63 protein-coding genes and 2 pseudogenes (2 of these 65 cut by a window edge) are annotated in these 57,671 nt (G+C 27.5%); 22 read left to right on the forward strand and 43 right to left on the reverse strand.

What is annotated here, in order from left to right; genetic code table 11:
• The 3 genes from ACD570_RS07065 to ACD570_RS07075 all read right to left on the reverse strand — a co-directional run.
• Positions 1 to 908: the 5' portion of a Cj0814 family flagellar-dependent secreted protein gene (locus ACD570_RS07065; RefSeq protein WP_417904265.1), read on the reverse strand. 382 nt of this gene lie to the left of the window's left edge; only the first 908 of its 1,290 coding nucleotides appear in the window; it begins with the start codon at positions 906 to 908; its stop codon lies off the left edge, out of view.
• Positions 909 to 1,031: 123 nt separating this feature from the next.
• On the reverse strand, positions 1,032 to 1,799 hold the full coding sequence (locus tag ACD570_RS07070; RefSeq protein WP_200283560.1) for a prepilin-type N-terminal cleavage/methylation domain-containing protein: 768 nt from the start codon (positions 1,797 to 1,799) through the stop codon (positions 1,032 to 1,034).
• Positions 1,765 to 2,988 (reverse strand): glycosyltransferase family 39 protein, encoded by a 1,224-nt coding sequence (locus ACD570_RS07075; RefSeq protein ID WP_337196511.1) that lies wholly within the window; start codon positions 2,986 to 2,988, stop codon positions 1,765 to 1,767. The genes ACD570_RS07070 and ACD570_RS07075 overlap by 35 nt, the downstream gene beginning before the upstream one ends.
• A gap of 112 nt (positions 2,989 to 3,100) precedes the next feature.
• On the opposite strand from ACD570_RS07075, the gene ACD570_RS07080 reads away from it, so the two are divergent.
• Complete coding sequence (locus ACD570_RS07080) at positions 3,101 to 3,685, forward strand: YigZ family protein (RefSeq protein WP_337206871.1); 585 nt, start codon at positions 3,101 to 3,103, stop codon at positions 3,683 to 3,685.
• A gap of 21 nt (positions 3,686 to 3,706) precedes the next feature.
• Here ACD570_RS07080 and ACD570_RS07085 read toward each other — a convergent pair whose 3' ends face one another.
• From ACD570_RS07085 to ACD570_RS07120, 8 genes are all read right to left on the reverse strand, one after another.
• Complete coding sequence (locus tag ACD570_RS07085; protein ID WP_200283551.1) at positions 3,707 to 4,069, reverse strand: hypothetical protein; 363 nt, start codon at positions 4,067 to 4,069, stop codon at positions 3,707 to 3,709.
• Between the two features lie 59 nt (positions 4,070 to 4,128).
• Positions 4,129 to 4,464: a hypothetical protein gene (locus tag ACD570_RS07090; protein WP_200283563.1), complete on the reverse strand. Its 336-nt coding sequence runs from the start codon at positions 4,462 to 4,464 to the stop codon at positions 4,129 to 4,131.
• Entirely contained in the window at positions 4,454 to 6,031 is a 1,578-nt protein-coding gene (locus ACD570_RS07095) for an ABC-F family ATP-binding cassette domain-containing protein (RefSeq protein WP_417904266.1), read from the reverse strand. Before ACD570_RS07095 ends, ACD570_RS07090 begins: the two co-directional genes overlap by 11 nt.
• A gap of 100 nt (positions 6,032 to 6,131) precedes the next feature.
• Positions 6,132 to 6,584, reverse strand: coding sequence for a hypothetical protein (locus ACD570_RS07100; protein ID WP_337206875.1), 453 nt, complete (start codon positions 6,582 to 6,584; stop codon positions 6,132 to 6,134).
• Positions 6,585 to 6,622: 38 nt separating this feature from the next.
• Positions 6,623 to 6,976 (reverse strand): hypothetical protein, encoded by a 354-nt coding sequence (locus ACD570_RS07105; protein WP_200283542.1) that lies wholly within the window; start codon positions 6,974 to 6,976, stop codon positions 6,623 to 6,625.
• 13 nt (positions 6,977 to 6,989) lie between these two features.
• On the reverse strand, positions 6,990 to 7,298 hold the full coding sequence (locus ACD570_RS07110; protein WP_337206877.1) for a hypothetical protein: 309 nt from the start codon (positions 7,296 to 7,298) through the stop codon (positions 6,990 to 6,992).
• Positions 7,285 to 7,557, reverse strand: coding sequence for a hypothetical protein (locus ACD570_RS07115; protein ID WP_337206879.1), 273 nt, complete (start codon positions 7,555 to 7,557; stop codon positions 7,285 to 7,287). The genes ACD570_RS07110 and ACD570_RS07115 overlap by 14 nt, the downstream gene beginning before the upstream one ends.
• Positions 7,558 to 7,593: 36 nt before the next feature.
• Complete coding sequence (locus tag ACD570_RS07120) at positions 7,594 to 8,022, reverse strand: hypothetical protein (RefSeq protein WP_337211302.1); 429 nt, start codon at positions 8,020 to 8,022, stop codon at positions 7,594 to 7,596.
• Between the two features lie 163 nt (positions 8,023 to 8,185).
• Between ACD570_RS07120 and ACD570_RS07125 the strand changes: the two genes are divergently transcribed.
• Entirely contained in the window at positions 8,186 to 8,401 is a 216-nt protein-coding gene (locus tag ACD570_RS07125; protein WP_200283533.1) for a transcriptional regulator, read from the forward strand.
• A 53-nt stretch (positions 8,402 to 8,454) separates the two neighbouring features.
• Positions 8,455 to 9,408, forward strand: a complete 954-nt coding sequence (locus ACD570_RS07130) for a hypothetical protein (RefSeq protein WP_417904267.1) — start codon at positions 8,455 to 8,457, stop codon at positions 9,406 to 9,408.
• A gap of 7 nt (positions 9,409 to 9,415) precedes the next feature.
• Here ACD570_RS07130 and ACD570_RS07135 read toward each other — a convergent pair whose 3' ends face one another.
• Positions 9,416 to 9,988 carry a YceI family protein gene (locus ACD570_RS07135; RefSeq protein ID WP_417904268.1) on the reverse strand — a complete coding sequence of 191 codons (573 nt, stop codon included), beginning with the start codon at positions 9,986 to 9,988 and terminating at the stop codon, positions 9,416 to 9,418.
• 65 nt (positions 9,989 to 10,053) lie between these two features.
• Positions 10,054 to 10,416, reverse strand: coding sequence for an HIT family protein (locus tag ACD570_RS07140; protein WP_337198504.1), 363 nt, complete (start codon positions 10,414 to 10,416; stop codon positions 10,054 to 10,056).
• 113 nt (positions 10,417 to 10,529) lie between these two features.
• Between ACD570_RS07140 and ACD570_RS07145 the strand changes: the two genes are divergently transcribed.
• Positions 10,530 to 11,243 carry a putative metalloprotease CJM1_0395 family protein gene (locus ACD570_RS07145; RefSeq protein WP_337196505.1) on the forward strand — a complete coding sequence of 238 codons (714 nt, stop codon included), beginning with the start codon at positions 10,530 to 10,532 and terminating at the stop codon, positions 11,241 to 11,243.
• Positions 11,244 to 11,320: 77 nt separating this feature from the next.
• Here ACD570_RS07145 and ACD570_RS07150 read toward each other — a convergent pair whose 3' ends face one another.
• The 9 genes and pseudogenes from ACD570_RS07150 to lgt form a co-directional block, all read right to left on the reverse strand.
• Entirely contained in the window at positions 11,321 to 13,042 is a 1,722-nt protein-coding gene (locus ACD570_RS07150; RefSeq protein WP_337202238.1) for a GMC family oxidoreductase, read from the reverse strand.
• Between the two features lies 1 nt (position 13,043).
• On the reverse strand, positions 13,044 to 13,772 hold the full coding sequence (locus tag ACD570_RS07155) for a gluconate 2-dehydrogenase subunit 3 family protein (RefSeq protein WP_200283521.1): 729 nt from the start codon (positions 13,770 to 13,772) through the stop codon (positions 13,044 to 13,046).
• Between the two features lie 124 nt (positions 13,773 to 13,896).
• On the reverse strand, positions 13,897 to 14,607 hold the full coding sequence (locus ACD570_RS07160) for a tetratricopeptide repeat protein (RefSeq protein WP_200283520.1): 711 nt from the start codon (positions 14,605 to 14,607) through the stop codon (positions 13,897 to 13,899).
• Positions 14,608 to 14,609: 2 nt separating this feature from the next.
• Positions 14,610 to 16,436: a dynamin family protein gene (locus tag ACD570_RS07165; RefSeq protein WP_417904269.1), complete on the reverse strand. Its 1,827-nt coding sequence runs from the start codon at positions 16,434 to 16,436 to the stop codon at positions 14,610 to 14,612.
• Positions 16,426 to 18,606, reverse strand: coding sequence for a dynamin family protein (locus ACD570_RS07170; RefSeq protein WP_417904270.1), 2,181 nt, complete (start codon positions 18,604 to 18,606; stop codon positions 16,426 to 16,428). The genes ACD570_RS07165 and ACD570_RS07170 overlap by 11 nt, the downstream gene beginning before the upstream one ends.
• Before the next feature lie 27 nt (positions 18,607 to 18,633).
• A complete protein-coding gene (locus ACD570_RS07175; RefSeq protein WP_200282693.1) occupies positions 18,634 to 19,359 on the reverse strand; it encodes a fumarate reductase iron-sulfur subunit in 726 nt (241 codons plus the stop codon).
• Positions 19,352 to 21,343, reverse strand: a complete 1,992-nt coding sequence (locus tag ACD570_RS07180; RefSeq protein ID WP_200282690.1) for a fumarate reductase flavoprotein subunit — start codon at positions 21,341 to 21,343, stop codon at positions 19,352 to 19,354. The genes ACD570_RS07175 and ACD570_RS07180 overlap by 8 nt, the downstream gene beginning before the upstream one ends.
• Positions 21,327 to 22,113 (reverse strand): annotated as a pseudogene (locus ACD570_RS07185) (fumarate reductase cytochrome b subunit). Before ACD570_RS07185 ends, ACD570_RS07180 begins: the two are co-directional and overlap by 17 nt.
• Before the next feature lie 62 nt (positions 22,114 to 22,175).
• Positions 22,176 to 22,991 carry a prolipoprotein diacylglyceryl transferase gene (gene lgt, locus ACD570_RS07190; protein ID WP_200282683.1) on the reverse strand — a complete coding sequence of 272 codons (816 nt, stop codon included), beginning with the start codon at positions 22,989 to 22,991 and terminating at the stop codon, positions 22,176 to 22,178.
• Positions 22,992 to 23,083: 92 nt separating this feature from the next.
• On the opposite strand from lgt, the gene ACD570_RS07195 reads away from it, so the two are divergent.
• The gene (locus ACD570_RS07195) at positions 23,084 to 23,953 is read left to right on the forward strand and encodes a hypothetical protein (RefSeq protein WP_417904271.1); all 870 of its coding nucleotides are present in this window, start codon (positions 23,084 to 23,086) and stop codon (positions 23,951 to 23,953) included.
• Between the two features lie 38 nt (positions 23,954 to 23,991).
• Here ACD570_RS07195 and ACD570_RS07200 read toward each other — a convergent pair whose 3' ends face one another.
• The 8 genes from ACD570_RS07200 to gatC form a co-directional block, all read right to left on the reverse strand.
• Complete coding sequence (locus ACD570_RS07200) at positions 23,992 to 24,780, reverse strand: shikimate dehydrogenase (protein WP_417904272.1); 789 nt, start codon at positions 24,778 to 24,780, stop codon at positions 23,992 to 23,994.
• Entirely contained in the window at positions 24,777 to 25,637 is an 861-nt protein-coding gene (locus tag ACD570_RS07205) for an SPOR domain-containing protein (RefSeq protein WP_200282673.1), read from the reverse strand. The genes ACD570_RS07200 and ACD570_RS07205 overlap by 4 nt, the downstream gene beginning before the upstream one ends.
• A 12-nt stretch (positions 25,638 to 25,649) precedes the next feature.
• The gene (locus ACD570_RS07210) at positions 25,650 to 26,195 is read right to left on the reverse strand and encodes a DUF1882 domain-containing protein (protein WP_200282670.1); all 546 of its coding nucleotides are present in this window, start codon (positions 26,193 to 26,195) and stop codon (positions 25,650 to 25,652) included.
• The gene (locus ACD570_RS07215; RefSeq protein WP_417904273.1) at positions 26,192 to 27,436 is read right to left on the reverse strand and encodes a serine hydroxymethyltransferase; all 1,245 of its coding nucleotides are present in this window, start codon (positions 27,434 to 27,436) and stop codon (positions 26,192 to 26,194) included. Before ACD570_RS07215 ends, ACD570_RS07210 begins: the two co-directional genes overlap by 4 nt.
• Positions 27,433 to 28,941 (reverse strand): lysine--tRNA ligase, encoded by a 1,509-nt coding sequence (gene lysS / locus ACD570_RS07220; protein WP_337198498.1) that lies wholly within the window; start codon positions 28,939 to 28,941, stop codon positions 27,433 to 27,435. The genes ACD570_RS07215 and lysS overlap by 4 nt, the downstream gene beginning before the upstream one ends.
• The gene (locus tag ACD570_RS07225; RefSeq protein WP_200282662.1) at positions 28,941 to 29,411 is read right to left on the reverse strand and encodes a Fur family transcriptional regulator; all 471 of its coding nucleotides are present in this window, start codon (positions 29,409 to 29,411) and stop codon (positions 28,941 to 28,943) included. Before ACD570_RS07225 ends, lysS begins: the two co-directional genes overlap by 1 nt.
• Positions 29,412 to 29,963 carry a CvpA family protein gene (locus ACD570_RS07230; protein WP_200282658.1) on the reverse strand — a complete coding sequence of 184 codons (552 nt, stop codon included), beginning with the start codon at positions 29,961 to 29,963 and terminating at the stop codon, positions 29,412 to 29,414.
• Between the two features lie 64 nt (positions 29,964 to 30,027).
• The gene (gene gatC, locus ACD570_RS07235) at positions 30,028 to 30,315 is read right to left on the reverse strand and encodes an Asp-tRNA(Asn)/Glu-tRNA(Gln) amidotransferase subunit GatC (RefSeq protein ID WP_200282655.1); all 288 of its coding nucleotides are present in this window, start codon (positions 30,313 to 30,315) and stop codon (positions 30,028 to 30,030) included.
• 146 nt (positions 30,316 to 30,461) lie between these two features.
• Between gatC and ACD570_RS07240 the strand changes: the two genes are divergently transcribed.
• From ACD570_RS07240 to ACD570_RS07270, 7 genes are all read left to right on the forward strand, one after another.
• Positions 30,462 to 31,040 carry a hypothetical protein gene (locus ACD570_RS07240; protein WP_200282652.1) on the forward strand — a complete coding sequence of 193 codons (579 nt, stop codon included), beginning with the start codon at positions 30,462 to 30,464 and terminating at the stop codon, positions 31,038 to 31,040.
• Positions 31,037 to 32,035 carry a hypothetical protein gene (locus tag ACD570_RS07245; protein WP_337206894.1) on the forward strand — a complete coding sequence of 333 codons (999 nt, stop codon included), beginning with the start codon at positions 31,037 to 31,039 and terminating at the stop codon, positions 32,033 to 32,035. The genes ACD570_RS07240 and ACD570_RS07245 overlap by 4 nt, the downstream gene beginning before the upstream one ends.
• On the forward strand, positions 32,032 to 32,319 hold the full coding sequence (locus ACD570_RS07250) for a tram-like protein (protein ID WP_200282647.1): 288 nt from the start codon (positions 32,032 to 32,034) through the stop codon (positions 32,317 to 32,319). The genes ACD570_RS07245 and ACD570_RS07250 overlap by 4 nt, the downstream gene beginning before the upstream one ends.
• The gene (locus ACD570_RS07255) at positions 32,306 to 32,935 is read left to right on the forward strand and encodes a type III pantothenate kinase (protein ID WP_200282644.1); all 630 of its coding nucleotides are present in this window, start codon (positions 32,306 to 32,308) and stop codon (positions 32,933 to 32,935) included. The genes ACD570_RS07250 and ACD570_RS07255 overlap by 14 nt, the downstream gene beginning before the upstream one ends.
• 117 nt (positions 32,936 to 33,052) lie before the next feature.
• The gene (locus ACD570_RS07260; protein WP_337206896.1) at positions 33,053 to 34,399 is read left to right on the forward strand and encodes an FAD-dependent oxidoreductase; all 1,347 of its coding nucleotides are present in this window, start codon (positions 33,053 to 33,055) and stop codon (positions 34,397 to 34,399) included.
• A gap of 14 nt (positions 34,400 to 34,413) precedes the next feature.
• Positions 34,414 to 35,856 carry a pyruvate kinase gene (pyk, locus tag ACD570_RS07265; protein WP_239820390.1) on the forward strand — a complete coding sequence of 481 codons (1,443 nt, stop codon included), beginning with the start codon at positions 34,414 to 34,416 and terminating at the stop codon, positions 35,854 to 35,856.
• Between the two features lie 70 nt (positions 35,857 to 35,926).
• On the forward strand, positions 35,927 to 36,565 hold the full coding sequence (locus ACD570_RS07270; RefSeq protein ID WP_239820389.1) for a hypothetical protein: 639 nt from the start codon (positions 35,927 to 35,929) through the stop codon (positions 36,563 to 36,565).
• A gap of 34 nt (positions 36,566 to 36,599) precedes the next feature.
• Here ACD570_RS07270 and ACD570_RS07275 read toward each other — a convergent pair whose 3' ends face one another.
• Genes ACD570_RS07275 through der form a run of 5 tightly spaced genes read right to left on the reverse strand, consistent with a single transcriptional unit; the run spans position 36,600 to position 43,134 of the window.
• Positions 36,600 to 39,056 carry a tetratricopeptide repeat protein gene (locus tag ACD570_RS07275; protein ID WP_200282633.1) on the reverse strand — a complete coding sequence of 819 codons (2,457 nt, stop codon included), beginning with the start codon at positions 39,054 to 39,056 and terminating at the stop codon, positions 36,600 to 36,602.
• A gap of 9 nt (positions 39,057 to 39,065) precedes the next feature.
• Positions 39,066 to 40,301 (reverse strand): serine--tRNA ligase, encoded by a 1,236-nt coding sequence (gene serS / locus ACD570_RS07280; protein ID WP_337206900.1) that lies wholly within the window; start codon positions 40,299 to 40,301, stop codon positions 39,066 to 39,068.
• Between the two features lie 10 nt (positions 40,302 to 40,311).
• A complete protein-coding gene (gene trpS, locus ACD570_RS07285; RefSeq protein WP_200282628.1) occupies positions 40,312 to 41,271 on the reverse strand; it encodes a tryptophan--tRNA ligase in 960 nt (319 codons plus the stop codon).
• Positions 41,268 to 41,762, reverse strand: a complete 495-nt coding sequence (locus ACD570_RS07290; protein ID WP_200282625.1) for a shikimate kinase — start codon at positions 41,760 to 41,762, stop codon at positions 41,268 to 41,270. The genes trpS and ACD570_RS07290 overlap by 4 nt, the downstream gene beginning before the upstream one ends.
• Positions 41,749 to 43,134 (reverse strand): ribosome biogenesis GTPase Der, encoded by a 1,386-nt coding sequence (gene der / locus ACD570_RS07295; RefSeq protein WP_337196488.1) that lies wholly within the window; start codon positions 43,132 to 43,134, stop codon positions 41,749 to 41,751. Before der ends, ACD570_RS07290 begins: the two co-directional genes overlap by 14 nt.
• A 117-nt stretch (positions 43,135 to 43,251) precedes the next feature.
• On the opposite strand from der, the gene ACD570_RS07300 reads away from it, so the two are divergent.
• The 8 genes and pseudogenes from ACD570_RS07300 (at position 43,252) to ACD570_RS07335 (ending at position 48,963) form a co-directional block, all read left to right on the forward strand.
• A complete protein-coding gene (locus tag ACD570_RS07300; RefSeq protein WP_417904274.1) occupies positions 43,252 to 44,172 on the forward strand; it encodes a DMT family transporter in 921 nt (306 codons plus the stop codon).
• Positions 44,169 to 44,981: a 3-deoxy-8-phosphooctulonate synthase gene (gene kdsA / locus ACD570_RS07305; protein WP_239820383.1), complete on the forward strand. Its 813-nt coding sequence runs from the start codon at positions 44,169 to 44,171 to the stop codon at positions 44,979 to 44,981. Before ACD570_RS07300 ends, kdsA begins: the two co-directional genes overlap by 4 nt.
• A complete protein-coding gene (ribE, locus tag ACD570_RS07310) occupies positions 44,981 to 45,445 on the forward strand; it encodes a 6,7-dimethyl-8-ribityllumazine synthase (protein WP_200282614.1) in 465 nt (154 codons plus the stop codon). Before kdsA ends, ribE begins: the two co-directional genes overlap by 1 nt.
• Positions 45,445 to 45,843: a transcription antitermination factor NusB gene (nusB, locus tag ACD570_RS07315; RefSeq protein ID WP_239820382.1), complete on the forward strand. Its 399-nt coding sequence runs from the start codon at positions 45,445 to 45,447 to the stop codon at positions 45,841 to 45,843. Before ribE ends, nusB begins: the two co-directional genes overlap by 1 nt.
• A pseudogene (pyrF, locus tag ACD570_RS07320) lies at positions 45,840 to 46,684 on the forward strand (orotidine-5'-phosphate decarboxylase). The gene nusB and the pseudogene pyrF overlap by 4 nt, the downstream one beginning before the upstream one ends.
• The gene (locus tag ACD570_RS07325) at positions 46,681 to 47,457 is read left to right on the forward strand and encodes a hypothetical protein (protein ID WP_337198490.1); all 777 of its coding nucleotides are present in this window, start codon (positions 46,681 to 46,683) and stop codon (positions 47,455 to 47,457) included. Before pyrF ends, ACD570_RS07325 begins: the two are co-directional and overlap by 4 nt.
• A gap of 61 nt (positions 47,458 to 47,518) precedes the next feature.
• Entirely contained in the window at positions 47,519 to 48,412 is an 894-nt protein-coding gene (msrP, locus tag ACD570_RS07330; protein ID WP_417904275.1) for a protein-methionine-sulfoxide reductase catalytic subunit MsrP, read from the forward strand.
• Entirely contained in the window at positions 48,412 to 48,963 is a 552-nt protein-coding gene (locus tag ACD570_RS07335; protein WP_417904276.1) for a sulfite oxidase heme-binding subunit YedZ, read from the forward strand. The genes msrP and ACD570_RS07335 overlap by 1 nt, the downstream gene beginning before the upstream one ends.
• Here the strand turns inward: ACD570_RS07335 and ACD570_RS07340 are convergent.
• From ACD570_RS07340 to rpsU, 8 genes are all read right to left on the reverse strand, one after another.
• Entirely contained in the window at positions 48,929 to 50,644 is a 1,716-nt protein-coding gene (locus ACD570_RS07340) for an ATP-binding protein (RefSeq protein ID WP_337214344.1), read from the reverse strand. The two genes, ACD570_RS07335 and ACD570_RS07340, sit on opposite strands and share 35 nt — an antisense overlap.
• Entirely contained in the window at positions 50,644 to 51,465 is an 822-nt protein-coding gene (locus ACD570_RS07345) for a hypothetical protein (RefSeq protein WP_239820379.1), read from the reverse strand. The genes ACD570_RS07340 and ACD570_RS07345 overlap by 1 nt, the downstream gene beginning before the upstream one ends.
• Positions 51,466 to 51,470: 5 nt before the next feature.
• On the reverse strand, positions 51,471 to 51,947 hold the full coding sequence (locus ACD570_RS07350) for a hypothetical protein (RefSeq protein WP_200281996.1): 477 nt from the start codon (positions 51,945 to 51,947) through the stop codon (positions 51,471 to 51,473).
• A gap of 11 nt (positions 51,948 to 51,958) precedes the next feature.
• Positions 51,959 to 52,450 carry a YajQ family cyclic di-GMP-binding protein gene (locus ACD570_RS07355; RefSeq protein ID WP_200281998.1) on the reverse strand — a complete coding sequence of 164 codons (492 nt, stop codon included), beginning with the start codon at positions 52,448 to 52,450 and terminating at the stop codon, positions 51,959 to 51,961.
• Complete coding sequence (locus ACD570_RS07360) at positions 52,440 to 53,375, reverse strand: D-2-hydroxyacid dehydrogenase (RefSeq protein ID WP_417904277.1); 936 nt, start codon at positions 53,373 to 53,375, stop codon at positions 52,440 to 52,442. Before ACD570_RS07360 ends, ACD570_RS07355 begins: the two co-directional genes overlap by 11 nt.
• Positions 53,376 to 53,378: 3 nt before the next feature.
• Positions 53,379 to 54,548: a glutathionylspermidine synthase family protein gene (locus tag ACD570_RS07365; protein ID WP_337198487.1), complete on the reverse strand. Its 1,170-nt coding sequence runs from the start codon at positions 54,546 to 54,548 to the stop codon at positions 53,379 to 53,381.
• A gap of 10 nt (positions 54,549 to 54,558) precedes the next feature.
• Entirely contained in the window at positions 54,559 to 55,149 is a 591-nt protein-coding gene (locus ACD570_RS07370; protein ID WP_200282005.1) for a UPF0323 family lipoprotein, read from the reverse strand.
• Positions 55,150 to 55,299: 150 nt separating this feature from the next.
• Positions 55,300 to 55,512 (reverse strand): 30S ribosomal protein S21, encoded by a 213-nt coding sequence (gene rpsU / locus ACD570_RS07375; RefSeq protein ID WP_002780697.1) that lies wholly within the window; start codon positions 55,510 to 55,512, stop codon positions 55,300 to 55,302.
• A gap of 190 nt (positions 55,513 to 55,702) precedes the next feature.
• On the opposite strand from rpsU, the gene ccoG reads away from it, so the two are divergent.
• Positions 55,703 to 57,070: a cytochrome c oxidase accessory protein CcoG gene (gene ccoG, locus ACD570_RS07380; RefSeq protein WP_337202713.1), complete on the forward strand. Its 1,368-nt coding sequence runs from the start codon at positions 55,703 to 55,705 to the stop codon at positions 57,068 to 57,070.
• On the forward strand, positions 57,067 to 57,671 hold the 5' portion of the coding sequence (locus tag ACD570_RS07385; RefSeq protein WP_417904278.1) for a TetR/AcrR family transcriptional regulator. It continues 43 nt past the right edge of the window; the window shows 605 of its 648 coding nt (coding positions 1-605); it begins with the start codon at positions 57,067 to 57,069; its stop codon lies beyond the right edge, outside the window. Before ccoG ends, ACD570_RS07385 begins: the two co-directional genes overlap by 4 nt.

The raw sequence follows: 57,671 nt of genomic DNA on the forward strand, positions 1-57,671 counted from the left end.
AAACTCACAAATAAAGCTTCTTTAGAATAACTTCCATCTTCATTTTGTGGATAAACTGACATATCAGGATTAAAAATATATTTGTTTGATGTATTTTGAGTTTGCATACTTTGTGGAGTGAAATTTAATGGTTGCAATCCCACGTTAATACTTGCAATCGTTCCTAATTGTTCCATTTCATCGTATTGTTCTTGAGTATTATAATAATTTGTTATAGTTTTGCTTTCCAAATTTAAAGGCGAAGCAAAATCAAAATCTCCTACTGACATACTTACACCCTTAGGTAAACTATTTAAATCTACTTCGGTAAAACTTGTTTTATTCGCATTGTTAAAAGTGTGATTTAATATCTCATCAAATTTGTTATAATATTGTTTTATAGTATTTGCCATATCTATATTAGAATAATAACTGCTTACTCCTAAATAATTAGCTGTATGAGCATTAAAATCTGTATTATACCTATATATCTCATCCAAAGTAGATTTATGTATCTTAAAATCTTTTGGCAATCCTGCAGCTTTATTAAAATCACTTCCCATATAGCCATCTTTATCTACACTATAACCATAGGCTGTATTATTACTTATATCTGCTTGTTTATATTTTAGAGTATAAATAGAGTTTTTAAATTCACTTGATATATTATAATTAGGAGAATTTGTTTTACTACTTATACTAAAATTAGTATTATTGCTAGTATTTGTTGTATTAGTAGAATTTAATACTTCACTTCTTGCTAGAGTTTGTGAATTTGCACTTTGAATTTCATTTAACTTAGTGGCATTTTGTTTTAAAAAAGCATTAGCAAAACTTATTTTAGAATTTTCTTTACTTTCTTTATTGGCTTTTGCTTGTGAAAGTATAGAATTATAGTTTGAGTTATCATTGATGCTAAAGATACTCATATTTATTCCTTTGATTTTAGAATTGTTCTGCCTTCAAATCTAAATATCTTATAAATAAATATAAGCAAGAAGTGTTCCGCTTTGGATAAGTGGAACGAAATAATTAGCAATAAATATTTTTATTTAAATTTTAGAACACTCAATTGTTTTTTCATTGTAAATAAGCAATTGATTATTAAAATTACTGAATTTAGGAATATAAGTATATCCACTTAAAGAATCTATCACTATACAAATTTGACGCTTATATTTAGATGTTAATCGAATGATACAATTTTTACCACTTTTAGCTAAATTTTTATCATAAGGGCTTTTGGAATTTTTAAGAGGAGAGTATAATCTTCCCATCTCATCAAAAACAATTCTTGTAGAGCCACTACAAGATCCTTTAAATTCAACTTTTTCTATATCAAAAGTTTTGAAAATATTAAATCTTTTGGTTACTTTTTCATCATTCTTATCAATTACTCCGCTTTGACCTGAATTCATTAATTTTTTAGGATTTAAAATATCTATAGCAATTTCTCTATCAATATTAATATCTGTTTTACCTAAATTTGCATTTCCATCGCCATTTTTATCCAAAAAAATAGTATAAGTTTGCTCATAATCAGTCGCTGCAGATTTAATAAAATAAAGTTGCCATCTGCTTTTATACCATTCTCTTTTAGCTACTGCTAAATCTGAATTTCTAAAGCTTTCTTGCATCATAGCTAAATTTCTAAGATAGTTTATATCATTAAGAATTTGCTTTGCACCTAAAATCAGTCTATCTTGCTTTATATTAATTTTAGCTATAGAAATAATAATACCTAAAATAAAAATAACCAAAACAAGTTCTAAAAGAGTAAAAGCTTTATTTAAAGCTTTTAATTTGATATTTTTTTTCAAATTTACCTAACTTTACTTTGATTATTTTTTGATTTTCATTATTTTCTTTATCATTTTTTATAGCACTTAAATAAAAGATATTGCTATCTTTAATTCCATAAAATCTCAATCTTTTTTGCAAAGAATCAGAAACTCTTATTGCGAAAATATTTTGTTTTTTTAATTCTTGACTTAATTCTTTAGCAAAATGGTAATTATTTGCAAAATTTCTTTTAGGATTTGAAACTATATAATATAGAAATTGATTTCCTATAATAACAAAATAGCAAAATAGTAAAAAAATTGCTGTACATTCTATAAAAATCTTATATTTTAATCTAAATATAGGTAATCTTACTCGATAGCTTTCCATAAGAGTTTTTACCATCAAAGGGGTGCAAATAACACAAAAAGGGAGAAAATCTTCCAAGTAAAGCTTTTGCCTCAAGGAAAGCAAAGAACAAAAAATAAAAGTAATACTCATCAAAAACCAAAGCAAATTTTTTTTCTCTCTAAACATTAAACGATAAATAACATAAAAAAAATAAATAAAAACAAGCGGAGAAAAACAAGCGGAGAAAATTCCTAAGGTATCTAAAAAATACCCTCTTGGACGCCCGCTTATATCAAAACCATAAAAACTGATATTGATCCCAAAAAGTATTAAAGATAAATTCAATAAAAGAACATCTTTTTTATAAATTCCAAAAAAGAAAAAGGTTAAAAATAAAATATTAAATGATTTATCTACACATAAAGACAAAATCAAAAGAAGATAAAAAAGCCATTTTTTTTCATACTCATAAGCACAAAGTATTGCCAATGTTAAAAAAATAACTATAGCGGCCTCATTAACCAATAAAGCACTCGCAACAGTCCCTGGAAGTAAAATAAAAAGCAAAAGCGAAAGAAAAGTATCTAAAGGCGTTTTTGTATATTTTTGTGCTAATTTATAAAGTAGAAAACAACTTAAAAAATGAAATAATAAAATAGGAAATCTTAAGCCAAAATCATTGTTTCCTAAAATAAAAGTCCCAAAATGAGTGATATAATAAAGTAAATCATGGGAAAAAAATAAAAGAGAATTCCTTTCTCCAAAATAAATTTCAGCCTCATCACTACCAATACTTAAAGTAGAAATTCCATACAAAAGGGCTAAAAAATCAAAGATCAACAAAATAATAAAATGTGTTTTTTTAATTTTTTTCATAAAATTAATTCTAACAAATTAATCTTAAATTATAAATTTAGCTTAAAGCTGATATTATTCATTTTAATCAAGATATATAAATCATAAATTTTCGATTTTATTTAAGGTTAAAATGCAGATTATTACTCAAATTTATACAAATAGTATTGAAATCAAAAAATCAACCTTTTTAGCCTTTCTTTGCCCTTATGAACATTTTAAAACGCTTTTAAGCGATTTAAAACAAAAGCACCTAAAAGCCGTACATTTTGTTTATGCTTATAGATATTTAAATAATTTTAATCAAATTGTAGAAGATAAAAGCGATGATGGAGAACCTAAGGGAACTTCTGGAATGCCTTCTTTAAATGTTTTAAGAGGTTTTAATCTGATCAATACAGCTGTTATTGTAGTAAGATATTTTGGGGGAATAAAACTTGGAACAGGAGGGCTTGTAAAAGCCTATAGCGATGCGGTTAATGAAGTTATTTTTCATGCAACTTTAATACCTTTTGAAATTAAAGAAAAAATTGAAATTGCTATCAATATAAAAAATCTTGGACGTTTGGAATATTTTTTAAATTCAAACACTTTAAAATTTGAACGCAATTTTATAAATGAAAGAGTTATTTTAAGTTTTTATGTTAATGCTAATGAAAAAGAAAAATTTGAAATATTTTGTAAAAATTTTACACCTTTGGAAATACAAAGACAATAAAGCCCCTTAATGGAGCTTTAATCAAATTGCATTTAGCAAATCATTTAAAAGACTACTATTCTTTTGTTCATTCTGATTTACAAGATCATTATGTACACTTGCACTTTGAGATCTTAAAGAAAGCTCTCCTTCATTTTGCCTAAAGCGATAAGCATACACATTTGAATTTTGTGCATATGTACTTAAAGAATGATTTGAATTTAAATTCTCATTATTAATTTTAGAATCTAAATTCTGCGAATTCTCATTCTCGCCTAATCTATCTAAAAGACTTGTGAAATCAGAATTAGAAGAATAATCCTCGACTTCTTTATCGACTTTTTTATATTGACCACTGATAGCATCATATTCATATGAGCTTATGGTTTTATAACCTACTTGCATAACTTTCTCCTTTCAAAATATGCAAAAATTATACAAGCAAAAATCGTTCCTTTTAAAAATCAATCGTGATGAGTTGGTATATATTCCATATCAATTTCACGATTTGCTATGAAATTTTCTTTAGCTTTTTTGCAGTTTTCATCACGCATTTTTCGATATTCATTGCGTATAGTAATTTCTTTATCGCTTAAAGGTCTATCTTCTAAAAAACTGATATGAAAATAAGTATCGTCGGGTTTAGAATAAGTCTTATAAAAATCAATATAATCAAAATAATCTTTCCCATTGTCAAATTCTACAACTTCTTCTATGTAAATGGTTGGACCAAAACCCTTATGATTTTGAGTAAAGTGCCCAAAACCTGCACTGTATTGAATTCTAAATTTAGCCATTATTTTCTCCTAAAAATTCTTCATAATTTCCCCTGAAATCCAAAAGTTTTCCATCTTTTAGTTCCCAAATGCGATTTGCAAAAGATCCAATAAGTTCTCTATCATGACTCACACAAAGCACCACTCCTTGAAAATTATACAAAGCTTCTCCCAAAGCAATAATGCTTTCAAGATCAAGATGGTTATCAGGTTCATCTAAAAGTAAAAAATTTGGACGCTCTAGCATAAGATGAGAAAGCATCAAGCGATGTTTTTCGCCTCCGCTTAAATTTGCAGCCATTTTTTCTTGATCGCTTCCACTAAAAAGCATCCTTCCTAAGCACTTTCTAATCTCATCTAAATCTTTAAATTTTTCGCTCATAAGCCATTCATAAAGCTTTAAATTTTCATTGATAATATTACTTGTATCCTGTGGAAAATATCCAAGCTCTATAGTTGCACCTAAATGTAAATTGCCTTCATCTGGAGTAATGGCATTTGCAATAATTTTTGCTAAAGTTGATTTACCCACACCATTTGCTCCAATTAAAGCAATTTTATCATTTTTTTCTATCTTAAGTTCCAAATTTGAAAACAAACTATGTTCATAAGCTTTGCTAATACCTTTAAGCTCTAAAACTTCATTACCAATCTCTCTTCCCAAGCGAAAAACGATACTAGGATCCCTGCGACTTGAAATTTTAATCTCTTCAAGCTCTAATTTTTCAAGTGCTTTAGCCCTACTTGTAGCTTGCTTTGCCTTAGACGCATTTGCGCTAAAACGACGGATGAAATTTTCTAATTCTTCTCTTTCTTTTAAAGTTTTATCACGTTTAAGCTCAGCTTGTTTTACTAAAAGCGTCGAAGCCATATACCAATCATCGTAATTTCCGGCAAAATCCCTAATTTGTTTAAAATCAACATCTAAAATTCTCGTGCAAATTTTATTAAGAAAATGCCTATCGTGAGAGATGACAACCAAAGTTCCTTCATGTCTTAAAAGTTCATTTTCAAGCCAAGAAATTGCCTCTAAATCAAGGTTGTTTGTAGGCTCATCTAAAAAAAGCACATCTGCACCTAAAAACAAAACTTGCGCAAGTAAAACTTTAAATTTATCCGCACTTTGTAAAGTACTCATCAAAGCATCAAAATCTTTGATTTTTAAAGAACTTAAAATTTTTTCACAACGCGTTTCACAATCATAGTTTGGATCTTCTTCGGCAGTTATCATCTCAAGTTCGCTTAAACGTTCATTGATTTCATCGGTAAATTCTTCACTCATATAGAGCTTTTCTTTTTCTTTTAAAGCCTCATACAAACGCTTATTTGCACACATCACTGCATCTTTGATGGTGTAGTTTTCAAAAGCAAATTGATCTTGCCCTAAAACTGCGATCCTTAAGCCCTCATTAAAAACGACTTCGCCACTACTTGATTCTATTTCACCTGAAAGAATTTTTAAAAAAGTTGATTTTCCAGCACCATTAGCGCCTATAAGTCCATATCTTTGCCCGCGAACGAGTTTTAAATTGACATTTTCAAATAAAAGTTGATTTGCAAAACGCATGGTAAGATTTCTTACTTCAACCATAAAGATTCCTTAGATTTTTACTTATAAAAAATTTTGAGAAATTGTAGCAAAAAAAGCTTGATTTTAGTTTGATTGGAATTTAGAGCAATGTTTTATTGCTCTAAAAATTATTTAAGAATGTATTAATTTGATTGAAATTATTTTTTTGCACTTTCTTATAAACAAAAAATAAATCAGCTGCCCACCAAATAATAGCAAAAAAGACTGATATTCCACATAAAAACCACAAAACATCTGCTATATCTTGTTCATTAATATCTTCACAATAACAAGCCAAGCAAAAAAAGCACAATGGTATAAATAATGAAAATATCAATCTTATAATACCTATCATGAAATCTTTAATCAAAAATCGATCTAAAGCCAAAAAACCACAACATAAACATCCTGCTATAATACTAGCAATCATTGGAGTAAGAGTATCGCAAAGTTGCAAATGATAAATATTTTGCTCAATCTTTGTTCGTTTAGCTTCATCCATATTATTAAATTTCATAGTTAAATTAAAGAAATCTTCTTTATTGACTTTATTTTGAAGATTCAAAAGAAACACATTATAATCCATATAATCTCTCAAGTATATTAGATATCTTATCTGGTAATTTCAACATAAACCATACCATCATCAGTATATCTAGCAGAATAATTGATCCAATTATCCCATTTGTATGGACGAGAATTAACAACTCCACTTACTTTTACCTGAGCTTTACAATACTGCGTTTTGCTCTCTTTATCGGTTAAATCACTCATGAAGCCACCATAAGTAAATTTTAATTTTTTGCGATCCACTTCAGAAAAACTAGAAAAAGTATGTTCTAAAAGAATATCCGATAATACATTTTGCACATCCTTATCACCACACTTTGGAATATCACCTTTACAAGCACCCAAAAGTATTGTTAAAATTCCAACAAATATAAATTTTACATTCAAGTATTTCATTTTTTCTCCTTTTTTATTCACCTAAACAATATTTTAATAACTCTTCATCTGCACTTAGCTGTATTATTTTCATTTGCAATTTTTGAAAATCTTGAGAAATATCTGGTGTGATAGACGAAGCATTTAAAAGCAATCTTTCTTTGTCATTTAAAGAATTTAACACTTCATTTGCCATGCAAAAACAAAAATCTTTATTTCCTGATTGCACCTCACAACTTGCTGTATAAGACTTCACAAAGGCTTCACTTCCAATATCTGCAAAGGCTAAATTTATCAAAAAGCCTAATAAAAATATTTTGCAAATTATGTTATTTTTTTTCATTCTCCTCCTTTATGATTTTAATAAATTTCATGATTTCATCATCCCTAGAATCGCTTTCCCCTAAAAGAATTTGTAATAAATTTAAATTAAATTGTGGTGGAAATATAAGATAAGCATTTGCCGGAAAACCATTAGAATTTAAACCGATGCAAAATTTTTCATCTTTATTTGTATATGCTTTTCCTGCAACGATTTTAAAAGTATCTTTGCCATAAAGCAAAGTGGGTTCTGTTTCAAAAGGTGCATATTTTTTACTCATTTTCATCTCCATTTTATAAATTTACAGCTAAAATAATCATTGCATAAGATTTAAGATCTTTTCAAAATTTTTCTTACGAAGTTTTTTACCCACTAAAAACATATCCACTATTTGCCAAATCGGTATAGCCAAATAACTAATAAATATGCATAAAATTGAAAATATTGGGCTTATTACTACACCTAGTATTGCAAAAATAATCCAAGCTAAGAAGAGTCCTAAACGAACACATCCTAGTGCTATATCGCCTATCATAAAACGTCCTACTCCAAAAACACCAAATAAAAAAGTCCCTACCCAAAAGACTAAAGCTGGACTTTTTAGCCCAAGCATAGGAAGATTGCTTACAACTTCTTGTTGTTTGCTTTCACTTAAGCTTTCAAATTTTTCTTTTAAAGTCATAGCAGATATACCATCTTTTGGCAATTTATCCTGCACAGAAAAAAGAACATTGCTAAAATCCATAAACTAAACTCCTTAAAAATAAATAAAACTTTGGAATTATTCCACATTAAAACTTAATTAATATTGAAATATTAAATATTTTTATAATAAATAATTGAATATTTCAAATGTTTTTAATAAAGAAAAACTAATGTAGAATTTTAAAAATTTTAATAGGAATTAGATGATCAAAAAAAGCAAACGCGACATGGCGTATGAAATTGATGTTGATGTAAGCACACTATATAACTGGAGAAAACATAAGCCTAATTTATATCGTATTGTCATGCTAGGATTTAAATTTGATGAACTTTTAGAAAAGCAGAAAAAAGACTACGAAGAACTCCTTCACATGGAGCAACAAATCCAAGAGGAAATCTCAAAATTTAACAAAGACTAATTTTTAAGTTTTTTTATATAAAATTCTCAATTTTTATTATTTAAGGTTGATTGATGTTTTTTTTAGATTTTTTAAGTTATTTTAGTTTGATTTTTGAATTTTTGGCATTATTTTTAGCTTTTTATTTTAAAAATACGCGTATATTTTTTATCACTCTTTCTTTACTCATCTTTCATTTGCCTTATTTTTTCAATAGTATATTTCAAGCTCACTTGTTTGTTTCTTTATTTTTGCCTTTGATTTTTGTTTTACTTGGAGTAAAAAAAATATCCAATAAAATTTTAGAAAAAAATAATCTTAGCTCTGTTTTAATCATCATTTTTATAGCGATTTTAGGTTTCATCCTTCCAAATAATACCAATTTCAATGCTAGCAATTTGGACTTTCATTTAAATTTTACCTTACTTAAACCCATTAACGAACTTGCTTTTTTATTTTTTATCCTTTATGGTTTTATCTTGATCATACAAAGCTTTAAAAGAAAAGAATATTATCTTTTATTAGCCTTTGTTGGAGCAAATTTACAATTTTTATTTGATATTTTTTGTGGTGTTAAATACTTTGAATTTGCTAGTTTGATTTTTTGCTTTGTTATTTTGTATCAAATATATCAAAATTTATTTTTTGATACCTTGACAAAATTGCCTAATGAAAAAAAATTAATGCATTATCTTAAAGGAAAAGATCATTACATCATCGCCTTGCTTCATTTTCATGAATTGCAATATACTCAAGAATCTTATGTCAAGCTTATTTTAAAACAAATTGCTAAAATTTTAAAACGCTTTAAGATAAAAATTTTTATACAAAATAATGATTTTATTTTAATTTTTGATGACAAAAATACCGCATTAAATCACCTTGCTTTTCTAGAATCTACTTTAAAAAATACAGAATTAAAACTAGAAAATGAAAGCTTTAAACCAGAATTTAAACTTATATGGGAAGAAAATAAGGATAGAAGTTTATCTTATATCTTAGAAAGTCTAAGAGAAAAGCTCTCTTAGATTGGTATTACTTTTCATTTGCTTCAGCATCAATGCTTAAAGTGATATCATCGCCTAAAGTAAGTGTAGAAGTTCCAGCACCGAATTTAAATTCAGAACGTTTAATTTTTCCATTTAAAGAAAAACCTATTTTTTCTTTGCCATCTTTTCCTTTAGCCATACCGCCTATTTCAGTATCTAAAATCACTTCTTTTGAAACTCCAGCTATGGTTAAGATACCTGTCATTTTTCCTTTTTCTTTATTAATTTTTTCATATTTTTTCATTACAAATGTCATATCAGGGTATTTTTTTGCTTTAAAAAAATCATCTTGTCTTAAATGATTATCTCTAGTTTGGTTATCAGTATTAACAGAGGCTACTTTGATTACAGCTTCAAGTTTTTTAAATTCATAAGTTTTAGGATCAAAATCTATAACTGCGCTATAATCTTTAAAATTTCCCTTTACATTGCTGATTTGTAGATGTTTAATCTTAAAACCAATATCGGTATGAGCTTTATCTAAAGAATATTCTTGTGCAAATAAACTTGCACTCAAGAAAGATGCAGCAACTAAAGAGCTTAATAAAATTTTTTTCATTTTTTTCCTTTATAATAATTTGGGTCAAAAAATTGTATAAAAGAAACAATAATCAATAATTAATATCATTTTAAAATATTGAGTAAAAATTTCACAAAATCATCAAAATTTGGTAGTTTTAAATCTTTCATTTCTCTTTGTTGCTTTCCCCACATGCATTCTGGAAAATAAGCATCATCTTTAAAACGAGCCATTATATGAAAATGAACTCTTGGTACATAGTTTGCAAATGAGGCTATATTGATTTTTTCTGGCTTATAAAATTCAATCATAGCTTTTTCACAAAGTAAAATTTTATCAAAAAGTTCTCTTTGTAAATCACTAGGACAATCACTTAGTTCCTTGTAAGGATATTGAGTAAAAATTTTAATCCAAGGTATTTGTGATTGTTCTTTTTCTATATAAATTAAATCATTTTTATAAATCATCATTACACCTTAAGAATATTTAACTAAAATCATAAAATATTGTACAAAAATTATCAAATTTTTAAGATAAAATAGATAAAATTCTTTACTAATATAAAATTTTAGGAGAATAAATGCAGATTGGCTTCAATTTTAGCTCATATTATCATTTCAATCATTCTTCTAATGACTCAAAAAATAACAATTTTTTAGATTTAAAAAATAATGATCTTGCAGATTCAAACAATAAAAATGATACCTCATCAGATGAAAATAACCAACAAGAAACACAAATGGTTAATGGTGTTGAACTTGACGCTAAACAAATTCAGCAACTTAGAGAACTCCAAAATATAGATAGAAACGTAAAAGCGCATGAAGCTGCACATCAAGCTGCTGGTGGTGGTCTAGCAGGGGCTGCAAGCTTTACTTATACTAGAGGACCAGATAATCAAATGTATGCTACTGCTGGTGAAGTTCCTATCAGTATGCAAAAGGGAAATACCCCAGAAGAAACTATAGCTAATGCACGCCAAATTGTAGCTGCAGCTATGGCTCCTGCTGATCCTAGCCCACAAGATTATAAAGTCGCAGCTAATGCCACAAAAATGGAATTTGAAGCAAGAGCTGAAGCAATGAAACTTAAAGCCGAAGAGGCCAAAGAAAAAGAAGAAGAAAATAAAGAAAAAGATGAAAAAAATTCAGAAAATAGCTTAGAAAAAACAGATAAAGATTCAAAAAGCAACGATAAAAATTCAAATTTTGATAAAGATTTTAAAAATTTTGTAGCTAAAACTTATCAACAAAACTCTCAAGATAATTATATTAATTTTAACATTGCCTCTTAAAACCTAGCTTTATAAGTTTTGCAGTAATTTAATTTTTCAAAATTTATAAATATTAATAAGCTTGAAAGCAAAAGCTTTCAAGCAAGAATTTTTCCACTTTTATGATATTTTAAAATTCCTTCAGCACAACGATAAGCTAAAGCTCCTACAGTATCTGTTGGATTATAGCCACTATTATGTTGGAAATTACCAGCCCCTACGACAAAAAGGTTATCCGCATCCCAATGTTGTAAGTAAGTATTTACTACACTCATTTCAGGATTTGCCCCCATAGTTGTCCCTCCGGTATTATGAGTGGTTTGATAAGGCACAATGCTATAATTTTTAAGATAAGAACCTTTTTTAATTGATTTCACACCCTTCATTCTTTTTGCTATTTGAGCTGTTTTATCTGTAATAAATTTATGCAAAGCCCTATCTTGATCTGTAAAATTATACGTTAAGCGTAAAAGTGGCATCCCAAAAGCATCTTTATAAGTTGGATCCAAACTTAAATAATTATTTTTATGAGGTAAAGAAGCACCTTGCCCACCTATAAAAATATTTCTTGTAAAATTATAATTTAATGCTTTTTTAAATTCAGCACCCCAAGAAGGTGTTCCTTGAGGAACTGGAGCTGATTGTATAGGACGATTTCCTGATTGAACACTATAAATCATAGCTCCATGTAAAAATTTTTCCTTAGAATGATCAAAATTATCTCCTATAAAATCATCACAAGTTGTTCCTAATGCACCTGACCCCATAAAAGTATTAAATTGTTCTTCAAAAAATGCTGTTGTTCCCATATTCATTTGATAACAATAATTTTTACCTAAAGTTCCTTTACCTGTTTTTGGATCATACTGAGATCCTATTTCACTCACCATTAAAAGCTTAGCGTTATTAAATACATAGCTTGTAAGCACAACTATATCAGCAGGTTGAATATATTCTTTCATAGTTCTAGTATCTACAAATTTTACTCCTGTTACCTTGCCATCTTTTTTAAGAATTTGCGTAGCATTACTATAAGTGCGTATAGTATATTTACCTGTACTCATAGCTTTAGGAATAACTGTTGTTATAGGGCTTGCTTTTGCTCCATACTCACAACCGTATCTTTCACAGAAGGCACAATATTCACAAGGAGCTAATTCTTGGCCATCTGGATTAGTATAACCAGATCTTGAATTAGCTGCTGGTAATCTAAATGGATGCAAATTCATCTCTTTTGCTGTACTTTCGAAACGTTTGAGTATTTTTGTATTTTCTAAAGGTTTTTGAGGATAAGGACTTGATCTAAAAGAACCCATTTTTTCAGCAAGTGGATTAGGCTCTCCAGAAATCCCACAAGTTTTTTCAAATTTATCATAATAAGGTTCCATATCTTTATAAGTCAAACCCCAATCTTGCAAAGTATAATCATCACCTAACTTATTTCCATATCGTTTAAAACTTCTACTTTTAATTTCAAAATCATAAGGCATAAATCTAAAAGTCCAGCCATTCCAATGCACTCCAGCACCCCCAACATTATTCCCAAGCAAAAAAGAACCCATTTTTCTATAAGGCAAAGCTAACTCTTTTAAATCATTTCTAAAAGTAACAGTATCTTTAGAACAATCTTGCATTAAACCATAATTAATTCCATATCTCCATTCATCATGGATAAAATTAAAATTTTCAGTACTTTGCATATGTCCGCGCTCTAAACTAAGGACATTAAGTCCTGCCTTTGTTAGTTCTGCGGCTATAATACCACCTGTCCAACCTGCACCCACTGTTACTACATCTACCTTTTTTAATATTTCAGCCATTTTAATCCTCCATATCCGCTAAACCTACAGGTTCTATATCAAAAAATTCATCACTTGCAATTTTATCTATATAACTCATTTGAGCTCCAGGATATTGCATCATTCTCCAACCGTTTTTATTATCATTTCCACCATAAATTGGATCTGCTAAAACCCCTGCAATTGTCATTTCTCTTAAAAGAGTAAAAAAATAGGAAGATTTAAAACCTATGGTCTGAATTTTACCTTTTTCAAAATCTCTTAAAATTTCATCTTGTTCTTTTCCTTTAAGTGAAGAAAAAGATTTTTTATAACGTTTTTTAGCATTTGTTTCTAAAGCATGAACACCCTCTAAAAAAATATCCTTACGTTTCATAGGAGTTTGATATCCTTGCTCCTCTTTACCATCCATAAAAGGTCCTTGCATATATTCTCTATCATTATATCCATATGCTGAAGCTAATTGATTATCAATAAAATAAGGAACGCCTAATCCAATAGCTCCTTCTCCTTGATTATCCTTAGGATAAATTCTTTCACAAGCTGCACTCAAAGTATCAAATTCAGTTTGAGTTTGAAAAAACATTCTGCCTCTAATTTTATTTGATTTAGTTTGTAAAGATTTTGGAGAATCTGTAAGCTCTGCTGCTTTTAATACAGCGCCACCACCTAAAGTACTTGCAGCTACAACAGAGCCACCCAGAAGTCCTAATTTAAAGAAACTTCTTCTATCTATAATATTATCTTGCATTTTGTTTCTCCTTTACATACGCAATTAAAATTATGTTACTCTTATTAATATTAACTAGACTTTAAATCAAAAAATAATTAGAATTATAAAAAAACAGAAATTCAAGATAAATGCTATAAAAATTTTAATAAATTTCTACAGCTTTAGAATTTAATTCTTTATAGGCAGCACAAGCTTCTTTATGTTTTTTATCACAAGCCATACCAAAATAAATTTTAGCTTTTTGTAAATCTTTTGTTTCAAGTTGATTATAACGCCCAAGAAGATAACATGACTCAGCATAACCCAAATTGCAAGCTTTAGAATAAAAAAATAAAGAATTTTTTATATTTTGTTTTATTAATTCCCCTTTTTCATACAAAAGACCCAATTTATAACAAGCTGGAGCATCTTTTAATTGGCAAGATTTTTTATAAAAATAAGTTGCCATTTTTCCATCTTGATCTTTTTCATAAAAAAGAGCTATATTGTTACAACTTTTCACATCTCCTAAATTACACGCTTTATTAAAAGCTAAAATCGATTCGTTAGTATAGCCTTGATTTTTCAAAATAAGACCCATATTAAAACAAGATTCTGATAAACCTAGATTACATGCTTTATTATAAAGTTTATAAGCAGTACCAAGATCTCTTGGAACTCCTTGAGCATTTTCTAACATATAGGCCATAGAAAAACATGATTTTGCACTATCTTTTTTACAAAGCTTTTCAAATAAATTATATGCTTTAGAAAATTTATTTTCTTCATAAAGCTGCAAAGCCTTTTCTAAATCACTAATGGCAAAAATGCAACTATAACAAATCGATAGTAAAATTAGAATTCTTTTTAACATTTTTATTCCTTTAAAAGTTCACAAGATTTAATAATCTGACTTTTTCTTTTATCAAGCTCTCTTTTTTTTATCTCTATTAAGTGTTTTTTATTTTCAATTAAAATTTTATTATTTTTAAAAAAATCCTTGATTATTTTTATAATGACTGGCTTATCAATCAATAAATTTTCAAATTCATAAACATTAAGTTCTTTTAAGACTCTTTCGTAAATTTCATTTTTTTGAGGATAAAATAAAGTAAATTCAGAACTATTAAGCTCATAAAGAACACGACTTTGATTTATTTTATCACTTAAAAAACTAATGGTGAGTCTTGTTGCATTTTCATAATTTGCAAAAGCTTTTAAATTAAGTTTTTCAAAAAATAAATCAAGCTCTAATAAATTTTTAAACAAAAGCTCCTTAAAATCTTTTAAAAAATATTCTTCACTGGCATTTGAAAATACTCTAAGTTCGCTAAAATTTATATCGCTTTGAAAAATATTATCTTTTTGAATATTTGAAAATTCTGACTTAAAAAATAAAATTTTATTTTCTAAATTATTTACTAAATTAACCAAATTATCTTTGATTTGCTTAAAAGAATGATAGATATCATTTTTAATTTTTTTAAATTCTTTACTCATAGATTCTGAATGATAAAACATCGATAAATAAGTATCATCAGTTGAAATATAAGGTATTTTATAGGCATATTTTACGTATAAATTTTTTGTTAAAATTTTTGTCGATTTTTGATAAAAATAAGCTTCTTTTTCTTTAATAGAATTAAAAATTTCACTTGAAATTTTTTCACTAATACTTTTTAGTTGATTTAAAATTTGATGGTTTAAAATTTCAATTTCATTTAAAAATCTTTCAAATACAGAATTTGCATATTCTTCATAAGTTTGAAAATTTAATAAAAGTTGATCGAAAATATCTAAAAAAAGTTTATTTTCATTATCTAAAATTTTGCATAAATTAAATATCTTTCTTTTTGCGAATTTTTCCTTGACTTTTTTATCATCAATAGATTGTAAAAAATGGATCAAAAATTCAAAATTAGAATGTTTATAGCTTTCTTGAAACTGAGCTTCTTTACAAGATATAGCAATAATATCCTTAAAATATTGAGAAAAATTTTTTTTAACATAATTTAAAACATTATCTAATTCTTGTTGATTTAATTTATCTTTTTGATTTAAAACACAAATGCTATAATCGCCCAAAATTTCCAAATTTTCCCTAATCACCTCTTCTTCACTTTTTTTTCCAGCATTATCAATCAAGCTTAACCAAATAGCCACATGAATATTTTTTAACTCACTTAAAGTGGTTAAAGTATCATTTTTATTTGCATTTAAACCTGGAGTATCAATAAGAGTAATTTTTTTTAATAAAGGAATAGGAGCAAAAATATGCAAATTTTTAGCTTTTTTAATTTCATTTCTTTGATCTGTATATAAAGCGAGATTTTCAACATCTGTAATAAGATCGCTACCATCTTCAAATTCGACTCTTAAAAAATATTCTTTTGCATAATGTAAAAAAGTTGGCTTAAAAGTTACAGGAACAACACCTGTAGGTAGGCATTCTTTTTTTAAAATTAAATTTAAAAGACTCGATTTACCGCTAGAAAATTGCCCGATAATAGCTATATTGATATTTTTATCCAATAAAAAAGATATTTCTTGTAACTCTTTACTTAATTCAGGACTTGGATTCATAAAAGGTTCATTAAGATTTTGACATATTGTTTTAATTTTTCCACTAAAACTATCGTCATAATTATTAATATAAGCTTTTTTATAAGAATTTATAAAATCATTTAAAATATTAATTTGCATGCAAAAGATCCATTTTAAGTTGTTGCAATTTAGCGATATTTTCTAAATTATTTTCAAAAGAAGTTAATATATTAGTATTTTTATCATTGATTTTACCCATTAAATCTTCAATATTTTTTAACTTTTCTTTTTGAATTTCTTCATAATTTTGAAGTTTTTTATCTAAAAAATGAAAAAATGCTCCATTAATATCAAGACTTTGCAAAATATTTTCGAGATTAAAATTTTTAAAAATAGCATTGATAGTCTGAGTTAATTTAATTTCAAGATCAAATAAATTAATATTTTGATTGATAATATTTTCAATTTCAAGTTTTAAAAATATAATTTTTTCATCATTAAAAATATTTTCTATATCTTTAGAAATCTTATCCTTAAAATTTTCAAAATCATCATTAAAATTTTCTTTTAAAAAATCGTATTTTAAAGATAAATGGAGCTTTAATTCTTCAATTTTTTTCATATTTTTAAATTTAACTTCTCTTAAAATATCACTCACACCGTCTTTAATTGTAGTATCTATAATCATTAAAATACGCTGCATATCAACTTTTTGAGATTTATTTTTAAAATATTTTAATTCATCAACCAATCTATCTTTAAGTTTTTTTGCTAATAACAATACAAGATTATCAACTCCATTTTCTAAATTTTTAAGTTCTAAAATAGAATTTAAAATTTCCTCTTTGGTTTCTTGCAAAGATTTTCTTTTATTTTGCATCTCAAGTAAAAATTGCTTGCTTTGTTCACCTAAATTTCGTTCTTTTTCTTGTATAAATTTATTTTGTAACTCGTATTCTTTTAAGAGATGATCTAGCTCCAATAACAATTCTTTTTTATAAGACTCCAAAGCAATTTTACTTTTTTTTCCAGAATACAATTCATTAAATAAATAATTTTCAAATTCTTGCATTCCGCTTTTTTGAAAACTTTCTTTATTGACAAGATTTTTATAAAAATCATTAGCCATTTTTGCACTTATAGATAAAAAATCAATCTTTGTAACCAAATTTTTATCCTTAAGCTTATTTGTGAGAATTTTTTTAATATAATTTTCAACTTCATTAAGTTCTTGTTTTTTTAACAAATCAGCTTTTGTTAAAATAATTAAAAATTTGCTCAAACGTGAATTTAATAAACAATGGGTTAAAAAATCAATATCTTTTTGTGCTAGCGCTTGTGAAGCATTCATAAGATGGATCAAAAAATCACTCTCTTTTAAATATTCATTTGTTAAAATTTCTCTTTGAATAACGACATCATCGAGTCCAGGAGTATCAACAATAGAAATATTATTTTTTAAAAATTCTAAATCACTTTTAATCTCTATTTTTTTAATCAAAGCTGAAATATTATTTTTAGCAGAACTAAATTTTTTCAAATCTTCTAAATTAATTTTTTGACTTAAAGTTTCATCTTTTATATATTTATTGATATCAATCTCTAAAACTAAACGATCAAAAAAAGCTTTTAATTTTTTATTAAAACTAGAAGTTTTTAATATATTTTGCCACTCATTTTTATTCCAAAAATAAATCATAGCTTCTTTATTTGCACCATAACTTATAACAGTTAAATTGGCTGTTTCTGGAATATTTGATACTCCTAAAAATTCTTGCTTTAAAAGAGCATTTAAAAAACTAGATTTTCCTGAATTCATAATTCCAGTAACAGCAATATTAAAATCTAATTTTTTAAATTTATCTATTTTTTTATGAAGTCTTATTTTTGCATTCTCATCAAAACTTAATTTACAAAGCTCTAAGGCAATTACATCTAATTGATTGCAATTTTTTAAAAAAAGTTCTTTTTTATCTATAATTTTAATTTCCGTTTTTTCAATGAAATTAAAAATTTCATAATTATTTGAAATTTTTTGTAAAATTTGCAAAGCATCTAATAATTCTTGTTTTTTAACCAATCCTGATTTAAAAAGATTAATTGCACAAATTTGAGCCTTTTGGGCACCAAAAATATCCACTCTTAAATTAATTTTTTCAAAAATAATTTTAAATTCATTTAAAAGAAAATATCTTTCATAATTTTCCTGATTAATGCTTAAAATAATAGCAAGCTCTGATACATCTAAAATATTTTTATCAGTAAAATTAAGATTGAAATCTAAAAATTGAAGTTTATTTTTCCAAATTTTTTGAAGTAAATCTTTCATATGCTCCCCTTAAAAAAGGGGAGGAATTTATTTATTTTTTTGTGCAACAAGTTGTCTTCTCATGTAGGCGATTTTGCTTTGTAAAGGTAAATTTTTAGGACAATTATCTTCACAAGCGAGCAAAGACATACATCCAAAAACGCCATCATCATCACCCACTAATTCATAAAAATCTTCTATACTTCTATGATCATGTGGATCTTGTAAATATCTTGCTGTTCTTAAAAGTCCTGTAGCACCTATAAAATTGGGTCTCATAAGCTTAGTTGCACATGAAGCAACACAAATTCCGCATTCTATACAACGATCAAGTTCAAAAGTTTCATCTGCAACTTCAGGCTCTATACGCTCTTCTAATGCTGAAATATCAGTTTCTTTTTCATTATGAACCCAACTTTCAACACGTTTACACATATCTTCAAACCATTCTCCAGTATTCACACTTAAATCTTTAATATGTCTAAATGCTGGCATAGGCATAAGTTCGATAACACCATCTTCATAATCTTTTGTTAAGGTCTTACAAGCAAGTTTTGGAACACCATTAATCATCATGGCACAAGATCCACAAATTCCCGCACGACAAACAAAATCAAAACTAAGATCGGCATCCATCTTTTCGCGAATCAAAGTCAAGCATACAAAAACAGTCATAAAAGGAGTTTCTTCAAGCTCATAAGTCACAAAATGTGGTTTTGAAATTTTACTTAAAGGATTATACTTAAATGCTTTTATAGTTAATTTTCTACTCATAATCCACCCCTATTCTTTGATTTGGTTTTTTAAATTTTGCTTGAAGTTCATAAGGCATTAAAGCATCTTGAATTTCATAACGGCTTTTACCTTCTGCTTCCATTTTTTCACGGATTGCATCCACTTCAGCTTGACGTTTTTCACTTAAAGGATTTTCAATGATATTGCCTTTTGCTCCATACCCACGAAAAGCTGGTGGCATTTCCATTTTCATAATATCAAGTTCTTCATACTCTACGCGTGGCAAGGTCTCACCCTCAACCCAATAAGTATTTGTTCTTTTCATCCAATTTAAATCATCTCTTTTTGGATAATCTTCTCTATAATGTGCTCCACGACTTTCTGTTCTTAAAAGTGCTCCATAGGCAACACAAAGTGCTATTTTTAACATTCTAGGGACCCTATACGCTTCTTCAAGTTCTGGATTAGCACAATCAAGTTCTTTACAATGCACTTTAACATCTTGAGAATCTTTATAAAGTTTTTCTAATTCATCTACAGCTTCTTTAAGACCTTCTCCAGTTCTAAAAATAGCCACCTTGTCCCACATTATTTCTTTCATTCTATTTTTGATTTCAAAAACATCATACTTACCTTCTTTATCAACTAAAGATTTAAGATATTGATATTCTTTACTTAAGAATTCTTTTACAATATTTGTATCAACAACTTCTCCATTATTTTTACAATATTGAGCAAAATAATCTCCTATAATCATTCCAGCAACTACAGTTTCAGCACAAGAATTTCCACCTAAGCGATTAAATCCATGCATATCCCAACAAGCTGCTTCACCACAAGCAAAAAGACCATCTAACCACTGACTTTCACCAGTTGGCTTAGTCCTAATTCCACCCATGGAGTAATGCTGCATAGGTAAAACTGGGGCCCAGCCTTTAGGACCTTCATCTGCTGGATCAATTCCATTAAAAGTTTTACAAATATCTTGAACATCGCGAAGATTTTTTTCAACATGAGCACGACCAAGTATAGAAATATCAAGCCATAAATGATCCCCATAAGGACTTTTAACACCTTTTCCTTTTCTAATATGCTCCATCATTCTACGACTAACAACATCCCGACTTGCAAGTTCTTTTTTTTCTGGTTCATAATCAGGCATAAAACGATAACCATCTACATCACGTAAAATTCCACCATCTCCACGACAACCTTCAGTAAGCAAAATTCCACTTGGAACTATAGGTGTTGGGTGAAATTGCACAGCCTCCATATTTGAAAGTCTGCAAAGTCCAGTTTCAAGAGCTATAGCTGCACCAGTTCCTTCGCAAATAACTGCATTAGTAGTTTGTTTATAAATTCTTCCATAACCGCCAGTTGCTATCATGGTTCCACGTGCAATATAAGCGATTAATTGTCCATTTGTTAAATCTCTTGCAATTACGCCTAAGCATTTTTTACCATCATGAATAATTCTTACCGCTTCCATTCTATCAATAATCTTAACTTGATGCTTAATAGCTTCATTAGCTACACCATAAAGCATACAATGTCCAGTAGCATCAGCTATATAGCAAGTTCTCCATTTTTTAGTTCCACCAAAATCACGTGCATTAATAAGACCATGTGCCTCTTCTTTTTCTTCGATAACTGTTTTTTGTGCATTAATAACTACAGTTCTTGGCCCTTTTGTTACCCTAGTCCAAGGCACACCCCAAGCTGCAAGCTCTCTAACAGCTTTTGGTGCAGTTTGTGCAAACATTCTTGCTACTTCTTGATCGCAACCCCAATCACTTCCTTTAACTGTATCTGCAAAATGAAGATCTTCGTTATCTCCTTCGCCTTTGGCGCCATTTCCAAGACTTGCTTGCATTCCTCCTTGAACAGCCGCAGAGTGAGAACGCTTTACTGGACAGATACTCAAAAGTGTTACACTTTGACCACTTTTTGCAACCTCAATTGCAGCCCTAAGACCTGCTAAACCTCCACCTATTACTAAAGCATCACTATATTGTATATTCATAAATTTGCTCCATTATAGTTGTTAAAAAATTGCTCCATCATAAATTGTTTAACAGTTAAATTTGCTAAACCAATTTTTACAAAAGCTAAAAGACTTAAAATACCTAAAGCTAAGAAAAATATACTTATAATCCATTTAGCTACTTTAAGTTTTTTTCTGCTTTCTTTCGCATTTTTTCCCTCAAACCAACCCCATTTAACACAAAGCCTATAAAGACCGATACTTCCATGAAGCTCTACACATACTAAAAGCACAGCATAAAAAAGCCACATAAAATGGCTTACTACTCTATCTCCTGACATACCATCACTAATTTTATCTGCATTTGTGATAACGAAAATAAGATGAGCAGAACCCAAAAAAAACATTAAAAATCCGGTCAATGCTTGAACCCACCAAAGTGAAGTATCGCTATGTTTCATAGTTTTAGTATGCACTCTTAAAATTTGATATTGACGATAATTAATAGGAAATTTTCTCATAGCTAATAAAGCATGGACAAAAAATACTACCAAAACACAAGTTGCTAAAAAAGAGGTGACATAACTCATTATAGGATTATTATAAACGAATTTTAATTCTAAAAAATGAACAACAGAATTAAAAAAATCCCCGCTTACTAAAATCGTAGACACAAAAAACATGTGTGCCCACATAAAAAGACCTAAAAAAAGACCTGAAGCACTCTGGATAAAATCTAATTTTGCAGGCATTTTGCTTTTCTTGCCTTCAATGCTCTTACCCAAATAACCTTCGATAAGCCCACTCATCTATACTCCTTTACAAAAAAAATAAAAACTTTTGATTATATTACAATAATCTTTAATATAAATTAAATATTTACTTTTTTAAATTTTATCCAAACATAAAATAACAAAGCAATAATGAGCATAATTAAACTTAAAATTTGTCCCATACTCATTCCCCAAAGTACAAAACCTATTCCAAAATCAGGTTCTCTAAAAAATTCACAAATAAAACGTGCTAAAGAATACATACAGGCATAAACAATAATAAGCTCTCCGCAAAAAGTTTGTTTTAGCTTTGCTATATAAACAACAATAAAAACAACAACACCCTCCAAAAAAGCTTCGTATAATTGTGATGGATGTCTTAAAACTCCATCAACATAAATTCCCCAAGGTACATTGGTTATACGACCAAAAAGTTCTTGATTTAAAAAATTTCCAATACGTCCAAAAACATAAGCTAAAGGCACGCTTAAAGCTACTAAATCTAAAAATTTCCAAGGATTTTCTTTATATTTTTTGCAAAATAAAAAAGTTGCTATTAAAAAACCAACAATAGCCCCGTGATAACTCATACCACGAATTCCTACAAATTCATTATTAACATAAGGATTAAAAATTTGCCAAGGATGAATAATATAATACATTGTATGATTATCATAAATTAAAATATATCCGAGTCTTGCACCTAAAATAACTCCAATTTCTACCCAAACAAAATAACTATCTAAGCATTTATTACTAATACCCATATTCATTTTTTTTGAAAAAAATTTAGCTAAAGTTAGAGCCAAAATCAAAGCTATTACATACATGATTCCATACCAATGCACTTTAAGGCCAAAAATACTGAATGCAACTACATCAAAATTTGAATAAATATGTCTCCAAAATTCCATATATTTTCCTAAATTTTTGTTTTCTAAGAATATAGCAAAAAAACTTTAACTTGCTATAATTATATAATTTTAATCATTGACAAGGATAAATCATGAAAAAATATTTTTTTATTTTTATTTTTTTATTTTTAAGCGCTTGCAGCAATACTAGTAGCACCTTTGTAAATGTTTCAATGCCCAATTTTAAACCTCAAACTCCTATTAAAACAGAGTCTATAGATTCTGGCATTACCATCGCTCTTGAGCCTATTAATATAGAACAAAATAATAATTATTCTGATTATTTTGAGAATTCTGTGCTTAAGATCCGCATAGAAAAAGAAATTGAACTTTTAAAAGAAAATTTAGAAGAGCAAATGGCTACTATAGCGAAACTTAAAGGTTATAAAATAGTTAATTCAAATCCAGACTATACCCTTAAAAGTTTAATAAGTATTTATATAGAAGAACAAAATCCACAAAAATCAGATAGCTTTGTAAGTGGAGATTATGTTAAATCTAATCTAGGAATTCAATTTCAAGGAAAAATAAGCTTTATTGACGCTCGCAATTCCCAAAATTCAACCGATTTAACAAGCAATACTAAATTAAATTCTTTAATCGCTCTTACCTATCCTATAAAAAATGATGATGGAATCAACATGTTTAAAACCACCATATCTACAGTTCCAACCCAACTTAACAAAGGTTTAGAGCGTCCAGCATTTGAAATTGATAGAAGTTTTATAGCTTTTTATAAAAATACTCTAAATACAGTCTATAATAATCTTCCAAAAGCTATAGATACAGCACAACCTTCAAATAATCCTGAAAAATTTAATAGCTTTGAAAATAATTCTTCTTTTGAGGAAAATTCTTTTCAGCCATCGAAATCTTTTAAAAATACTCCAAACGATAATTCTAATGCAAAAAAAGAAAATAACGTTAATAAAAATCAAGATGGGGTTATAATTTTTGAATAAAAATTTTTTGAAAAATTCTTATAGGATTTTTCAAAAAATCAATCAAAATTTAAAGCTTGCAACATTGCTGTTTTAATCTCTTCTCTTTGATTTTTAAGATCAAAAAATAATTCAAAAGCAAATACTCCTTGCCATAAAAGCATTTCAAATCCATTTTTTACTCTTAAATCATATTTTTTGCAAAGTTTATAAAAAGGAGTTTCTTTGTTGTAAATAACTTCAAAGGCAAATTTAGCATTAGATAAAAGTTGATGTAAAATTTCTTTAGAACAAGGTAAATATTCATCCATTAAACCTGCTGAGGTGGAATTAATTATCAAATCAAAATTGAAATCTTGTAAATCTTTATAAAGACTATTCTTATAAGCATTAAAATATTGAAGTCTTTTGCTACTACGATTAGCAATATAAACATCTACACCTCTTTGTTTTAAAACATAAGCTATTGCAAGAGCTGTTCCTCCTGCTCCTAAAATTAAAGTTTTTTTAATATCTTTAAATTCTTCAATAGATTGTAAAAAACCTATTCCATCTGTATTGTAAGCATAAATTTTATTATTTTTAAAACAAAGAGTATTAGCAGAACCTACGCGAGTTGAAATTTCATCTTTAAAATCAGCAATTTTACAAGCTTTTTCCTTAAAAGGAACCGTAATATTTACAGCATCAAAACCTATTTTTAATAATTCTTCTTTTAAAAATAAATCATTATTTAAACAATAACGGGTATAAATTCCTTTTAATCCAAGAAATTTAATTGCATTATTATGCATTCTAGGTGATTTAGAATGCATAATAGGATTGCCTATGACGGCTAAGAATTTCATTTTAAGGTAAAAGAAAATGCGTCTTTAGCTACTTCTTTTCTAATTTTAGCAAGCTCTTGTGAAATATTTGACTTACTAAATGGTCCAATTAAAACTTTAGTTATTTCTTTACCTGCAACTGTTGTTTTATAAAGTTTATATTCATAACCTTTTTTTCTAACAGCTGCTAGTTCTTTAGATTTTTGATCTAAATTGTTCACAGAGAAAATTTGCACATAAATTCCAGAAGGCAAACCATCCGGATTAACAGGTTTTGCATCTACATTTTTAAATAAATCATTAGTGCTTTGTTGGTGATTTTGTTTTACAGTATGTTCTTGTTTTTTAACTGTATTATCTTTTGTTGCAGTTTTTTTAGGTTGTTCTTTAACCTGCTCCTTTACTTGTTCTTTTGGTTTTTCTTCGGTTTTAACTGTAGTATTTGCAACAGTTTGTTTTTTCTCGTCTAAATTGTTAGAATTTAAATCTTGGATAGAGTCTTGATTAGATGATGCAAAATTTGCATTATCAAGATTTTGATCTAAAGCACTAGTTTCTAAACTGCTATCATTTTGATCGCCTTGAATTTGTTTTCTTAGAGCTTCAAATTGATCTTCTGCAGAATTATCTGTAGCAATAGGCATATTTTCAAAAGAACTATCTGTATTATTATCTTGTTGAGTGGTACTTGTAGGCTCATTAGGTAAAACTGTTGGATTTTTATTATCACTTCCACTATTGATTAATTTCATAACAATCATAATGATTAAAAATAAAATAATTAAAGCAATTACTCTTAAAAGAATTTTTTTTATCTTTTCACTCTTGTTGCTTTTTTCTAAAATAATATCATCAAAATCATTTTTATTGTTTTCCATATTTTTCCTTTCTTACATATGTTTAGACCAAGAACTACCACGTTCTTTTTGATAAACCTCATAAGGTAAAACTAAAATATTAAATTCCCTTGGAACATCCATACTTGGGAAAACTTTCCACTCTACAGGCATTTTGCTTGCAAACATCATTGAAAGTTTAGATGCTAAAGAATAACCTTCGTTTAATGAAGTATGACCTTTATGAATATACAAATGTAAATGCCCTGGAGTTTTTGTTTTATAAGCTGTAAAATTTATAAAACCTTCTTCACGCAAAATCAATTGAGCTCGATGATAAAATCTTTCAGCATTAAAACCATTATAGTCAAAAACAATATTTTCGACTTTATTGTCTTTAGTAATCAAATCATGAGCAACAATAATTTTTTTAGCCGCATGCTCCCTCATAATACTTAAATTTAAAGGAGAATCAATCTTTTCAAATTTATCAAAAAATAAACGTCCGCGATGGGTAATTTTATTGACAATTCTATTCCTCATGACATAATAATGACTACCAATTATCTTAATTAATGACATATCCATAGGTGAAATCAAAACATAGCCTTTGTATAAATTATAAAATTTTTCGCAAGTTCTTCAAGTTTTAATTTAATATCTTTTTGTAGATTGGTATTATTGATATCATCTAAAATATCTGCTATATAATTTGCAACAATTTCCATCTCTTTTTCCTTAAAACCTCTAGCAGTAAGTGCTGGAGTTCCCAACCTTAATCCACTGGTTATAAATGGATTTCTAATCTCGCCTGGAACTGTATTTTTATTTGCTGTTATACCTGAATTTCCTAAAGCTATATCAGCATCCTTTCCACTAAATTCACGATCTAAAAAGCTCATTAAAACAAGATGATTATCTGTACCATCACTTACAAGCTTATATTTTCTATCCATCAATATTTTAGCCAAAACTTGAGCATTACTTCTTACTTGTTTTGCATAAATTTTCCACTCTTGGCTTAAGTTAAATTTAAAACCAACAGCTTTAGCAGCAATCACATGCATTAAAGGACCGCCTTGAATTCCTGGAAATATTGCAGAGTTAATTTTTTTAGCAATTTCTTCATCATTGCTCATAATAATACCGCCCCTTGGACCTCTTAAAGTTTTATGAGTCGTAGAACTTACAACATGAGCATGAGGAAAAGGATCAGGATGCTCTCCAGCAACAACAAGTCCTGCAATATGTGCTATATCTGCAAAAAGATAGGCTCCAACCTCATCTGCAATTTCTCTAAATTTAGCAAAATCAATAAATCTAGCATAAGCACTTGCACCACATACGATCAATTTTGGCTTAACTATATGAGCTATCTCTCTTACTTTTTCATAATTAATTCTTCCATCAAGTTCTACGCCATAAAAGAAACTTTCATAAAATTTTCCAGAAGAACTTACTTTTGCACCATGAGTTAAATGACCACCATGACTTAAGTCCATTCCTAAAATTTTATCGCCTGGATTTAAAAGAGCTGCATAAACGCCTTGATTGGCTTGAGAACCTGAATTAGGCTGGACATTAGCAAAATTACATTTAAAAAGTTTTTTACATCTCTCAATTGCTAAATTTTCTATTTCATCAACAACTTCACAACCACCATAATATCTTTTATTTGGATATCCTTCAGCATATTTATTTGTTAATATACTTCCCATAACCTCCATAACCTCAGGTAAAGTGAAATTTTCACTTGCTATCATCTCAAGACCTTCGCATTGACGCTTTAATTCTTGATTTACCAAATCAAAAATTTCTTGATCAAAACACTCTAAACTCATTCTTTACCCTCCTTTAATTCTGATTTTAATGGTCTCATAGCTGGAAATAAAATAACATCTCGGATAGATTTTTTATTGGTTAATAGCATAACCAATCTATCAATACCTATTCCTTGTCCTGCTGTAGGCGGCATACCATAACCTAAAGCATTAACAAAATCCTCATCCATCTCACAGGCTTCTTCATTGCCCGCATTTTTTGCCTCTATTTGTTTTAAAAATCTTTCATATTGATCTAAAGGATCATTTAACTCATTAAAACCATTAGCCAACTCTCTTCCGCAAATAAACAACTCAAATCTTTCAGCTATATTAGGATCTTTATCGCTGCGACGAGAAAGCGGGCTAATAGAAATTGGAAAATCTGTAATAAAAGTAGGATTAATCAATTTGCTTTCTACATAATTATCAAATAATTCTGCTTGTAAATGCCCTAAATCTAATTTTTCATTAGCTTCAAAACCATCAGATTTTAATTGAATTAAAATTTTATCTTTATTTTCTATAATTTCATCATTTAAACCACCATATTTTTTAAGGGCTTCTTTGTATGAAATTCTTTCAAAAGGTTTTGAAAAGTCAATTTTATAGCCATCAAATTCTATAATTTTTTCTAAATTTAATTGATCTAAAAGTAAAGAAAAAAGCTCCTCTGTAAGATCCATTAAATCCTTATAATTATGATAAGCCCAATAAAATTCTATCGTTGTAAATTCTGGATTATGTGTTAAATCCATACCTTCATTTCTAAAACAACGATTGATTTCAAAAACTGCCTCAAAACCTCCTACTATAAGTCTTTTTAAATAAAGTTCTGGCGCAATTCTTAAAAATCTTTCAACGCCTAATGAGTTATGAAATGTAATAAAAGGTTTAGCATTTGCACCTCCTGCAATTGGATGCATCATAGGAGTTTCCACCTCTAAAAAACCTTTATTTTCAAAAAAATGACGGATTAAACTTACCACTTTAGAACGAATTAAAAAATCTTTTCTTACATCTGAATTCATAATTAAATCAACATAACGCTTACGATATCGTTGTTCTATATCTGTAAGCCCATGATATTTTTCAGGCAATGGAACAATAGATTTAGCAGCAAGATTTACTTCGCATGCATGAAGACTGAATTCACCTGTTTTGGTTACAAAAGGGAAACCTTTTGTTAAAACAATATCTCCTACCTCAAGATTTTTTTTAAGTAAATTAAATTGCTCTTCACCGATACTATCTTTGCTAAAATAAATTTGCAAATTAGCATTTTCATCTTCTATATTTGCAAAAATAGACTTTCCAGCTATTCTTAAAAGTTTCAAACGTCCTGCAACAATACCAAAACTATTTTCATCTCGTTTAGTTTCGCTTTGAAGTACGTAAGAAAATTTAGTTTTAAAATCTAATAAAGACATTTCCTTTTTTAGAAAATGCGGATAAGGGTTTATACCAGCCTTTTTAAATTCATTCGATTTTTCTATTCTTTGCTGTTCTAAAATATTATCAAACATTAGATTTTTACCTTAATTTTTTGATTACAATCATCGCAAATTCCATAAAGCTGCATTAAATGTCCTGTTAATTTAAAATTATATTCTTTAGCAATTAAAGCTTGTTGTCTTTCAATAATAGAATTTTCAAATTCAATAATTTTACCACAATTTTTACAAATCATGTGATCATGGTGTGGTTTATTGGCTAATTCATATTTTTTTCCTGCCGAGCCAAAAGAGATGGAGGTAACCATTTCGGCTTCTTCAAGTAAATTTAAAGTTCTATAAACAGTAGCAATACCAACATTTAAATTTGGTTCAACTTGTTTTATTTCCATATATAAACTCTCTGGAGTATGATGTGTATCACTATGATATAATGTTTTTAATAATATCTCTCTTTGTTTTGTGTATTTAAGACCACCTTGTCTTAAAATTTTTTTAAATCTTTCTAATAATACATCGTATTCTACATTTTCAATCAACATTTATTGTTCCTCTTGAAAGCTGTTGAGATTATTAGTTGTATTTTTGATTTTATTAAGACTATCTTCAGCTAAAGGTTGATTCATAATAAAAGAACCTGTATCTTTAAGTAATTCTAAAGTGTAACTATCCTTAGCAAAAGAATTTAATTTAACATTTAAAAAATCTATTCTTGCTATACAAAAAATAAAAATAGAAAAAATAAAAAATATTTTTGCACAACCAAAAACAAATCCACCTATACGATCTAAAAAACCTAATCCGCTAAGCTTAACTAATTTTGAAAGAAAATTTCCAAGCAAAAGACAAACAATCCAAAAAATAATTAAAATCGCTAAAAAGCCTGCAAAATTGGCTAAACTTTGATTTTCAATTTTATAAAAAGTATTTTCTATAAAAATAGAAGCTGATGAAGAATATTTTGAAGCAACAAATACACCACCAATAATTCCTAATATTCCAAATACTTCTTTAATCAAACCATTAATAATACCCTTAAGACCTAACAGTAAAGTAAAACCTAAAATAAAAGCATCAAACCAATAAAAATTCATATCTCATTCACTTTCATTTAATTCTTTAAATTATTCTACAAGTAAGTATTAAATAATAAGTTAATCATTCTATAATCTTAGGTACAACAAAAAAATTCTCATCTTTTTTTGGAGAATGATTTAAAACATCTTTAATTATATCATTATTTTCTATTTGATCCAATCTTAAAGGAGTGCCACCTTTAATGGTACTTACTGTCACTTCAGAAGAACTCAAATCCAACTCATTGAGCTTTTCAACAAAATTAACAATTTCTTCAAGCTCTTGTACTAACTTATCCCTTTTATCTTCTGCAATTTTTAAAGCACTTAATTTTTCAAGTTTAGTAAGCAATTCTTCATTTATTTGCATTTTATAACCTTGATTCAATTTTAAACAATAATAAAAATTATAACATAAAAAAGCTTTAATTATTTTACAATATCTTAGAATTTATAAATTTATGTTACAATAATACTGAACTTAAAAAATATAAAATAAAAATTTAAGGATTAAATTTGAGCTTAAAAGATAATTTAAAATCTATTAAAACAGATCTTAATACTGAAGAAAAAATGATAGAAAATTTTATAAGAAGTGAAAGATTAATAAAAAAATACAAAATATACATATTTCTAATTGCAATTATTGCTATTGTCTGGTTTGCAATTAATTTTGGAATTTCTGAAGTTGAAGAATATAACAAAAAAGAAAGCAATAGAATTTACACTCAATTATTAAAATATCCAAATGATGAAAGTCTTTTAAATCAATTAAAACAAAAAAATGTAAATCTTTATGCTGTATTTCTTATTAATGAAATCCAAAAAGATAACAATAATACAAATTTAAAAAATCAACTCAAAACTATAAGCTCTAATTCTGAGTTAAATCCTTTATTGCAAAATATCATTTTTGCATTTTTAGGAGAAAAATCGATATTTTTAAAAGATTATGATAAACTTTTAGAAGCTTGCAAACTTTTAGAAGAAAATAAAATTGGACAAGCAGATGTATTACTTTCTCAAATTAATGAAAACTCAAGTCTTAAACAAATTGCCAAAAATCTGAAACATTATCAAGGTATTTCACAATGAAACATTTTTTTATAATTTTATTTACCTTAATTTTCATTTGCGCTTGCGGCACAAAAAGGCAATACTTTGAACCAGCTTATACAAATGGAAAATTAAATCATAATGGTAATTTAAAAGGGAGTATTATTGATTGGAATTTATTTTCTGCTAAACTTAGCAATAATCAAATTATTTTAAAAAATACTCAAACAATTGATAATTTTAAACTTGATAAAAATTACATTCTCTTAGCTTATCAAGATGGAGAATTTATTGAGGCTGATAATAATGGAAATTTAAAAATTTACAATGAAGCTCATAAAGAAACTTATTCTTATAAATTTGACGCTACTGTTGTAGGAATTGCGTTAAATGGAGATGATTTAGCGCTTATTTTAGCCAATAACAGTATTGTTTTAGCAAATCGTTCTTTAGGTATTAAATTTATCCAAACTCTTACTTCAGCACCAGCCCAAGATAATCGTGTTGCAAATCCGATATTCTTAGACAATGTTATCATTTATCCTACCTTAGATGGAAAAATCATAGTTTTATCAAAAGACACCTTAAATATTGTCAAAGACATTGTTGTTTCTGCAGAAAACTTTTTTAACAATATTATTCATCTAAGTATTCAAAATAATCAAATTGTAGCAGCTACAGCAAAAAGAGTAATGATAATTGATCCTAAAAGAACTATTTATCAAGATTTTGATATTAAAGATATTGTAGTAAGTGATCATGCAATTTTTATATTTGAAAAAAATGGAAATATTGTTAAAACTGATTATAATTTAAAAATACTGAAGCAAAAAAAATTCGATTTTGCCATCTTTACAAAAGTGAATTTATATCATGATCATTTATATGCTTTTGAAAAAACAGGATATTTAATAAAATCGGATTTAAATCTTGAAAATATAAAAATATTTAAATTCTCAGATCCTGTTGAAAAAATGTCTTTTATGGGTAATGGTAAATTTTATTATGGAGATAAAATTTTAGATTTACAATGAGTATTTTAAAAGAAGCATTAGATATTTTGAATTTAGATCTTAAAACTTTTGATCTAAAAAATTTAACTACAAAAAAAACTTATTTATGTGCTTTAAATAAAGAAATTGTGCTTTTTATTTATACTGGAAAATCTCGTTTTATTTTAAAAAATGCTTTATTTTTAGAAAATTTAGCAAACAATTTTAATCAAAACAAAAAGTTATTTTTTATTAAAAGTGCTCTTTGCTCTAAAGCAAATCAATATCTTAGCGAAAAAGGATTTAATATTTATGCTATTTTGTGATATTGGTAATTCTAATGCTAATTTTTTAGAAGATCATAAATATTTTACACTTAGCATTGAACAATTTTTAGAATATAAAAGTGAACAAAAAATTTTTTATATAAATGTTAATGAAAATTTAAAAAATCATTTAAAAGCGCGAAAAAATTTTATCGATTTGGAGCCATTTTTTGTTTTTGATACTATTTATCAAGGATTAGGGATTGATCGTATTGCTGCATGCTATACGATAGATGATGGAGTTATTGTAGATGCTGGAAGTGCCATTACAATTGATATTATTGCCAATTCTATACATCTTGGGGGATTTATCTTACCAGGAATCACAAATTTTAGAAAAATATATGCCCATATTTCACCTAGATTAAAATATGAATTTAACACTCAAGTAAGTTTCGATGCGTTTCCGCAAAAAACAAAAGATGCTTTAAGTTATGGAGTTTTTAAAAGTATTTATTTGCTTATTAAAGATACAGCACAAAATAAAAAACTTTATTTTACCGGTGGTGATGGACAATTTTTAGCAAATTATTTTGATAATGCTATTTATGATAAGCTTCTAGTTTTTAGAGGTATGAAAAAAATAATACAAGAAAATCCCAATTTGTTAATATAGAATGTTACAAAAATTCTCATTAAAAATATTATTTTGACACATTTTAACCATTTGTAAAACAAATTCAATTAAACTTCTATAAATAAATTCTATGATTTATAAAAAAAGGAAAAAATAATGCCTAAAAAAGAATTTGACATATTAATCATAGGAGCTGGAATTTCTGGATCTGCATTATTTTATGAAATCGCACGATATACAGATATCAAAAATATCGCTTTAATAGAAAAATATCATTCTCCTTCGACTTTAAATTCAAAAGGAACAAGTAATTCTCAAACCATACATTGTGGTGATATTGAAACAAATTATACTTTAGAAAAAGCTAAAAAAGTTAAAACGACAGCAGATATGATAGTAAAATACGGTATTTTGCAAAATGCTCAAAATCGTTTTATGTTTTCTCATCAAAAAATGGCCTTAGCTGTTGATGATATAGAATGTGATTATATGGAAAAACGCTACGAAGAATTTAAAGAACTCTACCCTTATATAAAATTTTTTAATAAAGAGAAAATCAAATCCATTGAACCTAAGGTAGCTCTTGGAAAAGATGGGATACATGATAGACCTGAAAATATTTGTGCTATGGGCGTAGAAGCTGGAGAAATTTTTACAACTGTTGATTTTGAAAAGATGAGTATTAGTCTTATAGAACAAGGACAATTGCAAAACAAAAATACTTTTGTAGCTTTTAATGAAGAAATCATCTATATAGAAAAAAAAGATGGCTATTTTCTCCTACGAACAAATACCTATAAAGAATATTATGCCAAAGCTGTTGTTGTAAATGCTGGCGCACATTCTTTATATTTAGCACATAAAATGAATTTAGGCTTAGATAAGTCTTGTTGGCCTGTTGCAGGTAGCTTTTATCTTACAAAACAAAAATTACTCAATGGTAAAGTTTATATGGTTCAAAACCCAAAATTACCTTTTGCAGCATTGCATGGAGATCCTGATTTACTTGCCAACATGAATACACGTTTTGGACCAACTGCACTCGTTATTCCAAAATTAGAACGCTATCATGGGTTAAAATCTGTACCCGAATTTTTCGAGGCTTTAAAATTTGATAAAACTGTTCTTAGGGTTACTTTTAATATGTTTAAAGATCCAACTATTAGAAATTATATACTCTATAACTATCTTTTTGAATTACCTTTTATTAATAAAAATATCTTTGTAAAGGACGCTAAAAAAATAGTTCCAAGTTTAAAAGCTAACGATATATATTATGCAAAAGGGTTTGGTGGAGTTCGTCCTCAAGTTATTGATAAAAAAAGAGGAGAATTGATGTTAGGAGAAGCAAGTATTGCTGAAATTCCTGGAATCATTTTTAATATGACTCCAAGTCCAGGTGCAACAAGCTGTTTAGGGAATGCGCAAAGAGATGCGAAATTAATGTGTCAATATTTAGGAGCTAAATTTGATGAAGATAAATTTAATTCAGAATTATTATAAAATAAGGATTATTCATGCTTAAAAAAACAAAAATCGTAGCAACTGTTGGACCAGCAAGTGAAAGCGAAGATGTTTTACGTCAAATGATTATCAATGGTGTTAATGTCTTCCGATTAAATTTTTCTCATGGAACTCATGAGTATCATAAAAATAATCTTAAAACTATACGTAAAGTTGCCAAAGAACTCAATACTAGAATAGGAATTTTACAAGATATAAGTGGTCCAAAAATTAGAACAGGAGAATTGAAAACTCCTTTTGAATTAAAAAAAGGAGATAGGCTTGATTTTTATTATGAAACAATTTTAGGAGATAAAATTAAAGATAATCATTACAAACTTAGCATCAATCAAAGAGAAATTTTAAATATGCTAAAAATTGACGATTATATTTATTTGTATGATGGCTCTATTCGTGCTAAAGTAATTAGTATTGATTCTGAGAAAATTCAAACTCTTATTGAAAATGATGGTTTTTTAAATTCAAATAAAGGTATTAATTTTCCAAATACAAAAATTAATATTGATGTAATCACTCAAAAAGATAAAAATGATTTGATTTGGGGGATAGAAAATGGAGTTGATTTTCTTGCTATTTCTTTCGTTCAAAATGCTCATGATATTAATGAAGTGCGGGAAATTTTAACAAAACATAATGCGAAAATAGCTATTTTTGCCAAAATTGAAAAATTTGATGCGGTTGAAAATATAGATGAAATCATTGATTCTAGTGATGGTATTATGGTGGCACGCGGTGATTTGGGTATTGAAGTACCTTATTATAAAGTTCCAAATATTCAAAAAGAGATTATTCATAAAGCTAATAATGCTTCAAAACCAGTTATTACAGCCACTCAAATGCTTTTTTCTTTAGCAAAAAGCAAAACCGCTACAAGAGCTGAAATTTCGGATGTGGCAAATGCAGTATTAGATGGCAGTGATGCTGTAATGCTTAGCGAAGAAAGTGCTGTAGGCATAGATCCTGCTAATGCTGTTGATATCATGTGCCAAACCATCATAGAAACAGAAAAAAATTATCCTTATAATAAATTTAATGATTTTGAAAATTTAGACAATACAGATAAAATAATGCGTTCAAGTGCAAATTTATCCAAAGATTTAAACGCTGATGCAATTTTTTCTCTTACAAGTAGCGGAAAATCAGCAATGAAAATTTCTAGATATAGACCTAGCATGGATATTATAGCTGTAGCTCATTCGGAAAAAACTCTTAACTTATTAAGTATAGTATGGGGAGTTAATCCAGCTATTTTGGTTAATAAAAGTGATCATTTAACCGAATTAATAAAAAACACAGTTAAACTAGGTGTAGAAAAAGATTTTATTAATGAAGATCAATGTTATATATTAACAGCAGGTTTTCCAACAGGAGTAGAAGGCACAAGTAATCTTATTAGAATACTTGAAAAAGAACAAATATCTTATTATTTAAAATAGTTTTTAAATAATATAAAAATTTTATTAAAAAAGTCGATATAAAATATAACCTCACTATTAAGGAGCAAAAATGCAAGTGAATACTTACTCAAATATCGCTAGCATGACTCAAACCCAAGTTAGCAATAAAAAGGCAGATGAAGATACTAAAAAAAATACCAAAGATGCAAATCTTCAAAGTGCTAGCTCAAGTAAAGATATCAATAAAGATACTCTTGAAAAACTAAGCTCACTTGGAGGAAAAGGTATTACCCAAATTTATATGGTTCAGTTTCAACAACAAACCATGAATGAAGTTTTTGGTACAAGCGGTACTCAAGCTGGAATTGAAGGCCTATTAAATGGAGGAAATTTAGACACCGCAAAATCTATTCTTTCTAATATTGATTTTGCATCTTTAGGTTATAGTGGTAAAAATCCACTTTCAATGAACACCGATGAATTAAAGCAGCTTATAAGCGAAGATGGGTTTTTTGGTGTTGATAATACGGCAAATCGTATTGCTGATTTTGTCATCAACGGAGCAGGAAACGATGTTGATAAACTTAAAGAGGGGCTTGATGGGATAAAAAAAGGATTTGAGCAAGCAGAAAAAATGTGGGGTGAAAAGCTTCCTCAAATCAGCCAAGATACAATGGATGCAGCAATTAAAAAAGTTACTGATCGCATTGACGAACTCGGGGGAAAAACTTTAGATCTTCAAGCTTAATCTATAAAGATGTTTAAATATTTTTTAAACATCTTTAATTTTTAATATCAAAAGTAAAAAATTTACTCTTAAAATTATTTGGTAATGTTTTATACTGATTGATAGCAGCTTCATAATTTTGTACTTCTTGATAAAGTAAACCTAGAGCAGCTTTACTTTCTTTATTATTTTTATCGGTTAATTTCGAAAGTTGCAATAATGCTATAGCTGAATTTGGATTGTTTGCCCCTATGGCTGCAACTGAAGCTAAAAATAAAGTTCTAGTATCCTTAATTTTATAATCATCAATTAAAATGTTATAAAGCGCGTAAGATTCTTCAAATTGCTTAGCAAAAATATCTAAATACGCCAGAGTTTGTATTATACTTTCGCTTTCAAATTTAGAAGTATTCATCAATTCTTTAAATTTATTTCTTTCTAAATTTAAAATTCCAGATACATGCATCAAATCAACATAGAATTCTCTTGCAATATTAGGACCTCCAAAAACGCTACGATAATCAAGTTTTAAATTTTTAAAATGAATTTGTGCATTTTGGGCATATTCTTTAATATTAAGGTTAGAATTTAAAGAATTAAAATATAAAATATTTGCAATAATATCTTCTGGTAGTTGTGATCTTAATTTAGCTATTTCAACATCCATTCGATTGCTAAGATTATTATTTTTAGCAATAATTGCCTTAAACATTAAACTTAAAGGAGTATTAGAAGTTTTTTCATCTAAATATGGAAGCATTGAAACATAATCATTTTTAACCAAAAATAGCATACTTTTTTGCATATTTGCTTTAAAATTTGTATCAGCACCCATATTTTCAACAATTTCATTATAAAGTTTAGTTGTATCCAAATCATTTAATTTAGCGCAAAATAAAGCAAAAACTCCTGCTAGATAATTTTTAGGATTTAAATGATAGGAGCTAAAAAAGTATTTATAGGCTAATTCGTAATTTTGCATTTGGGCATAAGATAATGCTAAATTATATTGTAAAATACTATGTTCTGGATAGTTTTTTAACAATTGTTGAAATTCTTCATTAGCAAGTCTTAATTGTTGATTTAGGGCATGATTAATAATATTGGCAATTTTTACATTTGTAGAAGATAAAACATTGCTCGTTGCCAAATATCCTCCAGAATCTGCACTATCATCTACAAAATTTGTAATATTAGCTTTTTCTATATACAATGATGCCTGTTTAGAATCAAAAACCTGATAAGGAGCATAATAAAAAAGTAAATCAAACTGATTTTTTAAATTTTTCAATAAATCTTTAGAAAAATGACTTTGCGCTATAGCAATATTAAATAAATCATTATTTAATCGTACTTTAATTTTATATCGATCTAAAATTTTATATTGATCTTCCTCTTTTTTATAAGCATTTTGTAGACGCATAAGCATATCTTGATAATTTCCTGTTTTAATATCAACAAGACTTAAAGCTGCTAAACTTTGATTAAAGTCTCTATCAATTTTCATAGCAGTACTTAAAGAGGCTTTAGCTTTATCATATTCTCCCATTCTAGCATATAAAAGACCTAAAGAAAGACTAGGTTCAAAATTTCCTTGTGAATTTAGTTGCTGCACGGCCTTAGTATCAAAATCCATCTTGGCATAAATTTTAGCCGATAAATATTTAGAAATATCATTATAAGGATCGATGTTTACTTGCTGAAACATTTGCAAAGCTTCTGGATAATATCCTTTATAATAATCTATCAAAGCTAAATAATAATTATATAATTTTGATTTTCCTTCTTTAGGAAGATAAACTTGTGCTAAATCAATATAATATTTAAATTTTTCTTCATCATTAAGCTTTAAAGCACATACTGCAGCATTAATAGCAGATACAGTTTGATTTTCACCGCTAGCTATAGCTTTTTTAAAACTTTCAAAAGCCTCCTGCAGTTTTCCTTCATTCATTTGAGAAACACCTAAATTATAATTAGATAAAGACTCATTATAAACTGCAATTTGCTTATATAATTTCAAAGATTGCTGAATTTCGCCTTTAAGATAGAGTGCATTAGCCTTTTGTATCATAGCATCTACTTTAGCCATATCTTCATATTTATAAGATTCATCTGGAACAATTTCAGATTTTTCAACTGGTTTTGAAGCTATAATATCTGCTTTAATATTTCCTTCATTGAAAACTAAATAAGTTAAAGTAAAAACCAAAACACAAATAATAATCAAAGAAAGTCCAACAAGAGACATAAATTTTCTATCTTTATACCAAGGGATTAATTCTTGATTTTGAGTTTTTTCAAAAGATGAAAATTCTTCAGGTGCGCTTTCTCTTGTAAAACTAAAACCTGTATCATCTTCATTGGATTCTTCGGATAAAGAAACAAACTCTTCATCATCAGGAGCTTGCCCTTCTTGCCCCTTAAATTCTCCTAAACTCTCATCAAGTCTTTCTTTATTATTTAAATCGTCTTCTGATTTTTCTAATACTATATCTTCTTTTTCTGCCATTTATTTTCTTTAAAAGTATTTTCTTAAAACATCAGGAATAATAATTTTTCCTTCTCTATCTTGATAGTTTTCCATAATAGCAACTAAGGTTCTACCTACCGCTAATGAAGATCCATTTAAAGTATGAACTAATTCATTTTTGCCTTGCTCATTTTTATAACGAATTTTGGCACGTCTTGCTTGGAAATCACGACAATTAGATACAGAACTAATTTCTCGATATTTATTTTGAGAAGGAATCCAAACCTCAAGATCAATGGTCTTTGCAGCACTAAAACCTAAATCTCCTGTACAAAGCATCAAGTGTCTATGAGCTAAACCTAAAGAACTTAGTAAATCACTAGCACATTCTACCATTTCATTAAACACACTATCACTTTGTTCAGGTTTAGTAATGCTTACAAGCTCCACTTTTTCAAACTGATGCTGACGAATAATTCCTCTTGTATCACGCCCTGCACTACCTGCTTCTTTTCTAAAACAAGCACTATAACAAGTCATTTTTATTGGCAAACTTTCACTTGCTAAAATTTCTCCACTATAAAGATTAGTTACTGGAATTTCAGAGGTTGAAATAAGATATAAATCTTCATCATCTACTTTATACATATCATCTTTAAATTTTGGCAATTGTCCAGTTCCAAACATGGTAGCACTATTGACCAAATAAGGCACATTAACAAAATCAAAACCACGACTTCTATTAAAATCAATCATATAATTCACTAAAGCTCTACTCAATAAAGCACCTTCATTTTTAAGCACACAAAATCGACTTCCAGAAATTTTAACCCCTCTAGCAAAATCAAGCCAATCTAAACTTTCACCTAAATCGTGATGCTCTTTTGGTTTAAAATCAAAATTTGGTGGAGTAAGAACTTTTTTAATTTCTACATTTTCATCTTCATCCTCACCCACAGGAACGATATCATCTGGAATATTTGGAATAGCATGGGCAATATTTTCAAGCTCATTTTCCAAAACATTTACTTTTTGATTTTGCTCATTGATTTTAATTTTATTTTCACTCAATTTTGTTCTTAGTTCTTCTTTATCTTGTGCACTTGCAAGCTCTTTGCTAAATTTATTTTGAAAAGCTTGAAGCTCCTCTAAAATTATTTTTTCTTTTTTTAATAATGCAAATAAATCAGCTAATTTTTTTAACGTTTCCTCATCAGCTTTTTTATTTTTTAACTTTTGACTCACCTCATCAAATTGATTTTGCAATTTTTTTAAATCAAGCATTTTGCACCCCTCATAAGCCTATTTTAGTATAAATTTTTTGCATTTTTTCTTGAGCAACTTTTCTTGCTTTACTCGCACCAAAATCCAAAATCTCTTTTAAATAAGAAGGTTTATTTAAAAGTTCATTATATTTTTCTCTTATTTCTTTAAAATAATCAATCACTAATTCATTTAAATACATTTTAAAATGTCCATATCCTTCGCCTCCTTTTAAATAACGATTTCTTAAATTTTCTTGCCCTACATCATCTAAAAACAATTTTGCTATTTTAAAAACATTGCATTCTTCAGGATTTTTAGGATCTTCTAAAGCAGTACTATCTGTTATTATTGATGAAATTTGCTTTTTTAAGGTTTTATCATCGCTAAAAATATCTATAGTGTTTTTATACGATTTACTCATTTTAGATCCATCAGTACCTACAATAACAGCGAGTTCTTCATTGATTTTAGCTTCAGGTAAAATAAAAATTTCTCCCCATTCATTATTTACTTTTAAAGCGATATCTCGTGCAATTTCTACATGCTGAATTTGATCTTTACCCACAGGAACAAGCTGAGTATCAAAAAGTAAAATATCAGCCGCCATTAAAACAGGATAAGAAAAAAGCCCATGAGAAGCGCTAAGCCCTTTGGCAATTTTATCTTTATAACTATGTGCACGCTCTAACAAACCCATAGGTGTAAATTGTGATAAAATCCAATAAAGTTCCATAACTTCTTTCACATCACTTTGTAGCCAAAAAATACTTTTTTGTGGATCTATACCAAAACTCAAAAAAGCTGCAGCAGCTTTGAGGGAATTTTCTTTTAATTTTTCTCCGTTTTGTAAAGAAGTCATGGCATGATAATTAGCAATAAATATAAACATCTCACTTGTATTTTGGGTGTCTATCATTTGCTTAATTGCGCCAAAATAATTTCCTATATGTAAATCTCCACTAGGCTGAATTCCGGTTAATACTCTCATTTAACTACCTTTTTCAATTCTCTTATAAGCTCATCAATACTTTTATTTTCAATATCCAATATGACATCAGCTTTATTTTCATAAATTTTTATTCTTTCATTATATAACTTTTTTGCTTTAATTTCATCAAAAAATAAGGGTCTTTTAGCAATTTCGTCCTTATTTAAACGTTTTTTTAAATACTCAAAATCAGCCCTTAAATAAATACTCAATCCTATTTTTTCTAAATTTTTCACATTAATAAAACCACCACCACTTGCAATACAAGTATTTTGACAAAGGATAAAAAAATCAGCTAACTTTTGTTCTTGCTCTCTAAAAAAATATTCTCCCTTATTTTCAAAAATTTCATTGATACTTTGATTAAATTTTGCCTCAATTAACAAATCACTATCTAAAAAAATTCGATCCAATTCTATAGCCAATTTTCTTGCCATAGTGCTTTTTCCACATCCCATAAAACCAATAAAAACAATATTATCCCTCATCATTTTCCCTGCTTCCTTTTTTACGTGAAGCAATGATTAAAGGCACTCCTTCAAAATTAAATTCTTTTCTGATTTTATTTTGCAAATAACGTTTATAACTAAAATGCAAGGCCTTAGGGCGATTCATAATTAAAGCAATTTTTGGCGGAGCAATATCATATTGTACAGCATAATAAATTTTAACCAATTTTCCATAATCATGTGGCAATGGATGTGCTTTAGTTGCACTTTCAATTAAATTATTAAGTTTTGAGGTTGGAATTTTTTGTATAAAATTTTCAAAAACTTGCAAAATTTTATCAAGTATCACATGTACTCTTTTTCCACTTAAAGCCGAAACACTCACAATAGGCGCATGAGCTAAAAATTTAAAACGATCAAGTTTTAATTCTTTAACCACTTTATCAAAATCAAATTGACTTTTATCCCATTTATTTAAAACTATAATAACACCTAAATAATATTTAGCGATAAGCCCTGCTATTCTTTCATCAAGCTCATTAAAACCCTCATCTGCATCTAAAACTAATAGTGCGATTTGAGAATTTTGTAAAATTTTTTCTGTACGATTTAAAGCAAATCTTTCCAATCCTTGAATTTTTCCACGCTTTCTAATGCCTGCAGTATCTACAAATTCTATTGTTTTATCTTGATAAACTATAGTTTCATTTACAGGATCAATTGTAGTTCCAGCAATACTACTAACAACACTACGTTCTTGCTTAACTAATGCATTTAAAAGACTTGATTTTCCAACATTAACACGACCAACAATTCCTATTCTAATATGGTTTTGATCTACTTCTTTAAATTGTATTTCTTGTTTATTTTCATCATAATGTTCTAAAAAATCCTCCAAATCTTGCTCTTCATCAGGAGTTAAACTAGTTTCATTTAAAAATTGCTCCAACCAATTATAAAGCTCGTCAAGTCCAACATTATGAGTTACTGAAATATTAAAAATTTCTTTTACACCAAAATTTGAAAATTCCCATGCTCTTTCTTCATCTTTTTTATTATCTACTTTATTAATAACTAAAGCCAATGGTTTATTTAATTTTTTTAAAGAATAAAAAAAGCGTCTATCTTCTTCATCTGGAGCTAATTTTCCATCAACCAAATAAAGAATAATATCGCTTTCTTTGGCAACCTTTAAGGTATTTTTCTTAACATTTCTAAAAAGCTCATCACTTTCATCAAGTCCTCCACTATCAATAATAAAAGCACTTTTAGAACCAATACAAGCTTCAGTTTTATTTGTATCCCTTGTTGTGCCAGAAATTTCACTTGTAATTGCTATTCTTCTTTTTGCCATCCGATTAAAGAGACTTGATTTTCCAACATTAGGTTTTCCTATCAATATAATGCTTTGCATTTTTTTCCTATTTTTAAATGAAATTTTTTAAGGAAAATTATATAAAATTTGCCTTAATATTAAGCAAAAAAGACTAGAATTAATCCATTTTTCAAGTTTGTCCCTAAAGGAATAAAAATGCGAAAACTTATTAAACACAACCTAGGAATTTATTTTATGCTTTTAGCATGTTTAGATTTTACACTTATGGGAGCTTGTGCTAAAATTTTAAGCAAAGAAATGAGTTCTATTGAAATTATGTTTTTTAGAAATATTATAGGAGTTGTATTTTTACTTTGGTTATCAAAACGATCGAAAGTTCATAAAGAAGGTGGACATTTTTGGCTTTTAGTATTTAGAGGTGTTGCAGGCACACTTTCACTTTATATGTTTTTTTATAATATCTCAAATATCACCCTAGGCGGAGCCTTTGCCTTTCAAAAAACAGCACCTATTTTTATCACACTCATTGCTTTTTTTGTTTTCAAAGAAAGCATAGGAAAAAAAGCTTGGATGGGAATTGTTATAGCTTTTTTAGGCATGCTCTTAATTACCCAACCTTGGGCTGATAAAGCTTATCATTCAGGTTTTGATTTAAAAAACTCTATCATAGGTATCACAAGTGGTTTTTTAGCAGCATTAGCACTCACAAGCGTAAGAAAACTTAGAAAATCTTATACCACGGAACAAATTGCATTTTCGTTTATTTTTCTTGGTACGCTCATGCCTTTACTTTCAATGATAGGGGCTGAATTTTTTAATTTTCACTCTTTACATATGGATTTTATCTTAGCTCCATTTATCATGCCCAGTTTAAAATCATGGATAATTATTTTAATTATGGGAATTTTAGGAACCATTTATCAAATTCATGTAACCAAAGCTTATGGAATAGCTAAACAAGCTGGTATTGTTGCAGGCGTTAGTTATTTTGATGTCATTTTTAGTTTAATTGTTGGATTAATTTTGGGTGATAATTTACCAAGTGCTATGGTTTTTTTAGGTATAATAGGAATAATTTGTGGAGGATTAATTTTAGTCGTAAAAGGAAAAAAATGAAAAAAATGATATTAATTGCTGGTCCTTGCGTTATAGAAAGTAAAGATTTAGTATTTAAAGTCGCTGAACAACTTAAAATTTTTAATGAAAATAAAAATATAGAATTTTATTTTAAATCTAGCTTTGATAAAGCTAATCGCACAAGTATTGACTCTTTTCGTGGCCCTGGAATCGAGGAAGGGCTTAAAATTTTAGAAAGTGTTAAAAATGAATTTAATATGAAAATTTTAACCGACATCCACGAAAGTTTTCAAGCATCAATTGTAAGTGAAGTTGCTGATGTACTTCAAATTCCAGCATTTTTATGCCGTCAAACTGATTTGCTTGTTGCAGCTGGAAAAACTAGATCAAAAGTTAATATTAAAAAAGGACAGTTTCTAAATCCAAGTGACATTAAATATAGTGTTAAAAAAATTCTTCAAACTAGAAGTATAAATAAAGAAGGTTATGAAATAGCTAAACAAAATGGAGTTTTTGTTGCTGAAAGAGGCTCTAGCTTTGGATATGGAAATTTAGTTGTAGATATGAGATCTTTAGTCATTATGCGTGAATTTGCACCTGTTGTATTTGATGCAACTCATAGTGTTCAAATGCCAGGAGCTGCTAATGGAAAAAGTGGAGGAAAAAGCGAATTTGTAGAACCTTTAGCAAGAGCAGCAGCAGCAGTTGGCGTAGATGGATTTTTCTTTGAAACCCATATCAATCCTTGCGAAGCTCTATGCGATGGACCAAATATGCTAGATATTTCACGCCTTAAAAATTGTGTCGAAACACTTTTACAAATACAAAATATTATAAAGGATATTTAATGAAAATTATTGAAGGAAAACTCAATCTTAATTCTAATGAAAAAATTGCAATTATTAATGCAAGATTCAATCATATTATTACCGATCGTCTTGTCGAAGGTGCAAAAGATGCTTTTTTAAGACATGGGGGTAAAGAAGAAAATTTAAGCCTTATTCTTGTTCCTGGCGCTTTTGAACTTCCTTTTATTTTAAAAAAAGCTATAGAAAGTCAGAAATTTGATGCAATTTGTTGTATAGGTGCTGTTATTAGAGGTTCAACTCCGCATTTTGATTATGTTGCAGCAGAAACTACAAAAGGTATCGCTAATATAAGCTTAAATCATAATATTCCTGTAAGTTTTGGTGTTCTTACAACAGATACTATAGAACAAGCTATAGAAAGAGCAGGTAGTAAAGCTGGAAATAAAGGTTTTGAAGCTATGGTTACAGTTATAGAAATGCTTAATTTAAGTAAGGAAATTTAATGGCAACACGTCATCAAGTCAGACAAAGTGTCATTTCTTTGCTCTATGCTTTAGAAATAAATGAAAGAAATGAACATTTTATCAATGATTATCTAGATGAAAAAAAAATTCGTAATGATCAAAAAAAATTTACTTTGAATTTATACCAAGGCATTATTCACAATCTTTATGATATTGATGAAAAATTAAATATTCATCTTAATGAAAATAAAATTGAAAAGTTAGGATATATAGAAAGGGCTATATTAAGACTTGGAGCTTATGAGTTACTTTTTACAGATACACCAAGCGCAATCATAATCAATGAAGCAATAGAATTAGCCAAAGAATTAGCCAATGATAGCTCTCCTAAATTTATCAACGGAGTTTTAGATTCATTAATTAAGGCTAAAAAATGAAATTATGTGTTGCTTTAGATCTTGCTACCAAAGAAGAATGTCTTAATATAGCCAAAGAATTAAAAGGTTTAGATCTTTGGCTTAAAATAGGCCTAAGAGCTTATCTAAGAGATGGTTTTAAATTTATAGAAGAGTTAAAAAAAATAGATGATTTTAAAATCTTTTTGGATCTAAAAATTCACGATATTCCTAATACAACTGCGGATGCTTGTGAGGAAATTGCCAAACTTGGGGTTGATATGATTAATATCCACGCAAGCGTTGGAAATATAGCGATGCAAGAAGTGATGAACCGACTTAATAAACTCCCTAAACGTCCTTTAGTCTTAGCTGTTTCTGCACTCACTAGCTTTGATGAAGAAAACTTTTTCAATATTTATAAACAAAGTATTAACGATGCTGTAATTAATTTTGCCAAAATGTCTTATCAAAATAAACTTGATGGAATGGTATGTTCTGTTTTTGAAAGTAAAAATATTAAAAATAATACTCATCCAAATTTTTTAACATTAACACCAGGTATTCGTCCTTTTGGAGAAAATAATGATGATCAAAAACGAGTAGCAAATTTAGAAACAGCTAAAGAAAATAAAAGTGATTTTATAGTTATAGGACGTCCTATATATAAAGATAAAAATCCTAAAGCAATTTGTGAAAAGATTTTGAGGCATATAAGATGAGTAAAGAAAAAATAAATGAAGAAAATATAGATCGAATTTATGAAAATAATCAAAAAAAAGAATGGGATATTTGTAAAAATTTTGAAGAATGGATTAAAACTCAACCCGATAAGGAAAAAGCCTTGAAAGAATTTTATCAAAAGTGCGGGATAAAGTATTGAATTATCAACAATTAGAATGTGATTATTTTAATCTTTATAACCAATTTATTAGCGTGGATTCAACTATTTCTTTTGAAAAAAACAATCGAATTTTAATTAAAGATTTTGTGTTTTTTTATCATCAAATTTTAAAACAAAAAGATTTTAATTACTTAACAGGTATAAGAAATAAAATTGCCTTAAAAGTTCAAAAATATATGCAACAGTACTCTATAGCACCAAAAAGTCTTAATCTTTCTTGCTTAAGAGAAAACAAACATATTATTTTTTTTGAAATGTTTTATAAAGCTTTAGGCTATTTTGTAGCCTTTAGACAAAAACTTAATGAAGATCAAAAACTCCAAATTATTATATCTAGTATTGATGAAAGCTTTGGATATAAATTTTCAATAGAGAATTTTCAAAATTTAGATCATTTTAAAAAAAGCGATATTTTAACTCTTCCAGAAAGATGTCTTAATTACTTTCACCTAGCAATGATCCACCTTTGCATCATGGTTCTTAATTCTCTTAATTTAAAAGATTACAATCAACATCTTGACAAAGCGATTAATTATCTTATTGATGGGTCTTTTAATATTTACGAAATCATTTTAAAAGAATACTCTTTATTATATCCAAAAGATCAAAATTTTAAACGCGAACTTGCAAAACTTAAAGAACTAGAAGTGCAAATTCTTATGCAAGAAATTTCAAAATTAAAACTATCAAATAATTATAAAGAATTATGTGGAGAAATTCTTTATAATCTAGAACTTGACAAAATAACCTAAAAATAATCTTATATTAGCTCTAATATGCTTTAATAATAAAAATTTTTAATAAGGAAAAATTATGCATATTACACCCCAATATTTATATCAAAAAAGAAGAGAATTTTTAAAATTAGGCATTGGAGCTCTTGTTAGCTCAACTTTAATTGGCTCTAAACTTTCTGCTTTTAATTTTATTGAAGATAAAAATCTTAACAATCTAAAAGTAAGCGATGAAGAGTTAGCAATAAATTATGTTAATTTTTATGAATTTTCTACTGATAAGCGAAAGGCTGTTGCTCTAGCTCAGAATTTTAATACTCAAAATTGGAAAATCGAAATAAGTGGAGAAGTTGAAAAGCCAATAATTTTAAGCATGGAAGATATATTAAAATTTCCCTTGGAAGAAAAAATTTATCGATTTCGTTGCGTTGAAACTTGGTCTATGGTAGTTCCTTGGATTGGTTTTGAATTGCGTCAACTAATAGAAAAGGTAAAACCTACCCAAAAAGCTAAATTTGTTAAATTTACAACACTTTTAGACAAAAATCAATTTTCTGATCAAAATGCACTTTTTCCAACTATAGATTATCCTTATGTTGAAGGACTTAGAATGGATGAAGCAATGCATCCATTAACCTTACTTGCTGTAGGAATGTATAAAAAACCTTTAAAACCACAAAATGGCGCCCCTATACGTTTAGTTGTTCCTTGGAAATATGGTTTTAAAAGTATCAAGTCTATTGTAAAAATTGAATTTGTAGAAAAACAACCTCGCACAACTTGGCAAAATTATGCCCCAAATGAATATGGTTTTTACGCTAATGTTAATCCAAATGTATCCCATCCAAGGTGGTCTCAAGCAAATGAAAGAGCTTTAGGTGATTTTTTCACAAAACCTACTTTGATGTTTAATGGATATGAAAAAGAAGTTGCAAAACTTTACAAAGGTATGGATCTAAAGGTTAATTTCTAATGCGTAAATATTTTAATTTTATCGCTTTTATAGCTTTCTTGGCAAGTTTGATTTATTCTTTTTATAACATTTTTAGAGCTTTTGATTTTGTAAAAGAAATTTATTTTAATACAGGAATTTTTGCTTTAATATTTTTTAATTTAAGTTTGTTTTTTTCTTTATTTAAATTCAAATCAACAAAAAATTATCCCAAATTTTTGGGATTTTCTGCAACTTTTTGGAGTATTATCCATTTTTTAAATTATTTTATTTTTGATAGAAATGCTCAAATTTATAGATTATTTAATGACATCTTATATCATTTTTTAGAGACAACTGGATTTGTGGCTTTTATTATTATTTGTTTAATGTTTTTAAGTTCTTTTAATTTCTTTAAAAAAATATATAAAATAAGAAAATTAGGATATTTATGTTTAATCATCGCAAGTTATCATTATTTTTTAAGTCCTAAAATCCCTATGTTTTGGGAATGGAGTGCTTTAATCTTGTCAATGATTTATTTTATTTTACGCTATATTAAAAACCTACGATCTTACTTTTGTCAAAACTAGAATTAAGTTCTTTTTGTATACTTTCTAAAAAATCTTGCATATAAAAAATTCCTTCTTTAGAAATTGCAACTTTTAAAGCTGTATTTTTAATAATCATTAATATTTGAGCTCCACTTAATTCATAATTAGCTAAAATATTAATATCAAATTTTCTATCAAATTCGGCTTTTTTAGGTAAAAATTTTTCCCACATTTTCAATCTATCTTTAAATTCAGGCTTTTTAAATTCTATTTTATAATCAAATCTCCTAGAGAATGCTATATCCAAATTTTCTAAAAAATTTGTAGTTGCAATAATTACTCCATTAAAACGCTCAATCTGCTCTAAAAAAATATTTTGCATTTGATTATGCATTTTATCACTTCCTGCACTACTTTCAATTCTTGTGCTTAAAAATTGATCAGCTTCATTTAGTAATAAAATAGGACTTTGTTTACAAGTTTGTACTATATTCTTATAAGTATCAAAAATTTTTCTAACATTTTGTTCACTCTCTCCAACCCATTTGCTAAGAATTTTAGAACAATCAAAGCTAAGAACCGATTTTTTCATTGATTTAGCCATAGCTAGTGCTGACATAGTTTTTCCCGTACCAGGAGGCCCATAAAAAATAATCTTAGCCTCTATATTTTTATTGTTTTTTATTCCCCATAAATTTAATCTTTCAAGTACTTTTTTATCTTGTTGCTTAAGAATACTTTGCAAAAGCTCTTTAGTATTTTCAGGCATAATAATATCATTAATATTAACCCTTGGTTCTATTAATTCAAAAATATCTTGATCTTTTAAAACATTTTCAATTTTAACCTTTTTGCTTTGTTTTGGTTCAAAATTAATAACCCTTTGCAAAATTTCATCCGTAATAAAAAAACTTTTTGAAATATCTCCGAAAGAATTTAAATACTCATCATATTCTATTAAATTTAAAAGTGGAGAATTTTCCTGAAGTAATCTTTTATTTTTATGCTTGTCAAGTTCATCTTCACTTATAAGAGACAATAAAAAGTTCATTTCTCTAAAAGTAGAATTTTCATTACTCAATAAATATTCTTCTCTTAAAAGTGTTAAAAAAATAATTTGTTCTTTTTGATTAAGATTGAATTCCTTAAAAATATCAGCTAAAACATTATAAAATTTACTTTTTTTCAAACGCTCCTTAATATAGTCTTCACAAAGTTTAATTTGTTCCTTTAATTCACTATTATAAGCACTTTTTCTAATAAAACTCAATCTTTCATAAAGCTCAACTCGTATAAATTCATCTTTAAGATATTCTAAATAATCAGCATAAGCTTCTTTTTTACTAAAATCTAAATTATTAGATTTTGATTCTAAAAATTCTAAAAAATATTCACTTAAACTTAATTCACACTGTAATAAATTTAAACTCAAAGTTTGATTTTTATTGCTTTCAATATTTTTGAAAAAGCTAGAATTTTGATTAACAAAACCTCTTTCTATAAGTTTTTTTAAATCTCCTAAAACATCTAAATACGCATATTTTTCCATACCAAAAATACTAGATAATAGAGTAAATGCATTTACAGAGGCAACGGAAATAACATAATTTTTACAAAGCTCTCTTAAAATCAAAGCTTCATTTTTAGAACACTTAAGTTCTTTATAAATTTGAGTTTTTTCTATAGTTTTTAGATTTAGAAATTCCTTAAGCTTTAACATTATTTTTTAAATTCCTCTATTTCTTTATTGGAAAAATCGATACAAATATTTTCATCTAAAAAATGATTTTCAAAAGGCAAATAGCATTCTTTAACCCCATAAGGAGTTAATAAAAAATTATCATTAAAATCCATTTTTTCAATATCTTCAAAACATTCTGCACAAAAATTTTTAAGTTTTTGATGCAAAAGATCTAAAAATCGATGATTTTTTAAATCATACAATTGACTTAAATGAATAAAAGCATTTTTTTTCATATCATAAATAAAATTATTAAGTTCTAAAATTGGACGCTCCATATCATCTTTATAAAAATAATATTGCTCTTGAAAACTTAATTTTCCATCTTTTAAAAATATAGGCTTTTGAATAATTTGTTCAAAATCAAATTCTTTGTTACTTCGTTGATGAATTTTATTAAATTCATCATTTTTTAAAAAATCTAAACAGCTCTTTATTTTAATATTATTTTGATCTTCAAAAAGATACAAATTTGCAAAACCTAGTTTTTGAGCTTTAATTTTTTTATTATCCAATATTAACTCTTTGGCATCATTAATTTTATAAATATTATCCCCGTCTTTCCAAACATTTGAAATTTTAAAAATAGGAATTTCTATACTCGTATTAAGATCACTTAAAACTATAAAACTAGGACTCGTTTGATTAATATCTTTATCAAATACAGGTATAAAAGGTGCATTTTCATAGATTATAGCAAAAATTTGCTTGTCTTTTAAATTATAAAAAAATACCTCTCCTTTATAGTTTTTAGAAAAAAGTAGACTGATTATACAAAATAAAAATAAAAAAAATTTCAAAATTTTTATCCTTGATAATTTAAAATGATTTTTATACGTGAAACTTTATCAAAAAAAATGATTTTATTTTTAGAAACTTCATAAAAAATTTCATAATTTTTTGCTTTTAAATTTTGTTTAAATCCATCAGTGGTTTTTTGTATTTTTTTTCCTTGCCATAATGGTTTTGCATTTAAAATATCACTTAAGATATCATCATAATATTCATTTTTAAAAAATTTTTTATTAAAAACTCTTTTATCATAACATACGGCATTTAGACAGATCTTATCTTTAATTTTTAAATTAAAAAAAGCTTGACCTAAATGATAAACCTCTAAATTTAAAGCTTGATTTTCTTTTATTAAAAATCCAAAATCACTCATTTTAAGAAATGGAGAATTGATAGTTATTGCTATGCTTTGACTAAAATTATTTTGATTTTTGATAGCACAAGCATTAAAAAACAATAATATTAAAAAGAAAACAAATACTTTTTTCAAAATTTTAAACCTTATTTCAAATTTTTAAAACTGATATTTAACTCAAGATCAAGCTCACGAACAATTTTCATCACAACTTGTAAATCATCAATTTGTTTTCCTACAACACGAATTTCATCTCCTCTAATTGAAGAATTTACCTTCAATTTGCTCTCTTTTATAGCCTTATTGATTTTTTTAGCATTTTCACTATCTATGGAATCATTTGCCTTTAAATTTAAGTGAAACATAGCTCCATTTTCGCGAGAGAGTTCTTTAATGGCACTAGAATTAATACCTCTTTTAATAAGTTTAGAAATAACAATATCCTTTAAAACATCAAGCTTTGATTCACTTGAGGAACTGAGCTTAAAAATACTGTCTTTTTCATTGAATTGAATTTCAGTTTTAATACCCTTTAAATCATATCTTGAATCCAATTCTTTTTTTGCCTGTTCAAAAGCATTTTTAAGTTCTTGTTTATCAATCGCTGCAGAAATATCAAAACTATGTTCACTTGCCATTTTTTATCCATTCATTAAGATTTTCATAAACCTTATTCATTAAAATATTAATAGCTTCTTTAGATGCCCATGCAACATGCGGAGTAATAATAAGATTATCTTTATTTTTAATTTTTAAAAGTGGATGATTTTCTAGCATAGGTTCTTTTTCTAATACATCAAGCCCAACTTTGATATTTTTTTGATCCATCACTTTTGCTAAATCTAATTCATTTATAATACCACCTCTACCAACATTAATCAAAATCGCATCATCTTTTAATAATTCCAATTTTTCCAAATTTAATAAATTCATAGTTTGATCATTGAGCGGGGCATGAATGCTTATAATATCGCAATTTTTTAGAAGCTCATCTAATTCCAAGCGTTCAAATTCTGAATTTGCATTTGCTCCACTAGTAGAATAATAAATTTTAGCTCCAAAAGCTTTTGAAATTTTAGCAACTTCTTTTCCTATGGAACCAAGCCCTATGATACCATGTTTTTTACCTTCTATACTGGTTAAAATTCTACTAAAATCTGTAAAAATAGGACTTTTACACCATTTTTCATTTTTCACCCATTGATCATAATAAGGAATATGATTTAAAAAAGCAAAAATTAAAGCAAAAGTATGTTGCACAACACTCATTGTAGAATATCCAGCTACATTTTTTACTACAATATTTTTTTCTCTAGCATAATCAACATCTATATTATTTAATCCTGTAGCAGTTTCTAATATAAGTTTGAGATTAAAAGAAGCGTCTATAATTTCTTTATCAATCACTACTTTATTAGTCATAACAATATCAGCATCTTTTAAACGTTCAATTGTTTGTTCTTTATTTTTGGTTGTACCATAAAGTTTAATTTCTCCGAATTTTTCAAAAACACTAAAATCATAATTTCCTAAAGTTGCTGCATCTAAACATACTAATTTCATTGCTTACTCCTTAATAATATGTCCAACAAATTTTGAAGAATTATCAAGTATCATTCCACCTTTTCTAAAACCTAAACCGCATCCCTCATAAGCAAAAAATACTCCTGCTTGATAAAACTCATTTTCATGTGAATTTAATTCTACATATTCTTGATAAATGAATTTATTGTTTACATAAGGTCCTTCATTTTCTTTTAAAATTTGTTCACCCTTAACAATGCTTATATTAGCTCCTTCTCTACCAAAAACTGGCTTTTTAACATAAGTTTTTCCAGTCAAAGGTTGATCTTTTGTTTCTAAAAGTAATGGATGATTAGGATAAAGTTCATATAAAATTTTCATAATACCTTTTGATTGGAATATCAAGGTATAAGCAGGATTTAAAATGATAGCTTTTTGATTACGCATGATCTGCGTTAAAAGCATTGCAAGATCTCCTTCTTCTATTGCTATATCTTCCCAAGGAATCAGTTTAAACCAATATTCATAGTTAATTCCATCTTTAAAAATACCCTCATCGCTAAATTCAACCTCATCTACATAAGAAAAATTAGTTTCAAATCCCGCTTCATTAGCAATATAAGCTAATAATTTCGTTGTAATTTCCTCTTCTTTGTTTCCAGCTATACTTGAAAAAAGAATTTTCCAGCCTTGATAATAATTTTGAAATAAACTAGTATCATCATCAAGCGTAATCAGTCTTTTAAAATTCTCCATTAAACATTCATAAATATTATTAAACTGATGATTTTCATCCATATTATTTTGTTTTAAAATAGCCCATTGCAAAATTGCGCTCTCAAAAAGAGCTGTTGGAGTATCTGCATTAAATTCTAAAAGCTTAATAGGCTTTCCATCCAAGCCTCCAGCAAAATCAAATCTTCCATATAAATGCCAATGAACATCATTTTCCCAACTCATTTTAATAGCTTCTACAAGATTAAAAGGAATACCTAGCTCATCAAAACGATCATTATCAATCACATTTTGTGCAGCCGCTATAAACATATCATAAAGCTCATTAGATGCTTCATAATAAGCATTTGCTTCATTTTCTTTAACGCAAACTAAAGTATCGCTAATATAATCACTACCATCTTCATCAGTATGCCAAGAAAAACCTATATTTTCTAAATAATCCTTTTGAAGCTTATCAACTTTTAACAATCTCATAAATCTTCCTTTAAGAACCAAATCCAGAATTTGATGATTTAAGCCCACCTTTAAAAAAACCGGATTTAGAAGAACTTGAAGCTTTGCTTGTACTTGCTTTATTAAAGCTATTTACGCTTCTTTGGTAAGCACTTTGGTTTGTAAAAGCTCCTCGCTGTTGATTAAGAAAATTTTGATTCCCAAAAAGTTTTGAACCTATCCAACTTCCTATAATAGCTCCAGCAGCACTCGCAAGCAAGGTTTCACCTAAACTTAATCCGCCACTGCTCATTTGAGGATTGCTTTGAGTCAAATTAGATGTTCCATTATCTATTTTTTCTGCTTCTTGTTTTATAAGCATATCCATTTCTTCTTTGCTTAAAATTCGTTCTGTACCATTTAAATCTTTCAAAACCACTCTAGTTTCATCGCTAGGAAATTGATCTTTTATTTTATATTGACCAGGAGCAACTTCTTCTATAATAACAAAAGCACCCTTCATATTTGAATTTTGATTTGAAGTCTCTGAATTATCATTACTGCAAGCAACTAAAGCACCTCCTGCTACAGCTGCTAAACCACTCATCATCCCAATTTGTATAATTTTTTTAATTCTTTTCATAGTATCTAGCACCTAATAATCAAAAATTAATGATTAATTCTAACAAAAAATAATAAATTCATTCTTTTGTATTAAAATAATTTTTGTATTTAAAAAAGTTTGATATAAGATTTTAAAGAATTTATCAAAAGCCTTAAAAGGCTTTTGATTTTAAAGTCTTGATTCGTATCGTCTAAGCATATAAAGTCTTTTAAGCATTTTTTTACGTGCTGAAATTTTTTGCTTTTTACGAATTTCAGTCATAGGCTCAAAAAATCTTCTCGCTCTAACTTCAGTTACAACAAGATTTCTATCAACTTGTTTTTTGAATTTACGATATGCTTCATCAAAAGACTCGTTAGGATGCACCTTAATTCCTGGCACTATCCTCACCACCTTTCATAAATTTAATTCTGCTTAACAAAATTTAAAAATTTTTATTGTTAAGGGGAAAGATTATAAAGTATTTATCATTAAATAATTCTTATTTAAAGGTAACTTAGAAAACATTTAAAAATTATTTTAGTTTTTATAAATTATAATAGCATAAAAAACAACATAAAAAAGGGAATAAATGCAAAATTTTATTACTAATTACACAAAAAGGCGTTATATTATTTATGCTATTATTAGTATTATTGCATTGAGTTTACCATTTATAGAAATTAATGGGAATCATTTTTTTCTTTTAAGCTTTATCCATGCTAAATTAAATTTATTTTTTATTTCTTTTTCCACTCAAGAATTTTATCTTATGCCTTTTATTCTTATACTTCTTTTTCTATTTATATTTTTTATAACAACATTAGGTGGTAGAATTTGGTGTGCTTGGAGTTGCCCACAAACTATTTTTAGGGTTATTTATAGAGATTTAATTCAAACAAAAATTTTGAAAATTAGAAAAAATATCAATAATAAGCAAAAAGAATATCCTGGACAATATTTTAAAAAAATTATTGCTGTTATTTTATTTTACCTTATTTCTTTAATTGCTATAAGTAATTTACTTTGGTATTTTATTCCGCCAGAAGACTATTTTGAATATTTAAAAAATCCTAATGAACATTTTCTTTTAATAGGAATTTTATTTTTTGGAAGTATACTTTTTACTCTTGATGTTACTTATTTTGCAGAAAAATTCTGCATCTATGTTTGTCCATATGCTAGAATACAATCGGTTATGTTTGATCGCGATACCATGCAAGTAATTTATAATGAAAAACGTGGTGGAGTTATTTTTGATGGCAAATTTAAACTTCATAAAAAACCTCCTCAAGGAGAATGCATAGGATGTGAAGCCTGTGTAAGCGTGTGTCCAACACATATTGATATTAGAGCGGGAATGCAACTTGAATGTATTAATTGTCTAGAATGTGCCGATGCTTGTTCTAAAATTCAAAATAAATTTAATCGTCCAAGCTTAATCAACTGGACAAGTATCAAATCAATAGAAACAGATAAGAAAATTAATTATTTTCGCTTTAGAACTATTGGATATTTAATTGTTATTGGAATTATCTTAACTATCTTAATTATTATGGGTAGCAAAAAAGAACATATGCTTTTAAATATCAACCGAAGTAGCGAACTATACCAAATTTCACGCGTAGGGGACAATATAGAGGTTTCAAATGCATATACATTTTTATTTCAAAACACGGATATAAAAGATCATGAATATTATTTTGAAGCTAAACTAGAAGGCATTGATAATGGTATTGAAATTATTCGCCCAAGCAAACCTTTTAAACTTGAAGCCGGAGAACAAAGTAAAAAAATTGTTATTATTAGGGCTACAAAAAAACTTGCCAATGATAATCAAAAAGATGTTATTTTTCCACTTCATATAAAAGCTTATGCTAAAGATGATAACAAAATTGTTATTTTTAGAAAAACGATTTTTATTTATCCTAAAATCTCAATTTTTAAGGAGGTTAAATGAATTCAAACAAGACGCTTTCTAAGAAAAATTTAGCTCGAAAAGATAGAATAAAAAAGGTTGCTTGTGAACTTTTTTTAGCACGAGGATTTCAAGAAGTCAGCCTAAGCGATATTATAAAAATCTCTGGAGGCTCTTATTCTAATATTTATGATTGTTTTCAAAGCAAAGAAGGTTTATTTTTCGAAATTTTAAATGATGTTTGCAAAAAACATTTCAAGCTAATTGCCTCTCAAATTCATATTTCTGAAGATAAAGAATTAAAAGAAAATTTAATTTCTTTTGCTAGAGTTTTTATTAAAATATATAATACAGTCTCAATGATTTCTTTGGGAAGAATTATTTTTTCTCAAGTTTATAATATAAATTATCTTCAAAATTGGATGCAAGATAATCAAAAATTCTTTGCCCATAATCTTCTAGCAGATCTTTTTTCAAAACAAAAAGATCAATTTATCAAAGATAATGCTGCAAGATTAGCTATCACTTTTTGCAATATGTTAAAAGAACCTTATTTTACTTTAAATGTTTTAGTAGACTCCCAGCTTATGAGTAAAAAAGAACAAGAAGAACATATAAAATTTATAGTCGATCTTTTTTTAAA

The organism is Campylobacter sp. LH-2024 (assembly GCF_048270605.1).
In the GTDB taxonomy this organism is placed as follows: domain Bacteria; phylum Campylobacterota; class Campylobacteria; order Campylobacterales; family Campylobacteraceae; genus Campylobacter_D; species Campylobacter_D molothri.

Coding starts and splice junctions, on each gene's coding strand:
- ACD570_RS07095 (WP_417904266.1), bottom strand. CDS start 6,031: ATGGTTGAAGTAAGAAATCTTACCATGCGTTTTGCAAATCAACTTTTA.
- ACD570_RS07335 (WP_417904276.1), top strand. CDS start 48,412: ATGCGTAAATATTTTAATTTTATCGCTTTTATAGCTTTCTTGGCAAGT.
- lysS (WP_337198498.1), bottom strand. CDS start 28,941: ATGTTTGATAATATTTTAGAACAGCAAAGAATAGAAAAATCGAATGAA.
- ACD570_RS07290 (WP_200282625.1), bottom strand. CDS start 41,762: ATGATGAGGGATAATATTGTTTTTATTGGTTTTATGGGATGTGGAAAA.
- ACD570_RS07105 (WP_200283542.1), bottom strand. CDS start 6,976: ATGAAATACTTGAATGTAAAATTTATATTTGTTGGAATTTTAACAATA.
- ACD570_RS07080 (WP_337206871.1), top strand. CDS start 3,101: ATGCAGATTATTACTCAAATTTATACAAATAGTATTGAAATCAAAAAA.
- pyk (WP_239820390.1), top strand. CDS start 34,414: ATGCTTAAAAAAACAAAAATCGTAGCAACTGTTGGACCAGCAAGTGAA.
- ACD570_RS07145 (WP_337196505.1), top strand. CDS start 10,530: ATGCAGATTGGCTTCAATTTTAGCTCATATTATCATTTCAATCATTCT.
- ACD570_RS07270 (WP_239820389.1), top strand. CDS start 35,927: ATGCAAGTGAATACTTACTCAAATATCGCTAGCATGACTCAAACCCAA.
- ACD570_RS07250 (WP_200282647.1), top strand. CDS start 32,032: ATGAGTATTTTAAAAGAAGCATTAGATATTTTGAATTTAGATCTTAAA.
- ACD570_RS07160 (WP_200283520.1), bottom strand. CDS start 14,607: ATGTTAAAAAGAATTCTAATTTTACTATCGATTTGTTATAGTTGCATT.
- ACD570_RS07075 (WP_337196511.1), bottom strand. CDS start 2,988: ATGAAAAAAATTAAAAAAACACATTTTATTATTTTGTTGATCTTTGAT.
- ACD570_RS07300 (WP_417904274.1), top strand. CDS start 43,252: ATGCGAAAACTTATTAAACACAACCTAGGAATTTATTTTATGCTTTTA.
- ACD570_RS07115 (WP_337206879.1), bottom strand. CDS start 7,557: ATGAGTAAAAAATATGCACCTTTTGAAACAGAACCCACTTTGCTTTAT.
- ACD570_RS07215 (WP_417904273.1), bottom strand. CDS start 27,436: ATGAGTTTAGAGTGTTTTGATCAAGAAATTTTTGATTTGGTAAATCAA.
- ACD570_RS07275 (WP_200282633.1), bottom strand. CDS start 39,056: ATGGCAGAAAAAGAAGATATAGTATTAGAAAAATCAGAAGACGATTTA.
- ACD570_RS07360 (WP_417904277.1), bottom strand. CDS start 53,375: ATGAAATTAGTATGTTTAGATGCAGCAACTTTAGGAAATTATGATTTT.
- ACD570_RS07365 (WP_337198487.1), bottom strand. CDS start 54,548: ATGAGATTGTTAAAAGTTGATAAGCTTCAAAAGGATTATTTAGAAAAT.
- ACD570_RS07370 (WP_200282005.1), bottom strand. CDS start 55,149: ATGAAAAGAATTAAAAAAATTATACAAATTGGGATGATGAGTGGTTTA.
- ACD570_RS07260 (WP_337206896.1), top strand. CDS start 33,053: ATGCCTAAAAAAGAATTTGACATATTAATCATAGGAGCTGGAATTTCT.
- ACD570_RS07195 (WP_417904271.1), top strand. CDS start 23,084: ATGAAAAAATATTTTTTTATTTTTATTTTTTTATTTTTAAGCGCTTGC.
- ACD570_RS07140 (WP_337198504.1), bottom strand. CDS start 10,416: ATGATTTATAAAAATGATTTAATTTATATAGAAAAAGAACAATCACAA.
- ACD570_RS07085 (WP_200283551.1), bottom strand. CDS start 4,069: ATGCAAGTAGGTTATAAAACCATAAGCTCATATGAATATGATGCTATC.
- ACD570_RS07170 (WP_417904270.1), bottom strand. CDS start 18,606: ATGAAAGATTTACTTCAAAAAATTTGGAAAAATAAACTTCAATTTTTA.
- ACD570_RS07165 (WP_417904269.1), bottom strand. CDS start 16,436: ATGCAAATTAATATTTTAAATGATTTTATAAATTCTTATAAAAAAGCT.
- ACD570_RS07230 (WP_200282658.1), bottom strand. CDS start 29,963: ATGAATTTTTATTGGTTTGATGCTTTTATTTTAGGTTTTACTTTACTG.
- ACD570_RS07225 (WP_200282662.1), bottom strand. CDS start 29,411: ATGTTGATTGAAAATGTAGAATACGATGTATTATTAGAAAGATTTAAA.
- ACD570_RS07110 (WP_337206877.1), bottom strand. CDS start 7,298: ATGAAAAAAAATAACATAATTTGCAAAATATTTTTATTAGGCTTTTTG.
- ACD570_RS07340 (WP_337214344.1), bottom strand. CDS start 50,644: ATGTTAAAGCTTAAGGAATTTCTAAATCTAAAAACTATAGAAAAAACT.
- ACD570_RS07150 (WP_337202238.1), bottom strand. CDS start 13,042: ATGGCTGAAATATTAAAAAAGGTAGATGTAGTAACAGTGGGTGCAGGT.
- ACD570_RS07245 (WP_337206894.1), top strand. CDS start 31,037: ATGAAACATTTTTTTATAATTTTATTTACCTTAATTTTCATTTGCGCT.
- lgt (WP_200282683.1), bottom strand. CDS start 22,991: ATGGAATTTTGGAGACATATTTATTCAAATTTTGATGTAGTTGCATTC.
- ribE (WP_200282614.1), top strand. CDS start 44,981: ATGAAAATTATTGAAGGAAAACTCAATCTTAATTCTAATGAAAAAATT.
- ACD570_RS07120 (WP_337211302.1), bottom strand. CDS start 8,022: ATGGATTTTAGCAATGTTCTTTTTTCTGTGCAGGATAAATTGCCAAAA.
- ACD570_RS07130 (WP_417904267.1), top strand. CDS start 8,455: ATGTTTTTTTTAGATTTTTTAAGTTATTTTAGTTTGATTTTTGAATTT.
- ACD570_RS07205 (WP_200282673.1), bottom strand. CDS start 25,637: ATGGAAAACAATAAAAATGATTTTGATGATATTATTTTAGAAAAAAGC.
- ACD570_RS07355 (WP_200281998.1), bottom strand. CDS start 52,450: ATGGCAAGTGAACATAGTTTTGATATTTCTGCAGCGATTGATAAACAA.
- ACD570_RS07175 (WP_200282693.1), bottom strand. CDS start 19,359: ATGAGTAGAAAATTAACTATAAAAGCATTTAAGTATAATCCTTTAAGT.
- kdsA (WP_239820383.1), top strand. CDS start 44,169: ATGAAAAAAATGATATTAATTGCTGGTCCTTGCGTTATAGAAAGTAAA.
- gatC (WP_200282655.1), bottom strand. CDS start 30,315: ATGCAAATAAATGAAGAATTGCTTACTAAACTTGAAAAATTAAGTGCT.
- ACD570_RS07155 (WP_200283521.1), bottom strand. CDS start 13,772: ATGCAAGATAATATTATAGATAGAAGAAGTTTCTTTAAATTAGGACTT.
- nusB (WP_239820382.1), top strand. CDS start 45,445: ATGGCAACACGTCATCAAGTCAGACAAAGTGTCATTTCTTTGCTCTAT.
- ACD570_RS07135 (WP_417904268.1), bottom strand. CDS start 9,988: ATGAAAAAAATTTTATTAAGCTCTTTAGTTGCTGCATCTTTCTTGAGT.
- ccoG (WP_337202713.1), top strand. CDS start 55,703: ATGCAAAATTTTATTACTAATTACACAAAAAGGCGTTATATTATTTAT.
- ACD570_RS07200 (WP_417904272.1), bottom strand. CDS start 24,780: ATGAAATTCTTAGCCGTCATAGGCAATCCTATTATGCATTCTAAATCA.
- ACD570_RS07125 (WP_200283533.1), top strand. CDS start 8,186: ATGATCAAAAAAAGCAAACGCGACATGGCGTATGAAATTGATGTTGAT.
- ACD570_RS07180 (WP_200282690.1), bottom strand. CDS start 21,343: ATGAATATACAATATAGTGATGCTTTAGTAATAGGTGGAGGTTTAGCA.
- msrP (WP_417904275.1), top strand. CDS start 47,519: ATGCATATTACACCCCAATATTTATATCAAAAAAGAAGAGAATTTTTA.
- der (WP_337196488.1), bottom strand. CDS start 43,134: ATGCAAAGCATTATATTGATAGGAAAACCTAATGTTGGAAAATCAAGT.
- ACD570_RS07255 (WP_200282644.1), top strand. CDS start 32,306: ATGCTATTTTGTGATATTGGTAATTCTAATGCTAATTTTTTAGAAGAT.
- trpS (WP_200282628.1), bottom strand. CDS start 41,271: ATGAGAGTATTAACCGGAATTCAGCCTAGTGGAGATTTACATATAGGA.
- serS (WP_337206900.1), bottom strand. CDS start 40,301: ATGCTTGATTTAAAAAAATTGCAAAATCAATTTGATGAGGTGAGTCAA.